This is a genomic window from Allobosea massiliensis (assembly GCF_042655245.1).
Classification (GTDB): domain Bacteria; phylum Pseudomonadota; class Alphaproteobacteria; order Rhizobiales; family Beijerinckiaceae; genus Allobosea; species Allobosea massiliensis.
This window is the reverse complement of sequence record NZ_JBHSLU010000007.1, coordinates 388079-443945: the sequence shown is the minus strand read 5'-3', so window position 1 is coordinate 443945 and position 55867 is coordinate 388079. Positions and strand designations below refer to the sequence as shown.

At 68.2% G+C, this 55867-nt stretch carries 47 protein-coding genes and 1 pseudogene (2 of these 48 cut by a window edge); 20 read left to right on the top strand and 28 right to left on the bottom strand.

The genetic code is table 11. From position 1 onward, the window contains the following. Nucleotides 1-471, bottom strand: partial view of a MarR family winged helix-turn-helix transcriptional regulator gene (locus ACFPN9_RS05205; protein WP_377815757.1) — the 5' portion only. It extends 39 nt beyond the left edge of the window; the window shows 471 of its 510 coding nt (coding positions 1-471); its start codon is at nucleotides 469-471; the stop codon falls past the left edge of the window. A 191-nt stretch (nucleotides 472-662) separates the two neighbouring features. Here ACFPN9_RS05205 and groES point away from each other — a divergent pair, with 191 nt between their 5' ends. The 5 genes from groES to ACFPN9_RS05180 all read left to right on the top strand — a co-directional run bounded on the left by groES (nucleotide 663) and on the right by ACFPN9_RS05180 (nucleotide 8009). Beyond that, complete coding sequence (gene groES, locus ACFPN9_RS05200; RefSeq protein ID WP_056795343.1) at nucleotides 663-950, top strand: co-chaperone GroES; 288 nt, start codon at nucleotides 663-665, stop codon at nucleotides 948-950. A gap of 45 nt (nucleotides 951-995) precedes the next feature. Continuing rightward, nucleotides 996-2633, top strand: coding sequence for a chaperonin GroEL (gene groL, locus ACFPN9_RS05195; RefSeq protein WP_377815754.1), 1638 nt, complete (start codon nucleotides 996-998; stop codon nucleotides 2631-2633). 340 nt (nucleotides 2634-2973) lie between these two features. Then, complete coding sequence (locus tag ACFPN9_RS05190; protein WP_377815752.1) at nucleotides 2974-4602, top strand: PAS-domain containing protein; 1629 nt, start codon at nucleotides 2974-2976, stop codon at nucleotides 4600-4602. Between the two features lie 198 nt (nucleotides 4603-4800). After that, nucleotides 4801-5730, top strand: coding sequence for a phosphate/phosphite/phosphonate ABC transporter substrate-binding protein (gene phnD / locus ACFPN9_RS05185; protein ID WP_377815749.1), 930 nt, complete (start codon nucleotides 4801-4803; stop codon nucleotides 5728-5730). Nucleotides 5731-5912: 182 nt separating this feature from the next. Continuing rightward, nucleotides 5913-8009 (top strand): ABC transporter ATP-binding protein/permease, encoded by a 2097-nt coding sequence (locus ACFPN9_RS05180; RefSeq protein WP_377815747.1) that lies wholly within the window; start codon nucleotides 5913-5915, stop codon nucleotides 8007-8009. Nucleotides 8010-8087: 78 nt separating this feature from the next. Here the strand turns inward: ACFPN9_RS05180 and ACFPN9_RS05175 are convergent, their stop codons facing one another. The 9 genes and pseudogenes from ACFPN9_RS05175 to ACFPN9_RS05135 form a co-directional block, all read right to left on the bottom strand. Further along, the gene (locus ACFPN9_RS05175) at nucleotides 8088-8570 is read right to left on the bottom strand and encodes an META domain-containing protein (RefSeq protein WP_067994940.1); all 483 of its coding nucleotides are present in this window, start codon (nucleotides 8568-8570) and stop codon (nucleotides 8088-8090) included. 317 nt (nucleotides 8571-8887) lie between these two features. Then, the gene (gene hisG, locus ACFPN9_RS05170; protein ID WP_377815744.1) at nucleotides 8888-9874 is read right to left on the bottom strand and encodes an ATP phosphoribosyltransferase; all 987 of its coding nucleotides are present in this window, start codon (nucleotides 9872-9874) and stop codon (nucleotides 8888-8890) included. Further along, nucleotides 9871-10989: pseudogene (locus tag ACFPN9_RS05165) on the bottom strand (ATP phosphoribosyltransferase regulatory subunit); the annotation flags it as partial. The pseudogene ACFPN9_RS05165 and the gene hisG, both read right to left, overlap by 4 nt. Nucleotides 10990-11128: 139 nt before the next feature. Beyond that, the gene (locus tag ACFPN9_RS05160) at nucleotides 11129-11548 is read right to left on the bottom strand and encodes a GIY-YIG nuclease family protein (protein WP_377815742.1); all 420 of its coding nucleotides are present in this window, start codon (nucleotides 11546-11548) and stop codon (nucleotides 11129-11131) included. A gap of 11 nt (nucleotides 11549-11559) precedes the next feature. Further along, nucleotides 11560-13113 (bottom strand): histidine--tRNA ligase, encoded by a 1554-nt coding sequence (gene hisS, locus ACFPN9_RS05155; protein ID WP_377815740.1) that lies wholly within the window; start codon nucleotides 13111-13113, stop codon nucleotides 11560-11562. 225 nt (nucleotides 13114-13338) lie between these two features. Continuing rightward, a complete protein-coding gene (gene glcF, locus ACFPN9_RS05150) occupies nucleotides 13339-14715 on the bottom strand; it encodes a glycolate oxidase subunit GlcF (protein WP_377815738.1) in 1377 nt (458 codons plus the stop codon). A gap of 5 nt (nucleotides 14716-14720) precedes the next feature. Further along, entirely contained in the window at nucleotides 14721-15362 is a 642-nt protein-coding gene (locus ACFPN9_RS05145; RefSeq protein WP_377815736.1) for a DUF2585 domain-containing protein, read from the bottom strand. Continuing rightward, on the bottom strand, nucleotides 15362-16549 hold the full coding sequence (locus tag ACFPN9_RS05140; protein WP_377815734.1) for an FAD-binding protein: 1188 nt from the start codon (nucleotides 16547-16549) through the stop codon (nucleotides 15362-15364). Before ACFPN9_RS05140 ends, ACFPN9_RS05145 begins: the two co-directional genes overlap by 1 nt. A gap of 16 nt (nucleotides 16550-16565) precedes the next feature. Beyond that, a complete protein-coding gene (locus ACFPN9_RS05135; protein ID WP_377815732.1) occupies nucleotides 16566-18002 on the bottom strand; it encodes an FAD-binding oxidoreductase in 1437 nt (478 codons plus the stop codon). A 119-nt stretch (nucleotides 18003-18121) separates the two neighbouring features. Between ACFPN9_RS05135 and ACFPN9_RS05130 the strand changes: the two genes are divergently transcribed. Then, the gene (locus tag ACFPN9_RS05130) at nucleotides 18122-19027 is read left to right on the top strand and encodes a LysR family transcriptional regulator (protein ID WP_377815730.1); all 906 of its coding nucleotides are present in this window, start codon (nucleotides 18122-18124) and stop codon (nucleotides 19025-19027) included. A 107-nt stretch (nucleotides 19028-19134) separates the two neighbouring features. Here the strand turns inward: ACFPN9_RS05130 and ACFPN9_RS05125 are convergent, their stop codons facing one another. Then, a complete protein-coding gene (locus ACFPN9_RS05125) occupies nucleotides 19135-19401 on the bottom strand; it encodes a hypothetical protein (RefSeq protein WP_377815728.1) in 267 nt (88 codons plus the stop codon). A gap of 300 nt (nucleotides 19402-19701) precedes the next feature. Here ACFPN9_RS05125 and ACFPN9_RS05120 point away from each other — a divergent pair, with 300 nt between their 5' ends. After that, nucleotides 19702-20652, top strand: coding sequence for an SMP-30/gluconolactonase/LRE family protein (locus ACFPN9_RS05120; protein WP_377815726.1), 951 nt, complete (start codon nucleotides 19702-19704; stop codon nucleotides 20650-20652). A gap of 17 nt (nucleotides 20653-20669) precedes the next feature. Here ACFPN9_RS05120 and ACFPN9_RS05115 read toward each other — a convergent pair whose 3' ends face one another. From ACFPN9_RS05115 to mscL, 3 genes are all read right to left on the bottom strand, one after another. Further along, nucleotides 20670-21677: an AbrB family transcriptional regulator gene (locus ACFPN9_RS05115; RefSeq protein WP_377815724.1), complete on the bottom strand. Its 1008-nt coding sequence runs from the start codon at nucleotides 21675-21677 to the stop codon at nucleotides 20670-20672. A 193-nt stretch (nucleotides 21678-21870) separates the two neighbouring features. After that, nucleotides 21871-23061 carry a pyridoxal phosphate-dependent aminotransferase gene (locus ACFPN9_RS05110; RefSeq protein WP_377815722.1) on the bottom strand — a complete coding sequence of 397 codons (1191 nt, stop codon included), beginning with the start codon at nucleotides 23059-23061 and terminating at the stop codon, nucleotides 21871-21873. Nucleotides 23062-23181: 120 nt separating this feature from the next. Continuing rightward, complete coding sequence (gene mscL, locus ACFPN9_RS05105) at nucleotides 23182-23601, bottom strand: large conductance mechanosensitive channel protein MscL (protein ID WP_066724405.1); 420 nt, start codon at nucleotides 23599-23601, stop codon at nucleotides 23182-23184. A 158-nt stretch (nucleotides 23602-23759) separates the two neighbouring features. Here mscL and ACFPN9_RS05100 point away from each other — a divergent pair, with 158 nt between their 5' ends. Then, entirely contained in the window at nucleotides 23760-27329 is a 3570-nt protein-coding gene (locus ACFPN9_RS05100) for a hybrid sensor histidine kinase/response regulator (RefSeq protein ID WP_377815719.1), read from the top strand. 16 nt (nucleotides 27330-27345) lie between these two features. Here the strand turns inward: ACFPN9_RS05100 and ACFPN9_RS05095 are convergent, their stop codons facing one another. Next, a complete protein-coding gene (locus ACFPN9_RS05095; protein WP_377815717.1) occupies nucleotides 27346-27903 on the bottom strand; it encodes an acyl-CoA thioesterase in 558 nt (185 codons plus the stop codon). Between the two features lie 151 nt (nucleotides 27904-28054). Between ACFPN9_RS05095 and ACFPN9_RS05090 the strand changes: the two genes are divergently transcribed. From ACFPN9_RS05090 to ACFPN9_RS05075, 4 genes are all read left to right on the top strand, one after another. Continuing rightward, nucleotides 28055-28567 carry a tyrosine phosphatase family protein gene (locus ACFPN9_RS05090; RefSeq protein WP_377815715.1) on the top strand — a complete coding sequence of 171 codons (513 nt, stop codon included), beginning with the start codon at nucleotides 28055-28057 and terminating at the stop codon, nucleotides 28565-28567. 144 nt (nucleotides 28568-28711) lie between these two features. Beyond that, on the top strand, nucleotides 28712-29176 hold the full coding sequence (locus tag ACFPN9_RS05085) for an Lrp/AsnC family transcriptional regulator (RefSeq protein WP_066724416.1): 465 nt from the start codon (nucleotides 28712-28714) through the stop codon (nucleotides 29174-29176). Between the two features lie 67 nt (nucleotides 29177-29243). After that, nucleotides 29244-29501: an exodeoxyribonuclease VII small subunit gene (locus ACFPN9_RS05080; RefSeq protein WP_377815712.1), complete on the top strand. Its 258-nt coding sequence runs from the start codon at nucleotides 29244-29246 to the stop codon at nucleotides 29499-29501. A gap of 127 nt (nucleotides 29502-29628) precedes the next feature. Next, nucleotides 29629-30549 carry a pirin family protein gene (locus tag ACFPN9_RS05075; RefSeq protein WP_377815710.1) on the top strand — a complete coding sequence of 307 codons (921 nt, stop codon included), beginning with the start codon at nucleotides 29629-29631 and terminating at the stop codon, nucleotides 30547-30549. Here the strand turns inward: ACFPN9_RS05075 and ACFPN9_RS05070 are convergent. The 3 genes from ACFPN9_RS05070 to ACFPN9_RS05060 all read right to left on the bottom strand — a co-directional run bounded on the left by ACFPN9_RS05070 (nucleotide 30527) and on the right by ACFPN9_RS05060 (nucleotide 34826). Beyond that, nucleotides 30527-31750, bottom strand: a complete 1224-nt coding sequence (locus ACFPN9_RS05070; RefSeq protein WP_377815708.1) for an MFS transporter — start codon at nucleotides 31748-31750, stop codon at nucleotides 30527-30529. The two genes, ACFPN9_RS05075 and ACFPN9_RS05070, sit on opposite strands and share 23 nt — an antisense overlap. A gap of 80 nt (nucleotides 31751-31830) precedes the next feature. Further along, nucleotides 31831-33243, bottom strand: coding sequence for an amidase (locus ACFPN9_RS05065; RefSeq protein ID WP_377815706.1), 1413 nt, complete (start codon nucleotides 33241-33243; stop codon nucleotides 31831-31833). A gap of 5 nt (nucleotides 33244-33248) precedes the next feature. Next, nucleotides 33249-34826 carry an ABC transporter substrate-binding protein gene (locus ACFPN9_RS05060; protein ID WP_377815704.1) on the bottom strand — a complete coding sequence of 526 codons (1578 nt, stop codon included), beginning with the start codon at nucleotides 34824-34826 and terminating at the stop codon, nucleotides 33249-33251. A gap of 302 nt (nucleotides 34827-35128) precedes the next feature. Here ACFPN9_RS05060 and dxs point away from each other — a divergent pair, with 302 nt between their 5' ends. After that, nucleotides 35129-37042, top strand: a complete 1914-nt coding sequence (dxs, locus tag ACFPN9_RS05055; protein ID WP_377815702.1) for a 1-deoxy-D-xylulose-5-phosphate synthase — start codon at nucleotides 35129-35131, stop codon at nucleotides 37040-37042. 11 nt (nucleotides 37043-37053) lie between these two features. Next, nucleotides 37054-37794 (top strand): TlyA family RNA methyltransferase, encoded by a 741-nt coding sequence (locus ACFPN9_RS05050; RefSeq protein WP_377815700.1) that lies wholly within the window; start codon nucleotides 37054-37056, stop codon nucleotides 37792-37794. On the opposite strand, the gene ACFPN9_RS05045 is transcribed toward ACFPN9_RS05050, so the two are convergent. Continuing rightward, complete coding sequence (locus ACFPN9_RS05045; protein WP_156446640.1) at nucleotides 37795-38241, bottom strand: hypothetical protein; 447 nt, start codon at nucleotides 38239-38241, stop codon at nucleotides 37795-37797. 131 nt (nucleotides 38242-38372) lie between these two features. Here ACFPN9_RS05045 and ACFPN9_RS05040 point away from each other — a divergent pair, with 131 nt between their 5' ends. Further along, nucleotides 38373-39149, top strand: a complete 777-nt coding sequence (locus tag ACFPN9_RS05040; protein WP_377815697.1) for an SOS response-associated peptidase — start codon at nucleotides 38373-38375, stop codon at nucleotides 39147-39149. 54 nt (nucleotides 39150-39203) lie between these two features. Here the strand turns inward: ACFPN9_RS05040 and ACFPN9_RS05035 are convergent, their stop codons facing one another. Next, on the bottom strand, nucleotides 39204-40592 hold the full coding sequence (locus tag ACFPN9_RS05035; RefSeq protein ID WP_377815796.1) for an FAD-binding oxidoreductase: 1389 nt from the start codon (nucleotides 40590-40592) through the stop codon (nucleotides 39204-39206). 40 nt (nucleotides 40593-40632) lie between these two features. Further along, entirely contained in the window at nucleotides 40633-41874 is a 1242-nt protein-coding gene (locus tag ACFPN9_RS05030) for a class I SAM-dependent RNA methyltransferase (RefSeq protein WP_377815695.1), read from the bottom strand. 144 nt (nucleotides 41875-42018) lie between these two features. Here ACFPN9_RS05030 and ACFPN9_RS05025 point away from each other — a divergent pair, with 144 nt between their 5' ends. From ACFPN9_RS05025 to ACFPN9_RS05015, 3 genes are all read left to right on the top strand, one after another. Continuing rightward, nucleotides 42019-43065, top strand: a complete 1047-nt coding sequence (locus tag ACFPN9_RS05025) for a cysteine synthase A (RefSeq protein WP_377815693.1) — start codon at nucleotides 42019-42021, stop codon at nucleotides 43063-43065. A 7-nt stretch (nucleotides 43066-43072) separates the two neighbouring features. Next, nucleotides 43073-43576 (top strand): MOSC domain-containing protein, encoded by a 504-nt coding sequence (locus ACFPN9_RS05020; protein ID WP_377815691.1) that lies wholly within the window; start codon nucleotides 43073-43075, stop codon nucleotides 43574-43576. Between the two features lie 120 nt (nucleotides 43577-43696). Beyond that, nucleotides 43697-45670 (top strand): methyl-accepting chemotaxis protein, encoded by a 1974-nt coding sequence (locus tag ACFPN9_RS05015; protein ID WP_377815689.1) that lies wholly within the window; start codon nucleotides 43697-43699, stop codon nucleotides 45668-45670. A gap of 12 nt (nucleotides 45671-45682) precedes the next feature. Here the strand turns inward: ACFPN9_RS05015 and ACFPN9_RS05010 are convergent, their stop codons facing one another. From ACFPN9_RS05010 to ACFPN9_RS04985, 6 genes are all read right to left on the bottom strand, one after another. Further along, nucleotides 45683-46612: a lipid kinase gene (locus ACFPN9_RS05010; RefSeq protein ID WP_066724534.1), complete on the bottom strand. Its 930-nt coding sequence runs from the start codon at nucleotides 46610-46612 to the stop codon at nucleotides 45683-45685. A 136-nt stretch (nucleotides 46613-46748) separates the two neighbouring features. Then, nucleotides 46749-46892 carry a hypothetical protein gene (locus ACFPN9_RS05005; protein ID WP_156446641.1) on the bottom strand — a complete coding sequence of 48 codons (144 nt, stop codon included), beginning with the start codon at nucleotides 46890-46892 and terminating at the stop codon, nucleotides 46749-46751. Between the two features lie 112 nt (nucleotides 46893-47004). After that, the gene (locus tag ACFPN9_RS05000) at nucleotides 47005-48789 is read right to left on the bottom strand and encodes an SLC13 family permease (protein ID WP_377815685.1); all 1785 of its coding nucleotides are present in this window, start codon (nucleotides 48787-48789) and stop codon (nucleotides 47005-47007) included. Nucleotides 48790-48890: 101 nt separating this feature from the next. Then, a complete protein-coding gene (locus ACFPN9_RS04995) occupies nucleotides 48891-49880 on the bottom strand; it encodes a magnesium transporter CorA family protein (protein ID WP_377815683.1) in 990 nt (329 codons plus the stop codon). An 87-nt stretch (nucleotides 49881-49967) separates the two neighbouring features. Continuing rightward, nucleotides 49968-50819, bottom strand: coding sequence for an SDR family NAD(P)-dependent oxidoreductase (locus ACFPN9_RS04990; RefSeq protein ID WP_377815680.1), 852 nt, complete (start codon nucleotides 50817-50819; stop codon nucleotides 49968-49970). Next, the gene (locus ACFPN9_RS04985) at nucleotides 50816-52591 is read right to left on the bottom strand and encodes an acyl-CoA dehydrogenase (protein WP_377815678.1); all 1776 of its coding nucleotides are present in this window, start codon (nucleotides 52589-52591) and stop codon (nucleotides 50816-50818) included. Before ACFPN9_RS04985 ends, ACFPN9_RS04990 begins: the two co-directional genes overlap by 4 nt. A 235-nt stretch (nucleotides 52592-52826) precedes the next feature. Here ACFPN9_RS04985 and ACFPN9_RS04980 point away from each other — a divergent pair, with 235 nt between their 5' ends. Continuing rightward, nucleotides 52827-53834 carry an L-threonylcarbamoyladenylate synthase gene (locus ACFPN9_RS04980; protein WP_377815675.1) on the top strand — a complete coding sequence of 336 codons (1008 nt, stop codon included), beginning with the start codon at nucleotides 52827-52829 and terminating at the stop codon, nucleotides 53832-53834. 70 nt (nucleotides 53835-53904) lie between these two features. After that, the gene (locus ACFPN9_RS04975; protein ID WP_377815673.1) at nucleotides 53905-54804 is read left to right on the top strand and encodes a LysR family transcriptional regulator; all 900 of its coding nucleotides are present in this window, start codon (nucleotides 53905-53907) and stop codon (nucleotides 54802-54804) included. A gap of 21 nt (nucleotides 54805-54825) precedes the next feature. Here ACFPN9_RS04975 and ACFPN9_RS04970 read toward each other — a convergent pair whose 3' ends face one another. Then, nucleotides 54826-55867 carry the 3' portion of a glycoside hydrolase family 19 protein gene (locus ACFPN9_RS04970; RefSeq protein WP_377815671.1) on the bottom strand. 86 nt of this gene lie beyond the right edge of the window, so only the last 1042 of its 1128 coding nucleotides appear in the window; its start codon lies off the right edge, out of view; its stop codon occupies nucleotides 54826-54828.

Genomic DNA, 55867 nt, shown 5'->3' with positions numbered 1-55867 from the left:
CCGGTCGCGCATCTGGCTCCAATCCTCCTTGCCGAGCCCACCCTCGATCCGCTCCTGCGCTGTGCGCCAATAGGGAATCGCCGCCTCGATCGCGGCGCGGCCCTTCGGCGTCACGCCATAGATCGACGCCCTGCCCTTGCAGGCGACCGGCTCGATCAGCCCCTCAGCGGCGAGGAGCTGCAAATTGCGGGTCAGCGAGGTGCGCTCCAGCGCGAAGCGTTCCGCCAGTTCTGTGACCGAGCGCCAGGCGCCGGTGCTGAGCGCCGAGAGCAGGACGAACTGGGTGATCTTCAGGCCGCTGGAGCGCATCGCCTCGTCATAAGCGCGGGTGACGGCACGCGCCGTCATCCGCACATGCAGCGCGACGCAGCTGCGGGCGATGTCGTCGAGGGTTTCCGACGTGGCAGTAGGTAAAGACGGGGGCTCGGACATGGCGGCATGGTAGCGGGTTCCGGCGCCCTTGGCAGCCATGCCGGGCAGGCCGCGCCGATTTACTATCCACGTGATGGAAGTCCGTTCCGGGATCCCCGATCCTTGACTCCCGCCAAGCCCGGCCCTATCTCCGCCGCATCCGTTAGCACTCACCCAAGGGGACTGCTAACGGGCGTCCAAGCGGGCGATCCGGGCCCGCATCGAATTTGTACCGAGAGGAAGACAGAACCATGAAGTTCCGTCCGCTGCATGACCGCGTCGTGGTCCGCCGCCTTGATGGCGAAGAGAAGACCAAGGGTGGCATCATCATCCCCGATACCGCCAAGGAAAAGCCCCAGGAGGGCGAGGTCGTCGCCGTCGGCCCCGGCGCCCGCGACGAGGCCGGCAAGCTGGTCGCGCTCGATGTCAAGAAGGGCGACCGCGTCCTCTTCGGCAAGTGGTCCGGCACCGAGGTGAAGATCGATGGTCAGGACCTCCTGATCATGAAGGAATCCGACATCATGGGCGTCGTCGGCTGAACGCCTGAGACCGCCCGTTCCTCGAAATCCTAAGGAGTTGCTCTCATGGCAGCCAAAGACGTCAAGTTCTCCTCCGACGCGCGCGACAAGATGCTGCGCGGCGTCGACATCCTCGCCAACGCCGTCAAGGTGACGCTCGGTCCGAAGGGCCGCAACGTCGTGATCGAGAAGTCGTTCGGCGCTCCCCGCATCACCAAGGACGGCGTCACCGTCGCCAAGGAGATCGAGCTCGCCGACAAGTTCGAGAACATGGGCGCCCAGATGGTTCGCGAAGTCGCGTCCCGTCAGAACGACCATGCCGGCGACGGCACCACGACCGCCACGGTCCTCGCCCAGGCCATCGTCCGCGAGGGCGCCAAGTCGGTCGCGGCCGGCATGAACCCGATGGACCTGAAGCGCGGCATCGATCTCGCCGTCGAGGCGATCGTCGCCGACCTCAAGAAGAACGCCAAGAAGGTCACCTCGAACGCGGAAGTCGCGCAGGTCGGCACGATCTCGGCGAACGGCGACGAGTCGGTCGGCAAGATGATCTCGACTGCCATGCAGAAGGTCGGCAACGAGGGCGTCATCACGGTCGAGGAAGCCAAGACCGCCGACACCGAGCTCGACGTCGTCGAGGGCATGCAGTTCGACCGCGGCTATCTCTCGCCCTACTTCATCACCAACTCCGAGAAGATGATCGCGGAGCTGGACGACCCCTACATCCTGATCTTCGAGAAGAAGCTGTCCTCGCTCCAGGCGATGCTGCCGATCCTCGAGGCCGTGGTGCAGACCGGCAAGCCGCTGCTCATCATCGCCGAGGACGTCGAGGGCGAGGCTCTCGCCACGCTCGTCGTCAACAAGCTCCGTGGCGGCCTGAAGGTCGCGGCTGTCAAGGCTCCGGGCTTCGGTGACCGCCGCAAGGCCATGCTCGAGGACATCTCGATCCTGACCGCCGGCCAGATGATCTCGGAAGACCTCGGCATCAAGCTCGAGACCGTGACCCTCCAGATGCTCGGCCGCGCCAAGAAGGTGCGCATCGAGAAGGAGAACACCACGATCATCGACGGCGCCGGCAAGAAGAAGGACATCGAGGCCCGCGTTTCGCAGATCAAGGCGCAGATCGAGGAGACCACCTCGGACTACGACCGCGAGAAGCTCCAGGAGCGTCTGGCCAAGCTCGCCGGCGGCGTCGCGGTGATCCGCGTCGGCGGCGCGACCGAGGTCGAGGTCAAGGAGAAGAAGGACCGCGTCGACGACGCCCTGAACGCGACCCGCGCGGCCGTCGAAGAGGGCATCCTGCCGGGCGGCGGCGTCGCCCTGCTGCGCGCGCTCTCCTCGGTCAAGTCGATCAAGACCCAGAACGACGACCAGAAGACCGGCGTCGAGATCGTCCGCAAGGCGATCATGGCTCCGGCTCGCCAGATCGTCGACAACGCCGGCGATGACGGCGCGGTCGTGATCGGCAAGCTGCTCGAGTCCAAGGACTACAGCTTCGGCTACAACGCCCAGACCGGCGAGTACGGCGACATGGTCAAGTCGGGCATCATCGACCCGGCCAAGGTCGTGCGCACCGCCATCCAGGACGCCGCTTCGATCGCGGGCCTGCTCATCACCACCGAGGCGATGATCGCGGAGCTGCCGAAGAAGGACGCCCCGATGCCCCCGATGGGCGGCGGCGGCATGGGCGGCATGGACTTCTAAGGAAGTCCAGACGCCCAAGACCTCAAGGTGCTGGAACCGGGCAAGCCCGGTTCCAGTGGCGGCATGGACCTCTGAGGACGTCCAGACGCCCAGAGCGCCAAAGTGCCGAAACCGGGCAAGCCCGGTTTCGGTGGCGGCATGGATGTCTGATCCACGCAGCCTTCGCTTCAGCGAAGACAAGGAAAGGCCCGGCTCCCGCCGGGCCTTTCTGCGTCTGGGGAGCCGTGGAAGGAGCCGCGCAGAATGGGCCGGAGGCTCATCATCAAAGAATACGGGTTTGCGAAAGCAAACCTCAATGATCGGGGCGCAAGCTTGCCTTGGGGCAATCTGGATGCCGATGATGCCGAGATCCTTGATCGATCGTCTGGCGCGGCCGCTTCGCAGCAGCGTACGCCTTCGCTTCCAGGCCGCCTGCGCCCTGCTCGTCGTTCTGGTTCTGGCGTTGACGACCCTCTCGGTCTCCTCGCTCCACCAGCAATCGCTCTACCGGGAGCGTCTCGGTAATGCCACGCAGGGCGCCATCCACGCCGAAAAGGCCAATGGTCTCGTCTTTGCCGCCGTCATGGAATCGCGTGGCGTCTACATGTCGACCGATCCGGTAATGGTGCAGCGGTTCAGTGCGGCTCTGCTGCAGCGCAACCGCGAACTGGCCCAGCAACTCGATAGCTGGCAGCGCAGCATCCGCCCCGAAGACCATGCGCTGTTCAACCCCGTGCGGGCGCGGATCGTGGACTTCATCCGCTTCCGCAACGAGTTGGCCCGCCTCGCGACGACCGTCGGCCCGGAAGCGGCCCGCGACTGGGGCGACAACGAGGCGAACCGCGCGGCGCGCGCTGCGCTGAATGAAGGTCTCGAGGGTCTCGCCGCTCTCTACAGCGAGCGTGCCAACGGTCTTGCCCGCATGGGCGAAAGCATCGAACTCACCAAGCTGATCCTGATCGCGCTCGGCAGCTTCGCCGTTGCCGTCGTCGGCCTGACGCTGTTGCTGCTGAAGACCTCGCTCGTCGACCCTATGCTCCACATCACCGCCGCGACGGACGGCATGGCGGCGGGCAAGCCCCTCCACACGGTCCCGCACATCACCAGAGCCGACGAGATCGGCAGGTTGGCGAGCTCCGTGCAGCAGCTTCAGAAGGTCGTCGAGCAGAACGAAAAGCTCAGGAAGAGGGAACGGGCGGCGCAGCGCGAGCAGGCGGCCTTCAAGGACAACGAGGCCCATTTCGTGGCCGCGATCAACAACATGGCGCAGGGGCTCGTGATCCTCGACCCGCAGACCAATGTCGTTCTGATGAACGACGCCTACAAGAAGATCTACAAGCTGCCGGACAGCATCACGGACAAGCCGTGCAGCCTGAGCGACATCCTGCTTCACCGTGCCGAAGCCGGCCTGTTCTCAGGCGATGCGCCCGGCCACGTCAAGGCGATCCAGGCCCGCATCGCGGCGGGCAAGCCGACGACGAGCTTCCTCCATCTGCAGGACGGGCGCTGGATCCGGGTCGTCGGACGATCCATGCCGGGAGGCGACTGGGTCGCGACCCATGAGGACTTCACCCGGCTGCATCAGGTCGAGCAGATGCTGGAGCGGATCGAGCGGCTGTTCGGCACGGTCGCCGAGAACATCGGCGAGGCGATCCTGGCGCGCGACATGAGCAACGACCGCTATGTCTTCGTCAACCGCGCCGCCGAAATCCTGTTCGGGATGCCGCGGTCGGAGATCATGGGAAAGACGGCGCGCGAGATCTTCGACCGGGACACGGCCGCAAGGATCGACGGCCCGGCCAAGCCGGGGGCGGCGAAAGAAGGATCAGGAGAGGCCGTTCAGAGCATCGTGACACCGGGCAACGGCACGCGCATCGCGGGCATCCGCCATATTCCCGCATCGGACCTGGAAGGCGCGACGCATTGCATGGTCACGCTCATCGACGACCGGACCGGCCGGCCGGAGCAGGCGCGCAGGCTGGCGAGCTGAGCGGGATCGACGGCGCGCCGCTGCCGGGCCTTTTCGCCGGGCCAGCGGCTGAACTCCGAGAGTGGCCCGACAGCCCCTCCCGACGGCCGGCAACCCGATCCGCGCGCGACCGGCGGTCTTCGGAGACGAAACCGACATGCAAACGTCGCCGGAGTGCCATGTGCTGCTGGTTTTCTCGCCGCCACGGGGAACACCACCATGCTCACACGCCGTCACCTGCTCGCCGGCCTCGGCGGCTCTCTGACCCTGCCGGCCTCGGCCCTTCCGGCCCTGGCCCAGACGGACTGGCGCCAGACCATCAAGGAGATCCGCTTCGGCGTCTCCTCGGCCGAGAACGAAGCGGCCGCGCTGGCCCGAACCCAGCCCGTCATCGACTATCTGACCAAGGCGCTGGGCGTGCCGGTCAAGCTCTACCGGGTCAGCGACTATGCCGGCCTGGTCGAGGCGATGCGCGCCGACCAGCTCGAATTCGCCCGCTTCGGCCCTGCCGTCTATTCGCTCGGCCGACGTGTGCTCGGCGACAAGCTGCAGCCGCTGTTCCGCGACGTCGACAACAACGGCCAGGAGGGCTATTTCTCCGTCATCGTCGTGCGCGCCGACAGCCCCTACCGGACCGTGGCCGACCTCAAGGGCAAGAGCTTCGCCTTCGCCGACCCCAACTCAACCTCGGGCTACGCCTTCCCCTCCTATTACCTGCGCAAGCAGGGCTTCGACCCGGCCGCGCATTTCGGCGGCACGGTCTTCTCCGGCGGCCACGACAATTCGGTGATCGCGCTGGTGCGCGGCCAGTTCGATGCGGTCGCGACGTTCCAGGTCAACGAAAACTCCGGCGTGGTGCAGCGTCTCGCCGCCCGCGCCATGATCCCCGCCGGCTCCACGCGCGTGATCTGGACCTCGCCGCTGATTCCGGCCAGCCCGTTCTCGACCCGGGCCAATCTGCCCGAGGGGCTAAAGCGCGATTTCGTTGCGGCGATGATGGCGATGCAGACCGACGCTCCCGAGGTCTTCAGGACCTTCACCGACGGCCAGGTCTCGGGCTATGCGCCGGCGAAGCACGAGGACTATCTCGACGTCATCGCGGTGACCGAGGAACTCGAGGCGCGGCGCAAGCAGAAGCCCGGCGGCTGACCCTTTGCACATCGACGGCACGCCGGGTGGGGCGCCGGCCGCGCCGCCGCTCATGACGGCCGGGCCATCGCCGCATGACAATTTGCTCATCTTGACGCTGCGCCATTGAACGGCCGCATCCGCTGCGACATGGTCGCGCTCGCGGGTTTCACCGCGATTCCAGCCCTGGTCAGGATCAGCCGATGCGTCCGTTGAGTTTCGCCGTCGCCGCGCTCGCCCTCGTCGCGCTCGTCGTCGGCCAGCAGAGCAGCAGCGCAGGCACGATCGGAATGGGCGTGGTCGGAGTGCTGCTGGCTCTGGCGACGTTCCGCGCGCAGACGATCGCCACCTTCCTGCGCATCTTCTCCGTGATCTTCGCCGTCGAGTACGTGCTGACGGGCTCCGCCGCGCTGCTCGGACAGGCGGGCTACTGGCCGGCAGGACTGCGGGCGCTGATCCCGCCCCCGAGCCTGCCGATCACGATCGGCGTCTTCGGCATCATCGTCTACGCCATCTCCTTCGTGCCGGCGATCCAGCGCATCGCGCGCCTCGCCTCCCCCTTCTTCGAGGAGACGGAAGCCACCACCGCGAAGCTCTGGCCGATCGGCCCGTTCAGCATCGCCACGGGGCGGCTCGGCGTGCTGCTGCTGGTCTTTCTCGTGGTGCTCAACCAGGTCCAGGTCGGCATCTCGCTGCGGCTGTCCTTCTTCAACCGCGATTTCTACAATGCGATCCAGGAGAAGGACGCGGCGAGCTTCTGGTACCAGCTGATCTATGTCTTCAGCGTCTGGGCGGCGATCTTCATCGTCTCGAACCTGATCGAGATCTTCGCCAATTACACGCTGCTGATCCGCTGGCGCCGCTATATGGCGGAGAGTTTCAGCCGCCTGTGGCTGCGCGACGCCAACCATTATCGGGTCGCGCTCGCCGGCAGTGCCGACAACCCCGACCAGCGCATCGCCGAGGACACGCGCGCCTTCGTCAACCAAACCTATAATTTCGCGCTGCCGCTGCTGACGCAGATCTCCACGCTGGTCTCCTTCTCGATCATCCTCTGGTCGATCCCCGTCGCCAGCGTGGTCCCCGGCACCGACATCTCGATTCCCGGCTTCATCTTCTGGATGGCGCTGATCTACTCCATCGTGGCCACCTGGATCGCGCATATGATCGGCAAGCCGCTGATCACGCTCGAATTCGAGCAGGAGCGTCGCGAGGCCAACTTCCGCTTCGCCCTCGCCCGACTGCGCGAGTATTCGGAGCAGATCGCGCTGATGCGGGGCGAACACTCCGAGCAACGCCACCTCAGCGCGCGCTTCGGCGATATCGTCGAGAACTTCTACCGGCTGGTTTGGGCCAGGCTGCGGCTGGGAACCTTCACCTATTCCTTCAATCAGGCGAATGTGGTGGTGCCCTACATCCTGCTGGCGCCGCATTACTTCTCGGGCCGGATCACGCTGGGCATCATGACGCAGGTCGCGGGCGCCTTCGACCGCGTCCAGACGGCGATGTCCTTCTTCATCGACCGCTACCAGGCGATCGCCTCCTACATCGCCTCGATCAACCGCCTCACGAGCTTCGAGGCGGCCATCGCCCAGGCTCAGGCCGCGACGGCCGGCGAGGCCGGCCTGCGCCGTGCGACCGGCGCGGACGGCGACGTCCATGTCGGCGCCACGACCCTGACCCTGCCCAATGGCGCGCCGATCGTGCGCGTCGAGAGCCTCGATCTCGGCGCCGCGCGCCGCACGCTGGTGGTCGGCCCCTCGGGCTCCGGCAAGTCGACGCTGTTCCGCGCGATCTCGGGCATCTGGCCCTTTGGCGAGGGCCAGGTCGGCATCCCCGCGAAGGCGGAGATCATGCTGCTCCCGCAGCGTCCCTATCTCCCGCAGGGGACGCTGCGCTCCGCCCTCGCCTATCCAGCCGAAGCGGACGCCTATGACGACGAGACGATCCGCCAGGCGATGGACCAGGTCAGGCTCGGCCATCTGCGCGACCGGCTCGACGAGGTCGATCTCTGGGGCCAGCGGCTCTCGGGCGGCGAGCAGCAGAGGCTCGCGGTCGCGCGAGCCCTGCTGGCCAAGCCCGACTGGCTCTTCCTCGACGAGGCGACCGCCTCGCTGGACGAAAAGCTCGAGGGCGAGATCTACGCTACGATCGACGAGGCTCTGCCGAACACGCGCGTGGTCTCGATCGGACACCGCTCGACGCTGCGCGAGATGCACGATGCGGTGGTGACGATGGAGCCCAATGCCGACGGCACCTTCACCCCGCGCATGACCGCGAAGGTCTCCGAGAAGGCCTGAGCGCGCGGGTGGCGCGTGAACGCTAATGCGAAGGGCAGAACGCCGCGTCCGTGACAGGCGCGGCCGGCGATCACCGGGTCAGAGCGCGCGGTCGAAGCGCAGTTCGCCGGCCGCGCCCTTGAGGACGAGCTTGCCCTCGACGAGATCCCAGTTGCGGGTGCCGCGCAGCGCCGTGAGATAAGCGCGCTCGAACTCCGACAGGCCCTTGTCGCAGCTGCGCTTGGTCAAAGCGAGCGGACCGACCGCAAAGCCCTGCGAGCGCAGCGGGTAGGCGGCGGCGGAGAAGGTGTTGCAGCCGCCGAAGCCGGTGCCGCGCAGATTGGCATCGACCATCAGCGTAGCGCGACGATCCGCGACGGGTTTGCCGTTGAGCGAGATCACGGTCCAGGCCGCGCCGAGCGGGAAATTCTTCTCCTGCTGCTGGATCGGCGCCGATTGCGGGGTGCCCAGTTCCTCGCGCGAGGGCATCTGGTTGCGACGCTGAGCCTGCGCATCGGTCGGCACCAGCATGGGCGCGGCCATGGCGGCGAGGATGGCGGCATAGCCAAGGCGTCGAATCATGATCGTCTTACCCGGTCGTCGAACCTGAACATCGGCGCGGACCCTAGCGCATCGCCGGCCGCGTGGGAAAGCGCGTAGCGGCCTATTGTCCGGCGATCAACCGCCAAGGTGCCGCGACGTCCGTTTCCGCAGCCACTCTGTCGCCCGAAGGCGGTTTTTCGGCGGCAGCCTGCATCCGCTACGGGCCGTGCCGCGTATCAGCCTCCGGGAGCGCATCCGCGCGACCTCAGCCTGTGGCCTCATCCCCCCCGAGGCCGCAAGCGATGGCGAGGCCGCCTTGCCCCCCATGGCGGCCTCGCCTGAGGCGTGTCTTCGCCTTAAAGGCGCGACTGCAGGCGCTCAATCAGCGGATTGGTCTTGCGGAAGACATAGGCCGGTGCGGACACCGTGACGTCGTCGGCGCCGGCGGTGGCGAGATGCTCGACCAGCGCGAACACGGCCTTTTCCGGGCAATGCACCGTCAGCACGCCGCCGGCCGGGCTCGCGCCGAAGGGCAGACGCGCGCCGAACAGCGCGCCGAGATCGCCGAGCGTCTCGGACGCGGCATCGATCCGCGCCCGGATTTCACGCACCGAGCGCGCCTCCTCCTCGGCCGCGATGCGCGACAGGATGGCGTTGGCGGCCGCAAGCGCCCGCTCGCTCCAGGGCGCACGCACGGAGGCGACGAGATTGGCTTCCGAGGCCAGCATGACGCCGTCATCGAGGATCTTCAGCGCATTGGCGGCCAGCGTCGCGCCGGTCGTGGTGATGTCGACGACGATCTCGGCCGTGCCCGCGGCCGGAGCGCCTTCGGTCGCGCCCAGGCTCTCGACGATGCGGTAATCGGCGAGCCCGTGGCGGGCGAAGAAGCGGCGCGTCAGATTGACGTATTTCGTGGCGACGCGGAGCTTGCGGCCCTGGCGGCTGCGCATGGCGGAGGCGACGTCGTCGAGATCGGCCATGGTCCGCACGTCAATCCAGGCCTGCGGCACGGCGACGACGACATTGGCATGGCCGAAGCCGAGCGGGGTCAGCATCTCGACCGCGGCATCGGCGTCCGCGACCTGCTCACGCACGAGGTCCTCGCCGGTGATGCCGAGATGAGCGGCGCCCGAGGCGAGCTGCGCGACGATCTCGGACGCCGAGAGAAACGCGACCTCGGCGCCCTCGACGCCGGCGATCGTGCCGCGATAGTCGCGCTCGCCGCGCGACTTGACGAATTTCAGCCCAGCGCGACCAAAGAAGGCGGTCGCGTTCTCCTGCAGCCGGCCCTTGGAGGGCACGGCGAGAACGAGCGGGGCGTCGTTGACGGACGTGTCGGTCATGCGGCGTCTCCCGCCAGGCGCTCGAGCCAGATCGAGGCGCCGACGGCCGGAATCGGCGCGGCCGCACCGAGGCGCCCGAGCACCTGGTCGTAGCGACCGCCGCCCGCGACCGGCTTACCGTCGGCGCGGCTGTCGTCGTGCAGCTCGAAGATGAAGCCGGTGTAGTAGTCGAGATTGCGGGCGAAGGCGGCCTGGAAGCCGATCGCGCCGACATCGACGCCGCGCACGGCGAGGAAGCCTGTGCGCTCATCGAAGGCGTCGAGCTCGCGGCCGAGATCGAGCGAGGCCTGGTCGGCGAGCGCGCGTAGCGCGGCAGACGCCGTGTCGGGATCGCCCTTGATCGCCAGCACCTGCGCCAGCAGCGTCTTGACGTCGCCATTGACCGGGTTTTCGCGCTCGGCGGCCCGGGCCAGGAAGCGCTCGGCGATATCGGAGGCTGAGCGCCCGCCGACGGTCGAGATCCCCGCGATGGAGAGCACGTCCTCGACGAAGGCCTTCGCCGCCTTGGGGTCCTGCCCTTCCAGCGCCTTGAGCAGGCCGGCATGGGCGGTCTCGCCGGTGGCGACCGGGGGATCGAGCGCATCGACCGCCTCGATACCGCGGCCCTGCACGACGGCGCGCATCAGGCGGCGGCGGGCGCCGGCCGGGACGGCGAGCCCATCCAGCAGCGCGCCGAGCAGAGCGACGTCGCCCATCAGGATCTTGGGCTGGGCGAGGCCGAGCGCGGCGGTGGCCTCGACCGTCAGCGCCATGATCTCGGCGTCGGTGGCGGCGAAGTCGTCGCGGCCGAAGGATTCGATGCCGGCCTGCGCGAATTCGCCGGGCTCGCCCGAGCGCATCCGGAAGACCGGGCCGGCATAGGCATAGGCCGCCGGCTCGGTCCGGCGAGACGCGATGTGATCGAGCGCGACGGGGATGGTGTATTCCGGCCGCAGGCACCAGTCGCGGCCATCGGCATCCTGCGTCATGAAGATGCGGCGGCGGATGTCCTCGCCCGAGAGATCGAGGAAGACGTCCGCCGGCTGCAGGATCGCGGGCTCGGCGCGGGCATAGCCCTCGCGCGCGAACAGCGCGATCACGGTCTCGATGCTGGCAGCGGTCGCGGGCACGGCGGCGTCATCCTGTTTCCGGGCGCTGTCCTAGCAGCGGCGGGCGCGATTTTCGAGGCATTTGAGGGAAATGGGTGAACGGGAATCTCTCGCCGTCATGCTCGGGCTTGACCCGAGCATCTCGTGCCGAAAGAGGCGCCCTCACCTACTCTCGCCCGAGATGCTCGGAGCTCCACTGCGCTTCGTCCGAGATTGACGTCGGATAGATGTCCTCGAACAGATCGCGCCAACCCGGACTCGCCTTCTCGACAAGGTCGACCTTCCAGGCGCGCAGCCAGCGCTTCAGGCTCGTCTCGCGCTGAATGGCAAGATCGATGTGATCGAACTGCTCAAACCAGACCAGCTTGTCGAGATTGTAGTGCGCCGTGAACGACCGCCCGGCCCGTTGCTTGTGCTCCCCGACGCGCCGAACAAGATCGGCAGTTACGCCGAGGTACAACGTGCCCCTCGGCTTGTTCGTCATGAGGTAGACGAAGGACGGTTCAAGGTTCACGTCGTTCTCGGGCGAAGCGAAGCGCAAACCCGAGAATCTCCGGCAAGAGATGCTCGGGTCAAGCCCGAGCATGACGCGTCCCGCTACGAATGCCTTGCCAGCACCGTCTTCACACCCTCTACCAGCCCCTCGACCGGCACGGAGAACTGGGCCTCCGCCTGCTTGGCCTTGTGCTCGGCGGAATCCTTCACGTCGCGGGAGGCGGCGGCGAGTTCGGCGCCGAGGATCAGGTCCTTGATCACGACCGTGCCGGCATCACGCTCCGAAGACCCTTGAATGATCGCGCAGACGGCGCCGCGGCGGTCGGCATATTTCATCTGGGCGTTGAAGCCGGATGAGCCGAGATAGAGGTCGGCGCGGCAGAGCGGCTTGCCGTTGTCGCCCTTCGCCTGGCGCAGCGTCGAGACGAAAGCCTGATAGCCCGGCATGAATTCGGGGCTCTTGTTGTCCATGGCGGTGACGACGACGAGGGGCAGTTCGTTCCTGGCATCGACGATGGGCGACTTCACCGCCTTCAGCGCGGTGTAGAGCCGGGAGACGCCGATCGAGAAGCCGGTCGCCGGCACGGGCTTGGCCCGGAAACGGCCGACCAGCCCGTCATAACGCCCACCACCCGCGACCGAGCCGAAGCGCACGACCTGGCCGTCCTCATTGGTGACAGGGAAGGTCAGTTCGACCTCGTAGACCGGGCCAGTGTAGTATTCGAGGCCGCGGACGACGGAGGGGTCGATACGGATGCGGTCTGGGCCGTAACCAGCAGCAACGACTGCAGCATTTAGTGCATCAAGTTCAGCGAAACCCTCATCCAGTACGGCATTACGCTGGAGTTGCTTGTTCCAGTCGGAAACGCGCCCCAGTTCGCCGCCAGTGGTCCAAATGCCCGGCTGGTGCTCGACCACTGACATGACGTAGTCAGCTTGAACGCCGTCCAGCCCCGCGCCCTTGGTAAAATCCCCGCTCTCGTCCTTCCGACCCTCACCGAGCAGGAGCCGCACGCCCTCCGGCCCGAACTTGTCGAGCTTGTCGATCGCGCGCAGAACCGTCAGCCGGCGGCCGGTATTCTCCTCGCCGCCCAGCCCGATCGCCTCCATCACGCCGTCGAGCACCTTGCGGTTGTTGACCTTGACGACATAGTCGCCGCGCTGGATGCCGAGCGCCTCCATCGTGTCGGCGGCGAGCATGCAGATCTCGGCATCGGCCGCCACAGAACCCGCGCCGACGATATCGGCGTCGAACTGCATGAACTGGCGGAAGCGGCCCGGCCCCGGCTTCTCGTTGCGGAACACGTAGCCGGCGCGATAGCTGCGATAGGGTTTGGGCAGCGCGTCGTAATTCTCGGCGACATAGCGGGCGAGCGGCGCGGTCAGGTCGTAGCGCAACGAGAGCCACTGCTCGTCATCGTCCTGGAAGGAGAAGACGCCCTCGTTCGGGCGGTCCTGGTCGGGCAGGAACTTGCCGAGCGCGTCGGTGTATTCGACGAAGGGCGTCTCGACCGGATCGAAGCCATAGCGCGAGAAGCTCTCGCGGATGACCGCGAGCATGCGCTCGGTGGCGGCGACATCGGCCGGGCCACGATCGACGAAGCCGCGCGGCTGGCGGGCCTTCAGCTTGGCGGAAGCAGGCTTGTCCACGGACATGGGCGTTCGTTTCGTGTGTTCGGTATCGGGATTGGGCCGTTCGGTAGCTTGCGCGGGCGGATGGGGCAAGCCGCTGCCCGTCATTCTCGGGCGAAGCCCTCGGGTCCGACCTTCGTCAGCCCAAGGATGAACTCCGCGCAGACCCGGGAATCTCCGGACGGACGAGCGCGGGAGCCTCCCTCGGCCTGAGATGCTCGGGTCAAGCCCGAGCATGACGTGCCTTGGTCACTCCGCCGCCACCCGCGGCACCTCCCGCAGCGGGCGATCCGCGATCCCCGCCTGCGCCAGCTTCTCCGGCAGCGGGCCGCCCGTCGCCCAGTCGAGCAGTTCGGCGGTATGGACCACCGGGGTGGTGGCGCCGCGATCGGCGAAGCCCTTCGCGATCTGGGTCATGCAGCCGATATTGCCGGTGGCGACGAGCTTCGGCTTCGTCTTCTGGATGTTGCCGACCTTGCGCTCGCGCAATTGCCCGGCGATCTCCGGCTGGAGGATGTTGTAGACGCCGGCCGAGCCGCAGCAGATATGACCCTCCGGCGCCTCCTTCACGCTGAAGCCGGCGGCCGCGAGCAGGCGCTTGGGCCCATCCTTGAGCTGCTGGCCGTGCTGCATCGAGCAGGCCGAGTGGTAGGCGATCGGCATGGCGACATCCCGCACCGGCACGAGATCGAGCGTCGCGACGAATTCCGTGACGTCCTTCGCCAGCGCCGACACCCGCTCCGCTTTGGCCGCATAGGCCGGCTCGTTGCGGAACATGAAGCCGTAATCCTTGATCGTCGTGCCGCAGCCCGAGGTCGTGATCAGGATCGCGTCCAGCCCCTTGCCCTCGATCTCGGCCGTCCAGGCGTCGATATTGGCGCGGGCAAAGGCATGGGCGTCGTGCTCACGGCCCATATGGTGGACGAGCGCGCCGCAGCAGCCCTCGCCTTTCGGCAGCACGACCTCGACGCCATGGCGGGTCAGCAGCCGGATCGTCGCCTCGTTGATGGCGGGGTCGAGCACCGGCTGGGCACAGCCGGAGAGGATGGCGACGCGCTTGCCCGCAGGCGCGGCGGCGGGGGCGAATGTCTGCGGCCCCTCCATCGGCGAGCGCGAGGGCAGTTTGGAGGGCGCCAGCGCCAGCATCGCCTTCAGTCGCGCGCCCACCAGCGGCAGGGAGCCGAGCGCCGGCCCCAGAGGCTTCGCCAGCATCGCGCCGAGCATCGCGACCCGGAAGCGGCCGGGATAGGGCAGGATCGCGCCGAGTACGCGCCGCAGCAGATTGTCGTGCCAGGAGCGCTCATAGGTCTCCTCGATATGCGCGCGGGCATGATCGACCAGGTGCATGTAGTTCACGCCGGACGGGCAGGTCGACATGCAGGAGAGGCAGGAGAGGCAGCGGTCGACATGCTTCACGACCTCTTCGGTCGCAGGCTTGCCGTTCTCCAGCATGTCCTTGATCAGATAGATGCGCCCACGGGGGCTATCGAGCTCGTCGCCGAGCAGGAGATAGGTCGGGCAGGTCGCGGTGCAGAAGCCGCAATGCACGCAGGTCCGCAGGATCTTCTCCGAGGCCGGAAGCCGCGGGTCCGAGGCGAGATGGGCGGGGCTGAAATTGGTCTGCATCTCTCTCAGGCCCCACCCTGCCAGGCTTTGATCCAGTCGAGCGGATGCAACAGCATGATCACGTTCAAGGTCAGGTTATCGCGGATGAGCCAGCCGACCACCAGTTCCATCGCCAGCGCGGACGCCACCGTCACCCAAACGGGGAGGAAGCGTGCCGCGAGGAAGCCCGCGATCATCGCAAGGATATCGCAGACCGAGTTGAGGACGCTGTCGCCGTAGTAATCCAGCGAGATCGTCGTCGCGCGGTAATGCTCGATCACCGCATTGGTGTTCTCCGCGATCTCCCAGGAGGCTTCCAGCAGGATCGACAGGATCAGCGCCAGTCCCAGCGAGATCGGCAGGCCGGTGATGCGCCTGATCAACCAGAACAACCCGTAGAACAAGAAGCCGTGGATGATGTGGGAGAAGGTGTACCAGTCAGCGATATGCTGGGAGTTCTCCGAGGACATCACCTCGCCGTGCCAGGGTTTGACGAAGCCGCATTTGCAGATCGGCTCGCGCCCCATGGCGGTCAGGATCGCGGCGGTCGCGACGATCAGCAGCAGCGCGATCAGCGCGATCGTCCCGGGCGCCAGCCGGTTCGGGGCCCAGGCAGCACGCGGATCGGGCGCGCGCCCCGCCGGGTTTAGCGTCTCAGCGAACGTCATCAGATCCCCGCATACATCCGGCCCGGCTCGAAGATGCCCGCCGGATCGAAGCTCGTCTTGATGCCGGCCGTCACCCGCATTAGCGGCTCCGGCAGCGGCTCGAACACCGGCACGCTCGCGCGGATCGCGGCCGGGGCGCGCACCAGCGTGGCATGGCCACCCAGCGGCCTGATCGCAGCGCGGATCGCGTCGGCCGCGGCATCCGCGCCGGCGGGGACCGCGAGCCAGACCAGCCCGCCGCCCCAGTCGTAGAACCAGCGCGCGTCCGGCACCCGCGCCGCAATGGCGGCGGTCGCCTTCGGGCCGTCGGTCGGCGCAACCGAGAGCCGCCAGACGGCCTCGTCGGTGCCGGCGAAGAAGCGGGCGTCGCGGACGTCGCGCCAGAGTTCGACCGAGGCTTCGCCTTCGACCCGCTCGGGGGTGCCATGGGCTGCCAGCAGCGCAACCAGTTCGCGGCTGCGATAGTCGATCGAGTCGGAGAAGTTCTCCAGCCGCAGCAGCGTGCGGGGCTGCTCGGCGCCGATGCCGGCCGGCAGATGGGCGGCGGCGAAGGGCTCATAGGGCGAGCCCAGCGCGGTGCAGAGCAGCGCGACCGCCGTCTCGTCCGAGAGGCCGCGCCAGGTCAGCGTCAGGATGCGCTCCGGCTTCGGCAGCACGCGGAAGGTGACCTCGGTGAGGAAGCCGAGCGTGCCGCAGCTGCCGGCGACGAGCTTCACGAGGTCGAGCCCGGTGACGTTCTTCATCACCCGCCCGCCGGATTTGATCGTCTCGCCGCGGCCGTTCACGAGCCGGATGCCGATGAGGGAATCGCGCGCCGCGCCGCCGTTGATCCGGCGCGGGCCGGAGATGTTGCCGGCGGCGACGGCGCCGATGCTCGGCTCGCCTTCCGTGCCGAGCAAGGCGCGATGGTCCATCGGCTCGAAGGGCAGCATCTGGCCGCGCTCGGCCAGTGTGCGCTCGACCTCGGCCAGCGGCGTGCCGGCGCGCGCGGCGATGACCATTTCGGCCGGCTCATAGAGCGTGATGCCAGTGAGGCCGGCGCTGGAAAGCGTGCTCTGCGTCTGCGTCGGGCGGCCGAGCCCGGCCCGCGTGCCGCCGCCGCCGATCGACAGCGGAACCCCGCTGTCGAGCACGGATTTCACGACGGCGCAGGCCTGCGCCTCGGTGGTGGGGATGTGGAGGGTCATTGATGGGAGCCGATCATCACGCCGCCACCCGTCCTTCCAGCGGGAACACCTTCGCGGGGTTGAGCAGCCAGCGCTGGTCGAACACCGCCCTCACCCGCATTTGCTGGTTCAGATCCTCGGGGTTGAACTGGAAGGTCATCAGGTCGCGTTTTTCGATGCCGACGCCGTGCTCGCCGGTCAGGCAGCCGCCGACCTCGACGCAGAGCTTCAGGATGTCCATGCCGGCATCCTCCGCCTTCTGCGCCTCGATGGGATCGTTGCAGTTGTAGAGGATCAGCGGGTGGAGATTGCCGTCGCCGGCATGGAAGACATTGGCGACGCGCAGCCCATAGCCCTTCACGATCTCGTCCATGCGGCGCAGGACGTAAGGCAGCTGGCCGGTGGGGATGGTGCCGTCCATGCAGATGTAGTCGGCGATGCGGCCGGTGGCGCCGAAGGCGGATTTGCGGCCCTTCCAGATCGCCGCGGCCTCCATCGCGGATTTGCTCTCCTTCACCGTCTTGACGCCATGCTCGCGGGCAATGGCGACGATACGGGCGAGCTGGGCGTCCATCTCGGTGTCGGAGCCCTCGACCTCGATGATCAGCAGCGCCTCGACATCCATCGGGTAGCCCGCCTTGGCGAAGGCCTCGCAGATCTCGATGGCGGGCTTGTCCATGAACTCCATCGCGACCGGGATGATGCCCGCGCCGATGATGGCGGCCACAGCCGCACCCGCCTGCTCGCTGGTCGGGAAGCCGAACAGCACGGGCCGGGCGCCCTCCGCCGCGCGCAGGATGCGCACCGTCGCCTCGGTGATGATGCCGAGCTGGCCTTCGGAGCCGTTGATCAGGCCGAGGATGTCGTAGCCGGCAGAATCGAGATGGGCGCCGCCGACCTCGACGACGCTGCCGTCGAGCAGCACCATGGTGACGCCGAGCACATTGTTGGTGGTGACGCCGTATTTCAGGCAGTGAGCCCCGCCGGAGTTCATGCCGATATTGCCGCCGATCGAGCAGGCGAGCTGGGAGGACGGGTCCGGCGCGTAGAAGAACCCCTCCGCCGAGACCTCGCCGGTGACGGCGAGATTGGTGACGCCTGCCTGCACCTTCGCGGTGCGGTTGGCATAGTCGATGGCCAGGATGCGGTTCATCTTGGAGACGCCGATGACGACGGCGTCCTCCTGCGGGATGGCGCCGCCGGCGAGCGAGGTGCCTGCCCCGCGCGGCACCACCGGCACGCCCTGCTCGCCGCAGAACTTCAGGACGGCAGCGACCTCCTGCGTCGTCGAGGGCAGCACCACCGCCAGCGGCAGGCGGCGATAGGCGGTCAGCGCGTCCGTCTCATAGGGGCGGCGCTCGTCCTCGGCGGTGATCAGCGCATCGGCCGCAACGAGCCGGGCAAGTCCGGCGACGATCTCCTCGCGGCGCGCCAGGATGCCGGGATCGGGCAGCGGAAAGGCGATGGCGGACATGGTGCGGTCTCCCCAGGCGAACAACACGCAGCCTAGACCAATTCGAAACGACTTGCAGTGCGACCGACGCGCATGATCTTTTCCGTAGGGGAAAAAATCGGCGGGGGATCTGTGCAGCCATGGACCGGTTCGGCGATCTCGACGTGTTCGCCCATGTCGTGACGGCGCGCAGCATGTCGGCGGCCGGGCGTCAGCTCAACCTGTCGCCGGCGGTCATCTCCAAGCGCATCCGCCGGCTCGAGGAGCGGCTGGGCGTCAGGCTGCTGCAACGCACGACCCGGCAGCTCTCGCTGACCGAGGCCGGCCAGGGCTTCTATGAGCGGGTCGTCTCAATCCTGTCCTCGATCGAGGATGCCGAGGCCTGGGTGGCCAGCGGGGCCGGGCAGGTGCGCGGCACCCTGCGTGTCTCGGCGCCGACCTCCTTCGGGCGGCTCCACATCGCCCCCCATCTCAAGCCCTTTCTCGACGCGCATCCGCTGGTCAGCGTCGAGCTCGTGCTGACGGATGGGTTCACCGACATCGTTGGCGAGGGTTTCGATCTCGCCATCCGCATCGCCGATCTGCGCGATTCAAGCCTCGTCGCGAAGCGGCTGGCGCCGAACCACCGCGTGCTCTGCGCGACGCCGGGCTATCTCACTTCAGCCGGCGGTCCGGTGACGATCGACGACCTCGCGCGTCACACACTGATCGCCCACAACACCGACCACTGGACGCTGGACGGGCCTACCGGACCGGTGACGGTGCGCGTTGCGGGCCCGCTGCGGACCAATTCCAGCGAGGTCGTGCGCGAGGCGCTGCTGGCGGGGCTCGGAATCGCCCTGCGTTCGACCTGGGATGTCGGGCCGGAGCTCAAATCAGGCGCGCTGCAGCGTGTGCTGCCGGCCTATTCAGTCGGCAGCCGCGTCGCCATCCACGCGGTCTATCCCAGCCGCCGGCATATGGAGCAGAAGGTCCGCGCCTTCGTCGATTACCTGGCCGAACTCTACGGCCAGACTCCCTACTGGGATGCCGGACTGAGCCTCTGAGCCGATCTTCGGCAAGCGGAGCATCCCGGCGCGCGATCGTTCGAGCCGGCCGCCCGAGGACGCTCCCCCGCCTGATGCGAAGGGCGCCCCGGAACAGTGGCTGCGCGTCAGTTCCAGCCGGCCTCACGCTCGCAGGCGCGACGGGCGTTGGGGTTGGCCTTCTCCCACTGGGTGATCGAGCGCGTCTCGTTGTCGCTCATCTTGCCGTTCATGCAGGTGCAATAGGCCGCCACCACCGTGGCCGTGACCTTGGCGTCTGCATTGTCGCTCAGGCACTGGGCGATCCATTTCCGGTCGTCGGCCGTCTGGGAGAAGGCCACGCCACCGAGGAAGACGCTGCCCGAAAGCAACGTCGCCAGAAACTTGATTGTCATGGTGTATCCCTACATCGAACCGCCTGTTGCGGCGTACGGGAAAGTTGATGAGCGCCGATCCTCGGTCAATATTCGATCCGCTTTTCAAAGCCCCATTCCAAAAATAGTCATGTGACCTGGTACGGTTATTTCAAAAATGGTCAGGCCCTCCGAATCAACCATCGGCTTAGCCCCTGGGTGTCGCGCCGGGTGCTTGTCTTGGATATGCGCGGCCGCACGTCCGCCTGCCGACATCCATAGCGGCCGCTTGCTCGGTTGGCCCTTATCCCCGATGGTCGCCCCCTATTCGGAGACGTGATCATGTTCGGCATTCTCGAAGGCACGGGCTCGACGGTGCTCGACCCGCGCTTCCATCGCGTGATTCCCGGCTCGGCCCGGGTCGAGCGGCTCTGGAGCGGCGCGCGCTGGGCGGAGGGACCGGCCTGGTTCCGGGCGCACAACACGCTCGTGTTTTCCGACATTCCGAACGACCGGATGCTGCGCTTCGACACGATGAGCGGGCAGACCAGCGTGTTCCGCCAGCCGGCGCGCAACAGCAACGGCAACACGGTCGATCCCCAGGGGCGGCTGGTCACCTGCGAGCATGGCGGCCGGCAGGTGACTCGCACCGAACATGACGGCTCCGTCACCGTTCTCGCCAGTCACTGGCAGGGCAAGCGGCTGAACTCGCCCAACGATGTCGTGGTGAAATCGGACGGGTCGATCTGGTTCACCGATCCCGATTACGGCATCCTCAGCGATTATGAAGGCAACAGGGCCGAGAGCGAGATCGGCGCCTGCCATGTCTACCGGATCGACGGCAAGAGCCGCGTGCTGACCATCGTCGCCGACGATTTCGTCAAGCCCAACGGGCTCGCCTTCTCGCCCGACGAGCGCATCCTCTACATCGCCGACACCGGCGCCAGCCACGATCCGGTCCATGGGCCGCGCCACATCCGCGCCTGCGAGGTCTCGGCTGACGGCACGCGGCTGACGGATTCGCAGATCTTCGCCACCTGCACGGCCGGGCTGTTCGATGGCTTCCGGCTCGATGTCGAGGGTCGGATCTGGACCAGCGCCGCCGACGGCGTCCACGTCTACCACCCGGACGGGACGCTGATCGGCAAGATCGCGATCCCCGAGGTCGTCGCCAATGTCTGCTGGGGCGGGCCGCGGCTCAACCGCCTGTTCATCTGCGGCACCAGCTCGCTCTATGCGCTGATGACCAACACCAATGGAGCGACCTGGCCAGGGGCTGTGACCAGCGCTTGATCGCAAAGCGCTTCGCCTCAGCGCTCCGGCAGACGGCTCGGCAGCCGGTCCAGGAGAAACGGCAGCGCGAAGCCGATGATCAGAAACCTCATCAGATGGTGCGAGCTGACATAGAGCATGTCGAGCCCCATCGCGAAGGCGAGCATTGCCATGGCCTCCAGACCGCCAGGGGCGAAGGCCGTGATCGAATCCGCATAGGAGACCCCCGCGAGCAGTGCTGCCGGCAAGGCAAAGGCAAAGGCAACTGCGAGCGACACCAGCAGGCCACCGACGGCGAGGGGAAACAGCTTCAGCAGATCGCGACGCGGAATGGCGCCGATCCGCGCGCCCATCGTCGACCCGAGCATGACCAGCACGGCAATTTGCACCGGCGGCGGCAGGCTGCCCTCGACGAGGCCGGTGCCATGGGCGACCGCGCTGGACAAAATCGCACCGAACATCATCGGCGCCGCGACGCCGAGACGTTCGAGCACGAGGCCGGCAGCGAAGCCGGCGAGCAGCAGCAGCAACATCGTCCAGGGGTCGAGAATTTTTGCAGGCGGCGCGACTGCCATGGCGGGGTGCAGACCGGTGAGCTGCATCAGGCCGGGCAGCAGCGCCACCAGAACGAGCAGGCGCAAGAGCTGGACGACGGAAATACGGCCGATATCGGCGCCTTTCGACTGCGCGACGGCCAGAACCGTCGCCAGCGCGCCGGGCGCCGCCGCCAGCAGCGAATCGAGCCAGGACCAGCGCGCGACATAGCGCAGATAGGTTCCGGTGGCGGCCATGATGCCGGCCATGGCGAAGAGCAGGATGATGAGAGAGGCCGGGTAGCGCACAGCAGCGGCCAGGGCTTCCGGCGTAGCGGACGAGCCGATGATGGCGCCCGATAGCAGCACGGTGGAATCGAACCAGGAGCGGCGCAGCACGGGCAGGGGACGGACGAGTGCGACCAGCAAGGTCATGATCATGGCGCCCGATAGCCAGGCGGCCGGCGCCCCCAGAAAAGCGAACAGCGCACCTCCCACCGCTGCAATGGCCATGACCACGGCCTCTCGGGACAAGACTTTCAGCGTCGAAGGAGAACCCGCCCCCGTCATGCTACCTCGCTGCGCGCTGCTGCAACGCAGCATCGCAGTCTTGTCGACCGCGCGGGGCGGGGTCAATTTGACCGGCGGCCCGCGCCGCGCAGTGCCGTCATGCGCGGCGGGCCTGCATGCGGCTTCGCGAGCGTGCTCAGCTGGCGAGGGCGCGCTGTAGCCTGGCGACAGTCTCGACCAGATCGGAGGCCTTGCGGGCAAAGCAGAGCCGCAGTCCCGTCTCGCCGCCGGGGCCGAAGGCGGTTCCGGGCGCGAGGCCGACATTGGCCCGGTCGACGAGATCGATGGCGAGCGCCCGGCTGTCCTGCCAGCCATCGACCGAGAAGAACTGGTAGAGCGCCCCGTCCGGCGGCGACAGCGTCACCCGGTTGGTCGCCTTCAGCCCTTCCGCAATGATCCGGCGGCCCTCCGCGGCGCGAGCGATCTGCTCGGCGACGAAGGGCTCGCCCTCGTCCAGCGCGGCGATGGCGCCACGCTGGACGAAGACCGGAACGCCGGAGGTCGAGTACTGGATCAGGTTCTCGATCACCTGGCCGAAGGCAGGCGGGGCCTCGATCCAGCCGACGCGCCAGCCCGTCATGGCCCAGTTCTTCGAAAAGGTCTGGACGAAGAGGACGCGATCCTCCGGCTCCATCACGTCATGGAAGGAGGCGGCGCGGGCGGAGCCGTCATAGACGAAGCGGGCATAGATCTCGTCGGCGATGATCCAGAGGCCGTGCTTGCGGGCGAGCGCCAGGATCGCGGCGAGTTCATCCTTCGTCGCCGTCCATCCGGTCGGGTTGGCCGGCGAATTGATGGCGATGGCGCGCGTCTTCGGGGTGATGGCGGCGGCCAGCCGGTCGAGATCGAGCGAGAAGCGGCCCTGGACATAGTCCATCGGGACATTGACCGGGATGGCTCCGGCAACGCCGATGGCGGCGCCGACATTGGGCCAGGCCGGGGTCGGGATCACCACCTCGTCGCCGGGGCCGGTGACCATCCGCACGACGATCTGGACCGCCTGCATGCCCGAGCCGGTGATGAAAAAGGACTCCATCGAGAAGGGCCGGCCATAGAGCGCGGTGTGGTAGCGCGCGAGCGCCTCGCGGAGATCCGGGATGCCGCGCTGCCAGGTGTAGAAGGTCTCGCCCTTGGCTAGCGAGGCGTTGGCGGCGCGGGCGATGAAGTCCGGGGTCGGCAGGTCGCCCTCGCCGACCCAGAGCGGGATCAGGCCTTCCTTGAGACGGCCGTGATTGACCACCTCGACGATGCCGCTTTCGGGCGCATGGCGCGCCTCGGGGCGCAGCGACGACAGCAGGCTGGCGCCGGTGGGCGTGACGGTCGACATCGGGCAGGACCTCGCGGTTGTGGTGTGGCCTGTTTAGCCGATCACGCGCCGCCCGGGCATGAAAACGCGAGATCGACCCGATCGGCCGCGGTGATGAATCGCCGCGGCCGGCCGCTTGGCTCAGGCGCCCTTCTGCTTCAGCAGATCGCGGATCTCGCCCAGCAGCACGACATCCTCGGGCGGGGCGGCCGGTGCCTTGGGCTCTTCCTTCTGCTTGTGCTGGAGCCTGTTGATGGCCTTGACCACCAGAAACAGGACGAAGGCGATGATGATGAAGTTCACGGCGATGGTGATGAAGTTGCCATAGGCGAGCACGGCACCCTGCTTGCGCGCCTCGGCCAGCGTCGTGGCGGTGATGCCGCTGTTGAGCCCGATGAAGTAGTTCGAGAAATCGACGCCGCCGAGCGCGCCGATGAACGGCATGATGATGTCGTTGACCAGCGAATCGACGATCTTGCCGAAGGCCGCGCCGATGATCACGCCGATAGCGAGATCGACGACATTGCCCTTCAGCGCGAACTTCTTGAATTCCTCGAGCATTCCTTGGCCCCTTTCGATGTCGAGCGGCCGATCGCCTCGTGCCGCCTGGTGTCCCGGCCCTGACGCTAGAGGAAGATGCGGCCGGGTGGAAACCTGTTTCCTCCGCCCGTGCCCATCCTTTAAGCTCGCGCCGGTGACACGGCTGCGATGGAGGCAGAATGATCCCCGCCTGGTCCGTGGTCCTGGTCGCGCTGGCCTATCTCTGCGCGCTCTTCGCGATCGCGCATGCGGCCGACACATCGGGCCGCCGCCTCGTCGGCGGCCGGGCTCGAGCGACAATCTATGCGCTGGCGCTGGGCGTCTACTGCACCTCCTGGACCTTCTACGGCTCGGTGGGGTTCGCCAGCCGCGCGGGGCTGGACTTTCTCGGCATCTATGTCGGGCCGATCCTGGTCATCGGCTTCGGCCACCGTTTCGTCGGGCGGATCGTCCGGATCGCCAAATCCCAGAACATCACCTCGGTCGCGGATTTCGTCGGCGCGCGCTACGGCAAGAGCGAGCGCGTGGCGGCGCTGGTCTGCCTTGTGGCGGTGATCGGCGCCCTGCCCTACATCGCTCTCCAGCTCAAGGCGGTGGCGAGTTCGCTATCGGTCCTGCTCGCCGCGACGGGCGGCCGGCCGGCCTCGGCCGATGCGCCGGTCCTCACCGACCTCGCCTTTCTCGTGGCGATGGTGCTTGCGGGCTTCGCCTGCGCCTTCGGCACGCGCCATATCGACGCCACCGAGCATCAGGACGGGCTGGTGCTGGCCATCGCGGTGGAGTCCCTGGTCAAGCTCATCGCGTTCCTCGTGCTCGGTGTCTTCGTCGTCTACGGGCTCTATGACGGCGCGGGAGACCTCTTCGCCCAGGCGGCCAACCTGCCGGGGGGCGCCCCTCCGATCTGGGAGCGGACCTCGAACTGGCCCACCTTCCTGACCCTGACGCTGCTCTCCTCCTGCGCCGCGCTGCTGCTGGCGCGCCAGTTTCACATGACCATCGTCGAGAACCGCGACGCGGCCGATGTCCGCCGCGCGGCCTGGATGTTCCCGCTCTATCTGATCCTCATCAACCTCTTCGTCCTGCCGCTTGCGATGGCGGGCGAGTTGCTGATGCCGGGTTCCGGCGTCGACCGCGACATGACCGTGCTGCTGCTGCCGCTGCAGCAGCAGGCGGGGCTGCTGGCGCTGCTGGTCTTCATCGGCGGGCTGTCTGCCGCGACGGCGATGGTGATCGTCGCTTCCGTCGCGCTGGCGATCATGATCTCGAACCATCTCGTCATGCCGGTGCTGCTGCGCGGGCGGAGGGCTCTAAGCGACCCCGCCGCCTCTGCCTCCGGCGTGCCGGCCAAGCCGGTCCGACATGGCAATACCGGCGGCGATCTAGGTTCACAGGTCGTCATCATCCGGCGGGTCGCCATCCTCTGCGTCATCCTGCTGGGCTATGCCTACTACCGGGCAGCCGGCGAGCAGGCGCTGGCGGCGATAGGCCTGCTGTCCTTCGCCGCCACGGCACAGATCGCGCCGGCCTTTTTCGGCGGCCTCGTCTGGCGCCGCGGCACGGCGCTGGGCGCGGCGGCGGGGCTGATCGTCGGCATCGCGACCTGGGCCTATACGCTGCTGATGCCGAGCCTCGTGAAGCCAGGCAGCTTTTGGGCCGACATCGTTGCCAATGGGCCTCTCGGCTACGCCGCCCTGCGGCCCGAGGCGCTGTTCGGGCTCGACCTGCCGCCCCTGCCCCACGGCGCGTTCTGGAGCCTGGGGCTCAACCTGCTCGCCTATGTCGTCTTCTCGCTCTTGCGCCCGGCAACGGCGATGGAGCGCCTGCAGGCCAACGCTTTCGTCGAGTCCGACCGGGCGACGATGGCGCAGTCCTTCTCGCTGTGGCGCTCCAGCGTCACCGAGGCGGAGTTGCAGTCGACGATCGGCCGCTACCTCGGCCAGGAGAGGACGCAACGCGCCTTCGAGGGCTTCGCCAGCAGCCGCGGCGAGGCGCCGATGCCCTCGCGCGACGCCGACATCCATCTGCTGCGCTTCGGCGAGCATCTGCTCTCCTCCGCCATCGGCGCGGCCTCGTCCCGCCTCGTGCTCTCGCTGCTGCTGCGGCGGCGCAACCTCACCACCGAAGCCGCCTTCAAGCTGCTCGACGACGCTTCCGCCGCGCTGCAGTACAACCGCGACATCCTCCAGCACGGGCTCGACCATGCCGGCCAGGGCATCACCGTGCTCGACCGTGATCTGCGCCTGCTCGCCTGGAACCAGGCCTTCATCCAGCTCTACGACCTGCCGCCCGCGATGGTGCGCTTCGGCACGGGACTCGACGAGATCGTGCGCTACAACGCGGCCCGCGGCGCCTATGGCGACGGCCAGCAGGACGAGCTGATGGCGGCGCGCCTCCAGAGCTTCGTGCATGACCGCGAGCCGGTGCGGCTCAAGCTCTACCCGTCGAAGAAGGTCATCGAAATCCGCACCAACCCACTGCCCGACGGCGGTTTCGTCACGACCTATACCGACATCACCGAGGCCGTCGCCGCGCAGGAGGAGCTCGAGCGGACCAATGAGAGCCTCGAGCGGCGCGTCGTCGAGCGAACGGAGGAGATCCTGCGCGTCAATGCCGAGCTGCAACGCGCCAAGGCGGAGGCCGAGGAGGCCAATGCCTCGAAGACCCGCTTTCTCGCCGCCGCCAGCCACGACATCCTGCAGCCTCTCAACGCCGCCCGCCTCTATGCAACCTCGCTGGTCGAGCGTGACCGCGCCGCCGGGAGCCCCGACCTCGCCGAAAACATCGACGCCTCACTCGATGCCGTGGAGGAGATCCTGACCGCGCTGCTCGAGATCTCGCGCCTCGACGGCGGCGCGATGAAGCCGGAGATCACCGCTTTCCGGCTCGACGAGCTGATGCGCCAGCTCCAGCGCGAATTCGAGCCGAGCGCGCAGGAGAAGGGGCTGAAGCTCGTCTTCATGCCGACCAGCCTCGCCGTGCGCTCGGACCGGCGGCTGCTGCGGCGCCTGCTGCAGAACCTGGTCTCCAACGCGATCAAGTACACTCCCAGCGGCAAGGTGCTGATCGGCTTCCGCCGGCGCGGCGGTCAGGTTTCGGTCGAAGTGCTGGATACCGGGCTCGGCATCCCCCAGGGCAAGCAGAAGACCGTCTTCCGCGAGTTCCAGCGTCTCGACCAGGGGGCGAAGGTGGCGCGGGGGCTGGGGCTTGGCCTGTCGATCGTGCAGCGCATCGCCCGCACCCTCGATCACCGCCTGACGCTCGATTCGGCGCCCGGCCGGGGCAGCCGCTTTGCCGTGCTGGTGCCGCGCGCCTCGCCGCTGCCCGAGATGAGCACCGCGCCGGCGCCGCGCCCGGCCCCGGCGGGCCAGCTCGCCGGCCTCAGGCTGCTCGTCATCGACAACGAGCCGGCCATCCTCGACGGCATGAAACGGCTGCTGGAAGGCTGGGGCTGTGAAGTCGCGACGGCAGCCGGGCTCGACGCGGCGCTGGCTCTGCAGAAGCGCAGCGCACCCGACGTCGTGATCGCCGACTATCATCTCGACAATGGCAACGGGCTGACCGCGATTAGCACCGTGCGGGAGCGCTCGCGCCGGCCGCTACCGGCGATCCTGCTGACAGCGGACCGGTCGCCGAGCGTGCGCGAAGCCGCCGCGGCGCTCGACGTGCATCTGCTCAACAAGCCACTGAAGCCCGGCGCCTTGCGGGCTCTGCTGGCGCAGTGGCGGACGACGCGCTTCGCGGCGGAATAGGCTGGAGACGGACGCGTCAGCCCTGGGAGGCCGTGCTGCGCATCGCATCTTCGGCGGCGAGGAAGGCGGTCACGTCCGGGCGCTGCGCCGGGCTCTCCGCTTCCGTCCCGATTTCGGCCATCAGCCGCGCGACCGGCACATAGGCGCGCGCCGCGCGGTCGTACAGAGCCACCCGGACGAGCGCGTGGGCCGCGACGGTTTCCGTCCCGTCCCGGCCCCGCGTGACCAGACGGTGCTCGATCACCAGCCAGCTCTGCGTCCAGCACAGGATCTCGGTGTCGAGTCGGAAAGGCTGGAAGGCGCGCAGCTCCCGGCGGAAGCGGATCATGCCGCCATTGACCACCGGCACCCAGCGATGGCGCAGCACCGCCCGCCACAGGCCCGTGCGCAGCATCACATCGGTGCGGCCGAGATCCATCAGCGACCAGTAGCGGCCGTTGTTCATGTGCAGGCTGGTGTCGAGATCGTGCGGCCAGACGCGGAAGGACAGCCGCGACGGCTCGGCGAGCGGTTCCAACCGGGGGCGGAAGGGGCTCGTGACGAGGAGCCAGATGAGGCGGAACCAGAGATTCATGACGCGCTCGCGAGAGGGAAGCCTCCGGACCGCGCGGTTGTAGCGAGCCATAGTTCATATGTAAACGATCATGCCCCCTTGCGGTGGCCGGGATGACGGCAGCTCCCCGCTGGACTATGCGCTTCACACGCCCCCGAACCGGACGCTCCCGATGCCGACCCTGCATGTCTCCCCGCTGTCGAAGCTGCACGAGACCGTCACCGCCGTGCGGCCGAGCCATCTCGTCACGCTGATCAATGTCGGTACGGCGGTGGAGCGCCCGGCCGGCATCGCGGAGGGCAACCACCTGTTCCTCGGCCTGTCCGACATCAGCGCGCCGATGGAGGGCCATGTCGTGCCGGCCGAGGCCCATGTCGAGCGCTTCCTCGCCTTCACGCGACGCTGGGACCGCTCTGCGCCGCTCCTGATCCATTGCTGGGCCGGGATCAGCCGCTCGACCGCGGCCGCCTATATCGCCGCCTGCGCCTTCGCCCCGGAGCGCGACGAGGCGGAGCTCGCCGCCCGTCTGCGGAAGGCCTCTCCCTCCGCCACGCCCAATGCGCGGCTCGTCGCCATCGCCGATGCGATGCTGGGCCGCGACGGGCGCATGTGCGACGCGATCGCTGGCATCGGGCGCGGGGCGGACGCTTTCGAAGGCACGCCCTTCGCTCTGACATGGGACTGATCGGCCTCGGACGGGCTGGCAGCTTCGTGCGGGGACGGGGCGATTGACGCCGAAAGCAGCGCGGCCATGCTGAAATCGATGCAGAAGATTGCTTGCGCTTCGGCGGTTTCGCAGGATTCATCCGCGCCTGGGAGTCAGGCCATCATGACCATCGAACTCGATTCACGCGACCGCGCCATCCTGCGCATCCTGCAGGCGGACGGCCGGATCACGAATTCAGACCTCGCCGAGAAGGTGCATCTGTCGCCCTCGGCCTGCCTTCGTCGGGTGCGCCAGCTCGAGGAGAGTGGTCTGATCCGCGGCTATGCGATGATCCTCGACGACAAGATCGCGGGGTTTCCGGGGACCGCTTTCGTCTTCGTGACGCTCGACCAGCAGGGCCGCGCCTCGTTGGAGGGATTCGAGCAGGCGGTGCAGAACCTGCCCGAGATCCTCGAATGCCATCTCCTTGCCGGTGCGCATGACTATCTGATGCGGGTGATCTATCGCGACAGCGCCGATTTCGAGCGCATCCACACCGACATCATCACGCAGTTGCCCGGCGTCACCCGCGTTCAGTCGACACTGACGCTGCGCTCGATCAAGAAGAGTTCGGCGCTTCCGGTCTGAGTATCCGGCCGGGGTTGCGGCCGGGGCCACTCCGGCGGATAAGCGACGCCACAACGGGAATCAGGCCGTGAGCGAAGCCATCTCCAACGACGACATCGCCGCCCTGCCCTTCGAGGCGGCGCTGAAGCAACTCGAGGACATCGTCGCCCGGCTGGAGCGGGGCGATGTGCCGCTCGAGGAATCGATCGCGATCTACACCCGCGGCGAAGCGCTGAAAGCGCGCTGCGACGCGCTGCTGAAGCAGGCCGAGGCGCGCATCGAGAAGATCACCCTCTCCGCTGACGGCAAGCCGACGGGAACCGCGCCGCTGGACGTGGATCGGTAGACGCCCCTCCTCCACCCGAAACGACGCGCAAACGCAGCCGTTCTCTCGCATCGATGGGCCGCGCCGCGGCAACCTTGCCCTCTGGCCGGCGAGCCCGCACTCTGGCGCATCACCGGAGAGGTTCGCCATGTCCCAGCTTCCCGCCGAAGACCCCGTCCTGGGCGATGCCCGCTCCTGCGAGGCGATCGAGCAGGTCATCGTGCCGCGCGCGCATGATCTGGGGGGCTTCTCGGTGCGGCGCGCCCTGCCCTCGGTCGGGCGCAAGATGGTCGGGCCCTTCATCTTCTTCGACCAGATGGGGCCGGCGGAATTCCTGCTCGGCCAGGGCATCGATGTGCGTCCGCACCCGCATATCGGGCTCTCGACCGTGACCTATCTCTTCGACGGCGAGATCATGCACCGGGATTCGCTCGGCACCGTGCTGCCGATCCGCCCCGGCGCCGTCAACCTCATGACGGCGGGGCGCGGCATCGTCCATTCCGAGCGCACCGGGCTGGAGGAGCGCCAGAAGCCGCCGAAGCTGTTCGGCATCCAGGCCTGGCTCGCCTTGCCGAAGTCGCATGAGGAGACGGCGCCGGCCTTCGTCCATCATGCCGCGCCCGAGCTGCCGCGGATCGTCGAGGGCGGCAAGCGCATCAGCCTGATCATGGGCTCGGCCTATGGCCAGACCTCGCCGGTCAGCTTTCCGTGGGATGCGCTCTATGCCGAGGCCGTGCTGTCGCCGGGCGCGATCCTGCCGCTCGACCCAGACTATGACGAGCGCGCGATCTACATCGTCTCCGGCCGGGTCGACATCGCCGGCGACGAATTCGGCGCCGGGCAACTGCTGATCTTCAAGCCGGGCGACCGCATCTCGATTCTCGGCCTCGAGCAGACCCGGCTGATGATCGTCGGCGGCGAGCCGATGGACGGACCGCGCCACATCTGGTGGAACTTCGTCTCCTCCTCGAAGGAGCGCATCGACCAGGCCAAGGCGGAGTGGAAGGCGGGGCGCTTCGACACGGTGCCCGGCGACGAGGCCGAGTTCATCCCGCTGCCCGAGGGGTGAGCTCTCCCTCCGGCATCGCCCTCAACCGCGGCATCGGCGAGGCGAGGATCGCCAGGGTCGAGAGGCCGAAGAGGACGACCGGCAGACCGATCGCCACCTCCAGGCCCCAGCGTTCCGCGGCGAGCCCACCCGCCAGCGCGCCGAGCGGGCGCATGCCGTACATCGCCGTGGTCAGCGTCGCGCTGACGCGCCCGAGCAGCGGCTGCGGCGTCACGGCCTGCCGCAGGCTGGTCTGGGCGATGAACCAGAGGATCGGCCCGAAGCCGAACAGGAAGAAGGCGAGCGCCAGCGCGGGCCAGCCGAGGGCGGGCGGCGCCAGCGCGAGAAGGCCCGCCGCGACGCAGGAGGACGCTGGGCCGAAGACCAGCACGATCCCCACCGGCAGCCTTGCGATGAGGGTGGCGCCAGCGAGCGCGCCTGCGAGCAGCCCGGCGCCATAGACCGCCGTGGCGAGGCCGATCCGCTCCGGGGCCAGGAACAGAACGCGCGCTGCATAGGGCGCCGCGATCGCGCTGAAGGCGAAGAAGGCGAGATTCCAGGCGATGGCGCAGAGGGCGATCGGCCGCAGAAAGGGGTGGCGGGCGACGAAGCGGCCGCCCTCTACGATGGCGAGGTGGAGCGGCAGGCGCTGCTGCGATGGCGGGTGCTCGCCCGGCAAGCGGGAGGCTGCAACAAGCGCTAGCACGCCCGCGAGCGCGCAGAGGCTCAAGCCGATCCAGCCCTGCCCGCGCGAAACCGCCCAGCCGGCGATCAGCGGTGCCGCGAGGCTGAAGACGGCGCGGCCGAGTTCGAGCCGGCCATTCGCGCGCGGCAGCTCGGCGATCGCAACGCTGCGCGGCATCAGGACGAAGATCGAGAGCGCGATCACCACAGCGCCGGCTGCGGCGGCAAAGCTCGTCGCGGCCAGCAGCCAGCCGGTGTGGCCAATGGCCAGCAGGGCCGCGCCTGCCGCAGCGCCCGTTGCGATCAGGGCCCCACCAAAACGGATGAGATCGCGCGGGGCGAGCCTGTCGGAGACCACGCCGGCCGGGAGCGAGACCAGGAGCCAGGCCGCCGACTGGGCCGCGACCAGAAGACCGACGAGGCGCGGGCTGGCGCCGGCCTGCGTTGCCGCCAGCGTGATCGTGTCGAGCGCCAGACGGTCGGCGAACTGGGCAAAGGTGCCGGCGAGCAGCAGCGCCGGGAAGGACGACGAGGACATCGGAGGCTCCTGCCGAGGGGTCGGCAGGTGATGTCAGCCAAGGCCGGCGCGTCCCACCCGTTTCCTGCGGAGGCCCGCGCTCAGGTCACCATGGGCGGGGTGGCGAGGTGGTATTCCGTCGCCTGCTGGAAGGCGAAGCCGATGCGCAGCGCCATCGCCTCCTGATAACCGAGGCAGGAGATCTGCAGCGAGAGCGGCAGGCCCGACGCGGTGAAGCCGTTGGGCAGCGACAGCCCGCACATCTCCATGACATTGCCGAAACGCGTGAAACGCGACGGCATCACATCCTGGTCGACCGCATCGAGCGGAATCGCCGGGGTCACGGTGGTCGGAGTGAGCAACGCGTCGATGTCGGCCATCGCCGTGGCGAGGTCGCGCTTGGCCTGGGCCTGGAACGCCTTCGTGGCGAGATAATCCTGCGCCGTCAGTTGCGCCCCCGCGAGGAAGCGGGCGCGAACCGCCGGGTCGAGCGGCGCGGAGGCATCCTGCGCCATCGCACCGCCATTGAAGAAGGCTTCCGCCATGACGATGCCGCTCGTCGTGGTGAAATGCGCGAGCGGCCAGGGCAGGTCGATATCGACGATCTCGGCACCGAGGCCTGCCAGCGTCGTGAGCGAGCGGTCATAGGCGGCGAGCACGTCCTCATCGCAACCGTCCCGGTCGCGCTGCGGCATGCGAGCGAGGCGCAGGCCGCGCACGCCGCGCCGCAGCGTCGCCATCGGGCTCTCGGGCATGATGCCGCGGGTGTTCGGATCGGCCTCGTCCGGCCCCTGAAGGACGTCATAGAGCAGCGCGCAATCCTCGACACTGCGCGCCATCGGGCCGGGCGTGTCGAGCGACGCCGAAAGCGGGATGATGCCGGTCACAGGGATCCGGCCAATGGTGACCTTGAGCCCGGTGATGCCGCAGAAGGCGGCTGGAAGGCGCACGGAGCCCCCCGTGTCGGTGCCGATCGCCCAGGGCGACAGCCGCGCCGCGACGGCAACGCCGGAGCCGCTGGAGGAGCCGCCCGGCGTGTGCGGCACAGCCTCGTCCCATGGGTTCCAGGGCGTGCCCATCTGTTCGTTCGTACCCCAGCCGCCATAGGCGAACTCGACCGTATGGGTCTTTCCGAGCACGATCAGGCCCTGCGCGAACATGCGCTTGGCGATGGTCGCGGTCATGGTCGAGCGACGGCCGCGCCAATGAGCCGAGCCGCCGGTGGTGATGCGTCCTTCGAGATCGATCAGATCCTTCAGAGCGATCGGCACGCCATGCAGCGGCCCGACCGCATGGCCGGCGCGGATCGCCTTATCCGCCGCCTCGGCAGCCAGACGCGCATCAGCGGCGTAGATGTCGACGAAGGCGTGCAGCTTCGGCTCGAGCCGCTCGATGCGTGCCAGCAGCGCCTCGACCGCATCGACGGGCGAGAGTTTCCGCGCTGCGATCTCCCGCGCCAGGACATGGGCCGGCCAGAGGGCCGGATCAGTGCTGATGCGAGAAGCGCTGTCCATGAGGCTCACTGCATGCTGATGCGAGTCAGATCGACGAACCAGGATTGCGGGGAGACGAAGCCCTGGACCTTCTTCGACATGGCGCGCGGATTGAGGTCATGGACAACATAGAGCCAGGGCGGATCATCCACCAGCCGTTCATGCGCGAGCGCGGTCTGCTCCTGGATCACCCGCGGATCATTCGCTGCCGCGAGTTTCGCCAGCGCCGCCTCGAAAGCGGAATCTTTCCATTGCGGGAAGTTGAAACCATTGGGCGGCGCGCTGGCGGCGCCGAAATAGCGGGCCATCACGCTCGGATCGGTCGATGGGCCGGCGATGTTCAGCGCGAGCGAGCCGCCCAGCGAGGGTTGGTCCGGCTGGGCGCGCATGTTGTTGAGCAGCACCTGCCACTCCGACACGTTGAACTCGATCCGGATGCCGCAGGCCTCCTTCATGCTGGCCTGCAGGAACTCGTTCATCGGCAGCGGCGCCATCTGGCCCGACCCGGAGGTCGAGATCATGACCTTGAAGCTGAGCGGCTTCTGCGGGCCGAAACCGGCTTCGGCCAGCAGCGCCTTCGCCTTGGCGGGATCGAAACGGTAGCGGTTGGCCGGTTTGCCGAATGCAGGGTCGCTGGCCTTGAGCCAGCCGATCGCCGGCTCGGCCATGCCGTTGAGCAGAGCGACGATGCCGTCCCGGTCGACGCAGTAGTTCAGGGCCTGGCGGACGCGGACGTCCTTGAGCGGGCTGTCAGCGGCCCCGATGTTGAACAGCCAGGGCCAGACATGCGGATAGGAGCCCGTGGTGATGGCGAAACCGGCCTGCCGCAGGGACGGGATACCGTCCGTCGGCGGCACCTCGATCCAGTCGACCTGGCCGGTCCGCAGCGCCGCGAGCCGCGCATTCGCCTCCGGCATGGGCAGCAGCACGACCCTGTCGAGCTTCGCCTTGCCGGCGGCGTCCCAGTAGCCGTCATGGCGCACCAGTTCGACGCGCTCGCGCGGGACAACGCTGGCGATCCGGAACGGGCCGGTGCCGGCGGAGAGCAGCAGCGCCGTCTTCGCCCAGTCGCGCCCTGCCTTCTCGAAGGAGGCGGGCGAGCTCAGCAGCGCCAGCGAGATAATATAGGGAAAGTAGGACGCGGCCGTGCTGGTGGTGATCGCGACCGTGGAGGCGTCGATCTTGCGGTAGCCGGTCATGATCGGCGCCCGGGCGCGGACGATGCCGGCGGCCGGCGCCTCGAATTGCGGCGCGTCCTTGTTGAAGTAGCGCTCGAAGTTCCAGATCACCGCATCGGCATCGAAAGGCGTGCCGTCATGGAAGGTGACGCCGCGGCGCAGATGGAAAATCCAGGTCTTGGGATCGTCGGCCGCCTGCTCCCAGCGCTCGGCCAGGCCGGGCCGCAGCGGCGCGAGGCGATCAGTGGTCGTCAGGTCCCACAGAACGAGGCTTTCGAAGACGGGATAGCCGAGGAAGCGCATGCCCTCGAAACCGTTGTTGGGCATGCCGGTCGCGGTCGGGATGTCGGCCGCCGTCATGGCGATCCGCAGTGTTCCCTGCGCCTTTGCGGGAGCATTCCAGCCCACGCAGGCAAAACCTGCCATCACGAGGCCCGTGAGTATCGCTCTCCAGCGTTGGCCGGTATCTGTCCTTTGCGCCTGCTGCATGGCCGTCCCCTCTTCAACCTTGCATTGCCAGGATTCGCTTGGAGCAAGTTGCAGGCCGGCGCACAAGTCGATTTGTAGGGCAGGCATCACTCAGGGCCGGCTTGTCCCTTGCTGCACGGTTAAGGGCTGGTTTCGCATCGATCGGGCGTCCAGCCGTCTGGTCTGCCTCGTGTCGACAGGTCGCCTGCGCGACCTTGCCGCCCTTGTGCCACCGGGGCGGGATGCGATAGACCCAAACGGTGACCCAGCGCCCTCACACGCCGATCCTCGACCGCGTCGCCACGCCCGAAGATCTCCGCAAGCTCCCCGATGCCGATCTTCGTCAGCTCGCCGAAGAGCTGCGGCAGGAGACCATCAGTGCCGTCTCGGTGACGGGCGGCCATCTCGGCGCCGGCCTCGGCGTCGTCGAGCTGACGGTGGCGTTGCACCATGTTTTCGACACGCCGCGCGACCGGCTGATCTGGGATGTCGGCCACCAGGCCTATCCCCACAAGATCCTGACCGGCCGGCGCGACCGGATCCGCACTTTGCGCCAACCCGGCGGGCTGTCCGGCTTCACGCGCCGTTCGGAAAGCGAGTACGACCCCTTCGGCGCCGCCCATTCCTCGACCTCGATCTCGGCCGGTCTCGGCATGGCCGTCGCTCGCGATCTCGAGGGCGGCAGCAACAACGTCGTGGCGGTGATCGGCGACGGGGCGATGTCCGCCGGCATGGCCTATGAGGCCATGAACAACGCCGGTGCGCTCGGCTCGCGCCTCGTCGTGATCCTGAACGACAACGACATGTCGATCGCGCCCCCGGTCGGTGCGATGTCGGCCTATCTGGCCCGCCTGGTCTCCGGCCGCACCTATCGCTCGCTGCGCGAGATCGGCAAGCATCTGGCCGAGCGGCTGCCGCGCTTCTTCCACGAGAAGGCCAAGCGCACGGAGGAGTTCGCCCGCGGCTTCTTCACGGGGGGCACGCTGTTCGAGGAGCTGGGCTTCTACTATGTCGGCCCCATCGACGGGCACAACCTCGATCATCTGCTGCCGGTCCTGCGCAATGTGCGCGACTCGCAGACGGGGCCGATCCTCGTCCATGTCGTGACGCAGAAAGGCAAGGGCTACGCCCCGGCGGAGGCCAGCGCCGACAAGTATCATGGTGTCGTCAAATTCGATCCGGTCACCGGCCAGCAGGCCAAGGCGCCCGCCAATGCGCCGAGCTACACGACCGTCTTCGGCAATGCGCTGATCAAGGCCGCACGCGAGGACGAGAAGATCGTCGCGGTGACGGCCGCGATGCCGTCGGGCACCGGCATCGACGCCTTCGGCAAGGAATTCCCGGCGCGGACCTTCGATGTCGGCATCGCCGAGCAGCATGCCGTGACCTTCGCCGCCGGCATGGCGACCGAGGGCTACAAGCCCTTCTGCGCGATCTATTCGACTTTCCTGCAGCGCGCCTATGATCAGGTCGTGCATGACGTGGCGATCCAGAAGCTGCCCGTGCGCTTCGCGCTCGACCGGGCCGGCCTTGTCGGCGCCGACGGCGCGACCCATGCCGGCGCCTTCGACATCGCCTATCTCGCCTGCCTCCCCGAGATGGTGGTGATGGCCGCGGCCGACGAGGCGGAACTGACCCATATGGTCGCGACCGCCGCCGCCTTCGACGAAGGCCCCATCGCCTTCCGCTATCCGCGCGGTGAAGGCGTGGGCGTCGACATCCCCGATATCGGCGTGCCGCTCGAGATCGGCCGGGGACGAGTGGTGCGCGAGGGCTCGCGCGTCGCGCTGCTCTCGCTCGGCACGCGGCTGGCGGAATGCCTGCTGGCCGCCGAGCAACTCGGCCAGCGTGGCCTGTCGACGACCGTCGCGGATGCCCGCTTCGCCAAGCCGCTCGACGAGGCGCTGATCCTGCGGTTGGCGCGCGAGCACGAGATCCTCGTCACCGTCGAGGAAGGCTCGGTCGGCGGCTTCGGCGCGCATGTGCTGCACCTGCTCGCCCGCTGCGGCGCGCTCGATGGCGGGCTCAAGGTGCGTACGCTGACCCTGCCCGACCTGTACCAGGATCACGACAAGCCCGAAGCGATGTATGCGGCTGCCGGTCTCGACGCCGCCGGCATCGTGCGGACGGTGGAAGGAGCGCTCGGCGTCCCGGTCGCGGCCCGGCGCGCCTGAGCGCGGCCCCCTTGTCTGCTGCCGCGAAAACGCGCGCCGACCAGTTACTCGTCGAACGCGGCCTCTGCGAGAGCCGGGCCCGGGCCCAGGCCGCCATCACGGCGGGCCTCGTGACCGTCGACGGCCGCCCCGTCCGCAAGGCCTCCGAAATGATCGCGGCGGATGCCGTGCTGACGGCGCAGGCACCGCATCCTTACGTCTCCCGCGGCGGGCTGAAACTCGCGAGCGCACTCGATCTGTTCGGCTTCGACCCCGCGGGCCGTGTCTGTCTCGATGTCGGCGCCTCGACAGGGGGCTTCACCGATCTGCTGTTGAAGCGCGGCGCACGCCGCGTCATCGCCGTCGATGTCGGCCGCGAGCAGCTCCATGCCTCGCTGCGGGGCGATCCGCGCGTGACGAGCCGCGAGGGCTGCGACATCCGGAGCCTCACTCCTGTCGACTTGGGTGAACCGCCGACGCTGGCCGCCATCGACGTCAGCTTCATCTCGCTGCGGCTCGTGCTCCCCACCGTGGCCGCCCTGCTGGCACCGGCCTGCGAGATCGCGGCGCTGATCAAGCCGCAGTTCGAGGCAGGCCGCGCGGCTTTGAAGAAGGGCATCGTGCGCGACGAGGCGGTCCACCAGCGCGTCTGTAATGAGATCGCGACCGTGTTGGCCGAACTCGGCTTCGCGGTCGAAGCTCTCGTCCCCTCTCCGATCGAGGGCGGCGACGGCAATCGCGAGTTCCTGATCGGCGGGCGCCGGGCGGGCTGATCAGCGCCGCAGCAGCGCGTCGACCTCAGCCTGCAATTCGCGCATTTCTGTCGCGACGATGTCGACGGTGCCATTGGCATTGATGAATTCGGTCGCCCGCGCGATCTGCCGGCGCAGCGCGTCGCCCGCCACCTCGACGATGGTGATGGCGTCCAGCCGGTCGGTGCGGTCAGCGAGAAGGGCCGTCGCTGTCGTGACGAGCCGCGTCATGGCCCGGCAAAGATCTTCGAAAGCCGCCTTGCGCTCGGGCGCCAGGCGGTCATAGGCTTCCAGCGCAGACGGTGCGATCCGCAGCGGCGACGTCTCGAAATGCTCCCGGTAGCTAAGGCTGCGCCAGGCCTTGAGGTCCCGCACGATGTCGGGATCGTCTGCCGCGAGGTCGATCAGCATCAGCGCTTCGGCATAGCGGTTGAGATAGTCCGTCGAGAGGCGCGGATGCTTGGCCATATCCGCTCCGGCGTCCTCTTCTTCGGCCCGCACTCCGGTCGCGGAGGCGGTCGTCTCATGTTCCGAACCAGGGGCGATCATGCGGCGGCAAACCCAAAGAAAGTGTTGATCGGGCCGGGCTTCATCGCCACATGGACGGCATGTGCGGTCGCTACGCCATCACCCTGCCGCCAACGGCGATGCGGTCGCTCTTCGGCTATTCCGAGCAGCCGAACTTTCCCCCGCGCTATAATATCGCGCCGACGCAGCCCGTGCCGGTGGTGCGCCAGCACGAGGGCCACCGGCAGTTCATGCTGATGCGCTGGGGCTTCATCCCGGGCTGGGTCAAGGACGCCAGGGATTTTCCGCTCGTCATCAACATCCGCGGCGAGAGCGCCGCGACAAAGCCCTCCTTCCGCGCAGCGCTGACGCGGCGGCGCTGCCTGATGCCGGCCGACGGCTTCTACGAATGGCACCGCCTCGGCCAGGGCCGCCAGGCGGAGAACAGGGCCTATCTGTTCCGGCGGCCCGACCGCGGGCTCTTCGCCTTCGCGGCACTGTGGGAAACCTGGCATTCGCAGGACGGTTCGGAGATCGACACCGTCGCGTTGGTCAACGGAACGGCGAACGGGCTGATGTCGGCGATCCACGACCGCTGCCCGGTGATCCTCGATTCCCGCGATTTCGACGCCTGGCTCGATCCTGCGACCGAAACCCAGACCTACAGCGCGCTGCTCCGGCCGCCGCCCGAGGATCTGCTGGAAATGGTGCGGATCGGCAGCGCCGTGAACAAGGTCGCGAATGACGGCCCGGAGGTGCAGGCGCCGTTCGACCCGGCCACGGCGGAGGCGCCCAAGTCCCTTGCCGTCACCGCCAGAGCCAAGCCGGCGGCGCGTGCCAGGGACGACGGTCAGGGCAGCCTGTTCTGACGCAGGCTTGCCGTTCCAACAGTCGGAACGCTTTCCCGCCCGAACTGTAGGACCTCACATGGCCAGCACGGCGCCGGGGTTCAGGATGCCCTGCGGGTCGAGCGTCGCCTTCAGCGTCTTCATCAGGGCGAGTTCGACCGGATCCTTGACGCCGGGCAGCAGGTCGCGCTTGAGGCGGCCGATGCCGTGCTCGGCCGAGATCGAGCCGTGCATCTCGCTGACGATGGCGTGGACCGCCGTGTTCATCTCTTCCCAGCGCGCGATGAAGCCGGCCTTGTCGGCGCCGACGGGCTGGCTGACGTTGAAGTGAATGTTGCCGTCGCCCATGTGGCCGAAGGGCAGCGGCCGGCAGCCCGGCACCATCGCCGTGACCGCTTCAGAGGCGCGGGCGATGAAGGCCGGCACCGCATGCAGCGGCACCGAGACGTCGTGCTTGATCGAGCCGCCCTCATAGGTCTGCACCTCGGAGAGCATCTCGCGCAGCTTCCAGAAATCGGCGCGCTGGGAGAGCGAGCCGGCAAGCGCGGCGTCGGTGACCAGCCCGGTCTCGAGAGCCTCGCCGAGAAAGGCCTCGACCGCCTCGTCGAGCCCGGTCGCGGACTGGGCCGAGACCTCCATCAGCACATACCAGGGCGAGGGTTCCGAGAGCGGGTCGCGCGCGCCGGCGGCATGGCGCAGGACGAACTCGACGCCCAGCCGCGACATCAGCTCGAAGGTGGTGAGCGTGCCGCCGGCGCCGGCCTTGGCGGCGTTGAGCAGCGAAAGCGCGGCTTCAGGATCGGGCACGGCGAGGAAGGCGGTGGCGCGCGCCGCCGGCTGCGGGAACAGCTTCAGCACGGCGGCGGTGATGATGCCGAGCGTGCCTTCGGCCCCGATGAAGAGGTTCTTCAGATCGTAGCCGGTGTTGTCCTTGCGGAGCTGGCGCAGGCCGTTCCAGATCCGCCCGTCGGCAAGGACGACCTCGAGGCCCATGCAGAGCTCGCGGGCATTGCCATAGGCCAGCACGGCCGTGCCGCCGGCATTGGTCGAGAGGTTGCCGCCGATGGTGCAGGAGCCTTCCGAAGCCAGCGAGAGCGGGAACAGGCGCCCGGCCGCTTCCGCCGCCTCCTGCGCCTTCTGCAACGTCAGGCCCGCTTCCACCGTCATCGTGTCGCTGTCGGTGTCCAGGCTGCGGACGCGGTCCATGCGCTGCAGCGAGAGCACGATTTCGCGGCCCTCGGCGATCGGAATCTGGCCGCCGACCAGACCGGTGTTGCCGCCCTGCGGCACGAGGCGCGTGCCGGTGCGGGCGGCGAGCTTCACGAGTTCGGCGACCTCCTCCGTCGAACCCGGCCGCACGATCGCCTGCGCCTTGCCGCGGAACAGGTCCCGCCATTCCTTGAGATAGGGCACCATGGCGTCGGCATCGGTGACGATGTTCTTCGCGCCGACGATGGCCGCCATGTCGTCGAGGATGGATGCGCTCACGGATGCCTCCGGGGTCTCAGCTCTTCTTGGCGCGCCGGAACACGCCGACGAGTTCGATATGGGCGGAATAGCGGAACTGATCGACCGGCGTCACGCCTTCCAGCGCATATCCGCCCGCGATCAGGATCGCGGCGTCACGCGCGAAGCTGCCGGCATCGCAGGAGACGTAGATCACGGTCGGGGTCTTGGCCGCAGCCAGCCGCCGCGCCTGGGCCTCGGCGCCAGCGCGCGGCGGGTCGAGGATGACGGCGTCGAAGCCGTTCAACTCATGCTCCAGCAGCGGGCGCCGGAAGAGGTCGCGCACTTCGCTCGCGATCGGCTTCAGCCCCTGCGTCGTGCTCGCAGCGCGGGTCAGCGCCAGGATCGCGGCCTTGTCGCTCTCGACGGCCAGCACCTGCGCCCGCTCGGCGAGACGAAACGAGATCGGCCCACACCCCGCGAAGAGATCGGCGACGCGCTTGACCTTGGCGGGCAGCGCGGCCAGCACCAGCGCGCCGATCGCCTCCTCGCCCGCCGCCGTCGCCTGAAGGAAGCCGCCGGGCGCCGGCGCGACCATCGCCTTGCCCATGCGCTGCTGCGGCGGGCGGCGCTCGACGACGATCTCGCCATGCATGGAGAGCCGCGCCAGATCGAGCCGCTCGGCCGCCTCGGTCAGGGACAGCCTGAGCTTCTCGCCAGCCGGGCCATGGCCGCGAATGTCGATGTCGAGCCCGGCCTCGGAGGCCGTGACCTGGATGTCGAGCGGCTTGTTCGAGCCGCCGAGCCGGTTGGCGACGAGCTGGGCCGCGGCCGGCGCGCGAGCCAGCCCCGGCGCCAGCACCGGGCAGGCCGGCACGGCGACGAGATCATGGCGGCGCGCGACCATGAAGCCGACGAGCATGCCGGCGCCCTCGCGCCTGGCGTGGAAGGTGACGCGGCGACGGCCGGCGCCATGCGCGTCGATGATATCCGCGACCGGCGCAGCGATACCGGCGCGCTCCAGCGTGGTCTCGACCTGCCGCCGCTTCCATTCGCGATACAGGCTCTCGGACATATGCTGGGCGGCGCAGCCGCCGCAGCGGGTGAAGAGCGGGCAAATCGGTGCGATGCGCGATTCGGCGGGTGTGATGATCTCGACAAGCTGCGCGCGCTCGCCGTCGCGCACCGCGCGCACCGTCTCGCCGGGCAGCGAATAGGGCACGAAGACGTCGCCGGCCGGCGTCTGCGCGATGCCGTCGCCACGCAGGCCGAGGCGGCCGACGGAGAGAATCTCGTTCATCGCGAGCGTCATTGGCAGCAAAATCGTCTCCGGCGCCGGCCTTTGCCGATCGCCCTGTTTCGTTCGGGAGGCGGACGGCGCGAGGCTGTCGACCCGTCCGCCGCTTTCGCCTATCAGGTTGGGAGCAAACAGGGAAATCCGGATATGGCGAGCCGCGACGGCGTCATCGAAGCGATCGGCAACACGCCGCTCATCAAGCTGAAGCGGGCCTCGGAGCAGACCGGCTGCACCATCCTCGGCAAGGCCGAGTTCATGAACCCCGGCCAGTCGGTCAAGGACCGCGCCGCGCTCGCCATCATCCGCGACGCCGAGGCGAAGGGGCTGCTGCGGCCGGGCGGCGTCATCGTCGAGGGCACGGCCGGCAACACCGGCATCGGCATCGCGCTGGTCGGCAATGCGCTGGGCTATCGCTCCGTGATCGTGATTCCGGAGACGCAGAGCCAGGAAAAGAAGGACATGCTGCGGCTGGCCGGCGCGACGCTGGTCGAGGTGCCGGCCGTCGGCTACATCAACCCGAACAACTATGTGAAGGTCTCGGGCCGGCTCGCCGCGGAGCTGGCGAAGACCGAGCCCAACGGCGCGATCTGGGCCAACCAGTTCGACAACATCGCCAACCGACAGGGCCATATCGAGACGACTGGCCCCGAAATCTGGGCGCAGACCGAGGGCCAAGTCGACGGCTTCATCTGCGCGGTCGGCACCGGCGGCACGCTGGCGGGCACCGGCATCGCGCTGAAGCGCTTCAACCCGAAGATCACCATCGGGCTGGCCGATCCGATGGGGGCGGCGCTGCATTCCTTCTATACGACCGGCGAGCTCAAGTCCGAAGGCTCGTCGATCACCGAGGGCATTGGCCAGGGCCGCATCACCGCCAATCTGGTCGATGCGCCGATCGACGTCTCCTTCCAGATCCCCGATTCGGAGGCGATCCCGATCGTCTTCGACCTGCTCGAACACGAAGGCCTGTGCCTGGGCGGCTCGTCGGGGGTGAATGTCGCAGGCGCGATCCGGCTCGCCCGGCAACTCGGCCCCGGCCACACTATCGTGACGATCCTCTGCGACTACGGCACGCGCTACCAGTCGAAGCTGTTCAATCCCGAGTTCCTGCGCTCGAAAGGGCTGCCCGTGCCGGGCTGGCTGGAGCGGGACGCCGGCGTGCTGAAGGAGATGGTGGCGCGCGTGATGGGTTGAGTGGGCGATGCCGCTCGACCCCGCCTCTCCCCTCGCCCGGCTGATCGACGGACCGCTGCGCACCGGGCGTGTCATCTGGATCGGCCTGCGTCCGGCGCGGCGGAAGGCCATGCTCGCGGTCGAATCCGCGCAGCTCGATCCAACCGAAGGCCTGATCGGTGACCACTACAGCAGCCGCACCGGCGGCGCCCGCCACGTCACGCTGATCCAGGCCGAGCATCTCTCGGCAATCGCCTCGCATCTCGGCCGCGATGCGCTCGCGCCCGAGCTGCTCCGCCGCAACATCGTCGTCGCGGGGATCAACCTCGCGGCCCTCAAGGGTCGGCATTTCAGGCTCGGCTCCGCGGTGCTGGAGGCGACGGGCGAATGCCATCCCTGCTCGCGGATGGAGGAAATCCTCGGCACCGGCGGCTACAACTCGGTGCGCGGCCATGGCGGGATCACGGCCCGGGTGGTGGAAGGCGGCAGCGTCGGCGTGGGCGGCGCGATGGAGCGTATGCCCGCGCCTTGAAACTGGCCAGACTGTCGCGATTGCACCAAGAAAAGCGGTCGAGTTAACCCAATATGCGCTGTTCTGCCGTAAGGTCATCGCCTGGCCGCATCAGGACGCGGTCGTTCGGGCGCAAGACGCATGGGCATTGTCCGCTATGCCGATTTCCGTATCAGCCGCAAGCTGCTCTGCCTGCTAACGCTGGTGGCAATCCCGTTTGGGCTGATGACGTGGTCCTATGTCGATCAGGCCCGCAAGGACATCAACTTTGCCAGCCGCGAGCTCGACGGGGTCCGTTACCTTCAGTCCCTGACACCCCTCCTGCTGGATCTCTCGCGCATCTCCACCGGACTGCCGCCCGAGACGGTCGCGGCGCTCGAGCCGATCCGGGCCCGCCATGACGGCGTCTTCAACTCGACCGAAGCCGTCGAAAGCTTTCTGCGGGCAGCCAGCCGGCCCGACCCGGTCGCCGCCATGACTCAGGCGCAGGCAGCTTTGGTCAAGATCGCTGACGGCTCCAATCTCACCCTCGATCCGAAGCTCGACAGCTACTATCTGATGTATCTCGTCAGTGTGGTTCTGCCCGAGTCCGCCACTGCCACGGCCGCGCTGCGGCGGGCGCTGGAGCCTTTTCGCTCCGGCTTCGGCACGCGCGGCGATCTCGCCATCCTGCTATCGGCCGCAAGCCGTTTCGAGCGGGTTCGCGACGCCGTGCAGAATGCCGTCGCCTCGGCGATCGAAGGCAACGGTGCGGGGCGCGTCCTAGCCGAATTGGGCGAGGCGCCCATGAGCCTGCTCCAGACCAGCCACGCCGTCAGCACCGCGATCAGCCATATCGCGATGGAGCCGGACAGCGCCCCGCTCGTGCGCCTCGTTACCGAAGCGGAGCGAGCGATCGAGCGCCAGTTCGAGCTGTCGTCAGCCCTGAGCCGTGTCGCCGAGACCAGTCTGGCCGGTCTTCTGGGGGACCGGATTGCGCTCCACCAGCGCGAGATGCGGACAAATCTCAGTCTCCAGCTCGGCTTTTTCGTCGCGATCATTCTCTTCACCATCGCGGCCGCACGCAGCATCGCCCGGCCGCTGGTGGCCCTCTCGGGAGAGGTATCCCGCGTATCCGCCGGCCAGCGCCAGACCGTGATCAGCGGGTGCGACCGTTCCGACGAAATCGGCGACATCGCCCGCGCGATCGAGGATTTCCGCCGCCAGCTCATTGCGGCCGACGCGACCCGGCAGGAGATGGCCGCGATCGAGGAGCGCAACGCGCTGGAGCGCAGACGGCTGCAGCAGGACGTGGCAGGGCGCTTCCAAGCCGCGGCGGGCGATATCGTGGCCAGCGTTGCGGCGGCCTCGATGCAGCTGGAAGCGGCGGCCGACGACCTCTCCTCCACCGCCGGTCGAGCCCAGAACCGCTCCGAACTCGTCGGTGTCGCGGCGCGGGAGGCCTCGTCCCACGTCACCTCGATGGCCGTGGCCGCCGAGGAGATTTCAGTCGCCGTCGGCGAGATCAGCCGTCAGCTCGACGATTCGAGCCACTTCGCGCGCGATGCGGTGGACCATGCGCGGCTGACCGACCGGCGCATGGTGTCGCTCTCCAGCGCGGCCGAGCGGATCGGATCGGTGCTGAGCGTCATTTCCGACATTGCCCAGCAGACCAATCTTCTGGCGCTCAATGCGACGATCGAGGCTGCGCGCGCGGGCGAAGCCGGCCGCGGCTTCGCCGTGGTCGCTGCCGAGGTGAAGGCGCTGGCGGCGCAGACGGCGTGTGCCACCCATGACATCGCCGGGCTCGTCAGCGATATGCAGGAGGCCGCGCGCAGCTCGGTCGCCTCTATCGGCGAGGTCGGCAACATGATCGACAAGATGTCTGAGATCTCGGCATCCATGGCCGCGGCCTTCGTCGAGCAGACGGTGATCATCCAGGAGATTTCCGGCAATGCTCAGCGGACCGCCCATCTGACTGTCGAGGTCGCCGACACCATTGGCGAGGTCAGCGGCGGGGCGAAGCTCACCACCGAAGCCGCGGCCCAGGTCCACCTCTCGGCTCGCCAGCTGACCGAGCAGAGTCAGCGGCTCGCCCGCGAGGTCGAGAAACTGATGGCAACGCTCGCGGCCTGACGGCTCCTGCCGTCAGCGGTGATACATCTGCGCCGGACGGACCGGCCGCTCCGACCCCTCTGGCGGAGCGAAGATCGACACGGCCTTGGGATGGACCTTGAACAGCGCGGGTGTTGCCGTGACGATCTCACCATCGGCGTTGATCGGCATGGGCTTGCGGGTCTGAATGGTGAACTCGGTGCATTTGGCGGTCCGCACCTCCTGCCAGGCACCATGCGTGCCCGAGCGGAAGGAGCGCAGCATCAGCGCCAGCTTCCAGACATTCTTGAGTTCGAGGCTGTAGAGATCGAGCGAGCCATCGTCGATTTCAGCATCCTGCTCCACGACATTGCCGCCGCCGTAATGGCGACCGTTGCCGATCGCGATTTGATAGGTTTCGACCTGGGTCGCGCGACCCTTCTCGATGATCGTCGCGGCGAAGGTCGAGGCTTTCGTCAGCACCTTGAGCGCCGCCAGCGCATAGCCGACGCGGCCGAAGCGCTTCTTCAGCGCCGGATCGAGCCCCTGGGCGAGGTCGCTGCTGAGCCCGATGCTGGCGACGTTGAAGAAGGCATGGCCGTTGACCGTGCCGACATCGACCGGCCGCGTCAGCCCGGCTGCGATGACGCCAGCCGCCTCCGCCGGGTCGAGCGGCAGATCGAGCGTGCGGGCCAGATCGTTGGCGGTGCCCATGGGGATGATGCCGAGGGGCAGGCCGCTTTCCATCACCGCGAGCGCCGAGGAGGAGACCGAGCCGTCGCCGCCGCAGACGACGACGAGATCCGCCGTGTCGCGCAGCCGCACGATGTCGCGGGCGATCTCGGGCAGATGTTCGAATGTTTCGACAGTGGTGACGATGCCGCCCTCGTCCAGTCGCCGCAGTACGGAGTCGATCGACTCGCCGCCGCGTCGCGATTTCGGATTGCGGAGCAGCAGGGCCCGCCGTCTCGTGCTATCAGTCATATCGCTTTTGCCGATCACCCTGTTGGCTCGTCCCCGCCGGGCCACGGAAGTGGGCCGGCGGGTGTGGCTTTTCAACCGGGGGGTCGACGGGCGCGGTGCGGGTCCTGCCGCGCCGGCCCTGTTGCAGTGGCCCGCCTCAGTTCGGCGGGCTCCAGAAGCCGGCCTGGTAGTCGCGGTCGGAGATCGTCGCGGTCTCGCCTGTTGCCTCGGCTTCGGTCTGGGGTTCGGGACGATCGCGCTCGTCCTCGGGCAGGGTGTCGCCCTCATGCCTGTCCAGCATCGTCGCTCCTTTCGTCGGTTGGGAGGGGTTGCGGTGGCCGCACCGGGATAGGACGGATTGCTGCAACGCACAAGAAGCGGAGAGGTTTCATGCCGCCACGCCGCGACCCGGTTCACCCCGCCTGGAGCGGCCAGACCAGCAGGATCATCGGCACGGCGACCAGGAGCACGATCAGCGACAGGGGCGCGCCGAGCCGGGGATAGTCGCTGAATTTGTAGCCGCCGGGGCCCATCACCAGCGTGTTGCACTGATGGCCGATGGGCGTGAGGAAATCGCAGGCCGCGCCGATCGCGACGGCCATCAGGAAGGCGTCCGGGTTGTAGCCCAATTTGGCGGCGAAGCCGGCGCCGATCGGTGCCATCACCAGGACAGTCGCAGCATTGTTCAGGAAAGGCGTCACGGCCATCGCAGCCGCGATCATCAGCGCGACCGCTCCCCAGCCCGGCAGCCCCGCCCCGACCTGGGCGAGCCAGCCGGCGAAAACATCGGTGGCGCCCGTCGAACGCAGCGTGTCGCTAACCGGGATCAGCGCCGCCAGCATCAGCAGGATCGGCGCGTCGATGCTGCTATAGGCCTCGCGCAGAGGCAGGCAGCGCAACGTGATCAGAAGGACGGCCGCAGCGAAGAAGGTGAGCGGCACCGGCGCAAGGCCCGCGGCCAGCACCACCACCGCCGCCAGCACGATCGAGACGGTCATCACCGCCTTGCGGGTGGATCCGAGCGAGACGACGCGGTCGGCGAGCGGCAGCAGGCCGAGTTCCATCAGCTTTTCCGGCAACTGCTTCTCGTCGCCCTGGATCACGATGATGTCGCCGGCGCGCAGCCGGATGTCGCGCAGGCGCTGGGTGAAGCGTTCGCCCGAGCGGCTGATCGCGATCATGTTGACGCCGAAGCGGGCATGCAGCCCGATATCGCCCGCCGACTGGCCGATCAGCACGGAGTTGGGACCGATGATCGCCTCGCTGACCTGGTCGGGATCGAGCGCATCCTCCTTCTCGGTCGGCCGATGCTGGCCGTCGAGATCGAGTTCGCCCTCGGCCACGACCCGCTCCAGCACCGCCGCATCGCCACGCAGAAGCAGCGTATCGCCAGCCTTCAGGCTGGCGTCCGGCAGCGGCGCCTGCAGGCGGCGCTCATCGCGCAGGATCGCGACGATCTGGAGTTCGCCCCCACCCAGCGCCTTCAGATCGGCCACGGTCTTGCCGGCGAGTGTCGATTTGGGGCCGATCTCGGCCTCTGTCACATAGTCCTTGATGTCGATGGCTTGGTCGAGCGAGACCGCGCCGCGCCGGTCCTGCGGCAGGAGACGGTAGCCGACAGCGAGGAAGGCGCAGCCGGCGAGCGCGACGACGATGCCGACGGGCGTGAAGTCGAACATCGAGAAGGGCTCGCCACCCAATTCGGCGCGGACCCGGGCGACGATGACGTTCGGCGAGGTGCCAACGAGGGTGACAATTCCGCCCAGCAGCGAGGCGAAGGCCATCGGCATCAGGAAGACCGAGGGCGACCGGCCGCCCTTGCGGGCGAGCTGGTAGGCGATGGGCAGCATCATCGCGAGCGCACCGATGTTCTTGATGATCGCCGACATCACCGCGACGGCGAGAACCAGCAGCACCACCTGCGCCTGCGTTGACCCCAGCAACGGCATGATGCGGGTAAGCCCCCGCTCGATCACGCGTGACCGCGCAACCGCGGCGCTGAGGACGAGCGCACTGCCGACGATGATGACGATGTCGTCCGAAAAGCCCTTGAAGGCCTCGCCGGCCGGGATGATGCCGATCGCCACGCCGGCCAGCAGGGCCAGCATGGCGACGATGTCATAGCGCAGCCGCCCCCAGAGGAAGGCAGCCATCATCACCGCCACAAGCGAGACGGAGAGCAGTTGGGGGGTGGTCATCGGCATCCGTCCGCATCATCGAGGTCGCGGGACACCGCGCCAGCCATCATCCTCGCACCGGCTCTCCGAACGAGCGGAGACCCCGCCATCCGGCCGATGCGCTAAAGCCACTTCTTCCAGCGGAAGAACATGTAGGGCAGCACGGCGAAGAGGATCATCAGCCCGATCGCCATGGGGTACCCCCACTGCCACTCCAACTCCGGCATGGTCTTGAAGTTCATGCCGTAAATCGAGGCGATCAGCGTCGGTGGCATCAGCGCCACAGAGACGACCGAGAACAGCTTGATGATCTTGTTCTGCTCGATCGAAACGAGGCCGAGCGTGGCGTCGAGCATGAACTGCAGCTTGTTGGAGAGGAAGGTGGCGTGTTCCTCGATGGCCTGCACGTCGCGGACGGCGGCGCGCCATTCGGCGGAGAAGCCGGTCTGCGCTTTTTTCGGCCGGGTGTAGTTGGCCGAGAGGAAGAGCAGCACGCGCTCCACCGAGACCATGCTCTCGCGAACATTGGAGATGATGTGCTCGTACTGGCCGATCTTCTGGATCACCGCCTGATAGGCGCTGCCCTGCTCCACATCCTGCCCGCGGCCGGCGAAGATCCGGCGCGACGCGTCGTCGATCCGGTCGCCGACCCCGCGCAGGACTTCGGCGGCGCGGTCGACGATCGCTTCGATCAGCCCGTCCAGCACCGCCTCGGGCTGGGTGCCGCAGCCGCCGGGCTTGGTGGCGCGGTTGAGGAAGATGTTGAAGGCGCCCGGCTCGTCATAGCGCACCGTCACCAGCGCCTTGTCGGTCAAGATGAAGGTGACGTCGGCCAGCCGCGGCACGATCGTCTCCGACTGGCAGATGATGCGAGCGGTCATGTAATGCGCGCCGTTCTCGGTGTAAATGATCTCGGACGGCTCGAGGTCGTGCATCTCCTCACGCGTCGGAATCGAGACACCGAGATGCTTCTCGACGCGCGCATCCTCGCCCTGCGTCGGATTGAGCAGATCGATCCAGATGGAATCGGCCGGAAACGGCGCATCGGCATCGACATTGCGGGGCAGGAGCTTGTCGCGCGATTGCGCGCAGATTCCGTGGATCAGGATCATGGGGGGACCTTCACGCGTCGTGGATCGCAGGCAGAGCGCGGCAGGAACCCCGATCCGCAGCCCGTGTCAAACGCTATGGGCCATGCCTCAAGACGGCACGGTGAAGCGCGACGGCATGGTGCCGTCCCGGTCCGTGAAGCCGTAGAGCCGGGCGAGATCGGCGACATGCAGCACGGCGCCCGCATGGCGCGCGACCTCGGCGTCCTGCAGGAGCGCCGCGACTGCGCGGCCGGCATAGAGCGGCGTCTCGCTACCCGGTTGGGCCAGGCCGGCATCGCGGACACGCTCGGTCAGGACATGCCCCGGCGAAAGCCCGAGCGCGGTGACACCGAAGGGCTTGAGCTCCTGCGCCATCGCCAGCGTCAGCCGGTGCATCGCCGCCTGCGCCAGATCGTAGACGATGTCGCCGAGATAGCCGCCGGCCGTGTCGAAGCCCACCGTGACGATCAGCCCCTTGCGCGCCTGCACCATGGCGGGCGCGACCGCGCGCGCCAGCAGCAGTTGTGCATAGACGCCGCTCTCGAAGCTCTGGCCCAGTCTGGCGACGGGCCTGCGCCAGAACGGCGCGCCGAAGGTCGAGCCATCCGGATAGCGCTCGCCGTCATAGCCCTCGCTGCCGCCCCAGACGGCGTCGACGACACAGTCCAGCCGCCCGAAGCGCCGCAGGCACCAGGAGACGAGCTGGTCGACCTCCCGCTCCTGGGTGTGGTCGCAGCGATAGGGATGGCCGCGCCCCCCGGCCGCTTCGACCTCGCGGGCCGTGTCCTCGAAGGTCTCCGGGCGATTGTCGGTGCGTGGGCCGGCCTCGCTGGAGCGACCGGTGACCACGACGGTGGCGCCGGCTTCTCCCAGCGCCCGGGCGATGCCGCGCCCGAGCCCGCGCGAGGCACCGGCGACGAGGCAGATCTTGGCGGCGAGCGGGCGCTGCGGCTCGCTCACGCGGCGAAGACGGCCGCCGCGTCGGCGACCGCGCCCGCGCCTTCCGTCACCGCCAGTTCGAGCGCCGGCGCTTCCGTCGCCAGGATTTCGGCGAAGAAGCGGGCCGTGGCGCGATCCTCCACGCCTTGTGCCTCCGAGCGGGTCGCCAGCGCCTTGCGGGCGAGGCCCGTGCCGCCCTGGGCGAGCGCGAAGAGCTTGAGATAGGGCGTCGCGCCGGCCAGGACGGCATTCTGGTCGCTGCCCATCGTCGCCAGCATCCAGCGCGTCGCGCGCTCCAGCGCATCGACGGCGGCGCCGAGCCGGGCCGCGCTGTGGCCGAAGCCCGGCGTATTGGCCGCCTTCACCTCCGACACCACGGCACGCATCTCAACGATCAGATCGGCCACCGCCTGCCCGCCGGAGAGCGGCAGCTTGCGAAGCACGAGGTCGATCGCCTGGATACCGTTGGTGCCCTCATAGATCGTAGCGATGCGGGCATCGCGCAGATGCTGGGCAGCGCCGGTCTCCTCGACATAGCCCATGCCGCCATGGATCTGGACGCCGGTGGAGGCGACCTCGACACCGATATCGGTGGCATAGGCCTTGGCGACGGGGGTGAGGATCGCCGCGCGCTCGGCGGCGGCCTTGCGGGCGGCCTCGTCGGCACCGCGATGCGAGCGGTCGAGCGCCTCCGCCACCTGATAGGCGATGGCGCGCGCGCCTTGCGTTTTCGCCCGCATTTCCATCAGCATGCGGCGCACGTCGGGATGGACGATGATCGGGCTCATCGGGGCGCCCCTGGGGGCGTCGATGGCCGTGCCCTGCCGGCGCTCCTTCGCGAAATGCAGCGCCTGCTGATAGGCCCGCTCGGCGATGGCGACGCCCTGGAGCGCCACGTTGAGGCGGGCATTGTTCATCATCGTGAACATGCAGGCGAGGCCCCGGTTCTCCTCGCCGATCAGCCAGCCGATCGCGCCGCCCTTGTCGCCATAGGCCATCGAGCAGGTCGGCGAGGCGTGGATGCCGAGCTTGTGCTCGATGCCGGAGCAGCGCAGGTCGTTATGGGCGCCGAGCGAACCATCGCCGTTGACGAGGTATTTCGGGACCAGGAAGAGCGAGATGCCGCGGGTGCCCGCCGGCGCATCCGGCAGGCGCGCCAGCACGAGATGGACGATGTTCTCGGTCAGATCGTGCTCGCCATAGGTGATGTAGATCTTCTGGCCGGTGATCCTGTAGGTGCCGTCGCCCACCGGCTCGGCCTTGGCGCGCAGCGCATTTAGATCGGAGCCCGCCTGCGGCTCGGTCAAGTTCATCGTGCCCATCCACTCGCCGGAGACGAGCTTCGGCAGATAGGTCTCCTTCAACTGCTCAGAACCATGGGCGTGCAGCGCCTCGATGGCGCCGACCGTCAGCAGCGGCCCCAGCGCGAAGGCGAACGCCGCCGAGTTCCACATCTCGATGCAGGCCGATTGCAGGAGTGCCGGCAGGCCTTGGCCGCCATGCTCGGGCGGCGCCGGCAGCGCGTTCCAGCCCGCGCCGGCCCAGGCCGTATAAGCGTCCTTCCAGCCCGGCGGGGTTGTGACGGCGCCGTCCTTCAGAACCGAGCCGTGCTTGTCGCCGACGCGGTTCAGCGGCGCGAGCACGTCGCCGGCGAATTTCGCGGCTTCGTCGAGCACGGCCTGGGCCATGTCGGCGTCGAGTTCCGGCGCCAGCCCATCCGCGATCAGCCGGTCGAGGCCGGCCACATGGCGCATCGTGGCGAGCATGTCCTCGACGGGGGCGCGATAGCTCATGATGTTGTCTCCCTGCACGTCAGCCTCGCCACTGTCGCAGCTGGCCGCCTCTGTTTTCGTGACATCGGCTGGCCGTGCGCCGTGCCCCGGCCAACCGCTTTTGGCGTTGCCGCAATGGTAGCGAGGAACTATCCCCGAGGCCATGCGCTGCGTGAACGGCACCGCTGCGGCGCCGATATAGTTTATATGTAAACCGTCTTGGGTCAATCGGGCACGACCGCCCGGCGATGGAGCCATGGAGACATCAATTCCCGTGACGCAGGATGCCCCCTCCCCCCGCGTGACCGAGCGTCTGCGCCCCGATGCCGACGGCGTCGCGCGCGCCGCCGAATTGCTGCGTGAGGGCGGCCTCGTCGCGCTGCCGACCGAAACCGTCTACGGCCTCGCGGCCGACGCGACCTCGGGGACGGCGGTCGCCGGCATTTATGCCGCCAAGGAGCGGCCGAGCTTCAACCCGCTGATCGCGCATCTGCCCGATCTCGCAGCCGCGCGCCGGCAGGGGCTGTTCGACGCCAACGCGCTGGCGCTCGCAAGAGCCTTCTGGCCGGGGCCGCTGACGCTGGTGGTGCCGGTCTCCGCCGGTTGCGAGGTCAGCGATCTCGCACGCGCCGGGCTCGCCTCGGTGGCGTTGCGCGTGCCGTCGCATCCGCTTGCCCATGCGATCCTGCAAGCGGCGGGGCGGCCCATCGCAGCCCCTTCCGCCAACCGCTCGGGCCGGGTCAGCGCGACCAGCGCCGCCCATGTGCTCGCCGATCTCGACGGCCGGATCGACGCGGTGCTCGACGGCGGCGTGACCGAGGTCGGCGTCGAATCCACGATCGTCGCCTGCCTCGACGGCGCGCCGCGCCTGTTGCGGCCGGGCGGCGTGCCGCGCGCCGCGATCGAGGGCGTGATCGGGCGCCCGCTCGTGCTCGCGGGCGAGGCCGGGATGGCGCCGATCTCGCCGGGCCTGCTCGCCTCGCATTATGCGCCCGCCGCGCGGATCCGGCTCGAGGCTGACGCCCCCCACCCCGGCGAGGCCTGGCTCGGCTTCGGCAGCGACCCGGCCCTGCTGGCGAGCGCCGCGCCTGCGCTCGATCTCAGCCCCGGCGGCGATCTCACCGAGGCGGCAGCGAACCTGTTCGGCCATCTGCGGGCGCTCGATGCCGCCGGCCCCGCGGTGATCGCCGTCGCGCCGATCCCCGATCACGGCCTGGGCGAGGCGATCAACGACCGGCTGAGGCGCGCCGCCGCGCCGCGGTGAAGCCGCCCGCGCTCTTGCACACCTGCAAGATTTCGGATTGCCTGCCCAGGACCGTCGGCAGGGGCCCATCATGACCACCAATCTCGCCTGGGACGATTTCCGGCTGGTCAAAGCGATCGCCGACCATCACGGGCTGACCGGCGCGGCCGCGGCGCTCGGCGTCAACCATTCCACCGTGTTCCGCCGCCTCGGACAGATCGAGGAGCAGGTCGGGCTGCAGCTCTTCGAGCGGCGCAAGACCGGCTATGTCGCGACCGTCGCCGGTGTCGAGATGGCGATGCTGGCCGCCCGCGTCGAGGACGACGTCGCCGCCTTCAGCCGCCGGCTCGCGGGGCGTGACCTCGCGCCCTCGGGCGAATTGCGGATTACCACCACAGACACGCTCTATCTCAACCTGCTGTTGCCGATCTTCGCCGCCTTCCGCGCCCTACATCCGGCGATCCGGCTCGACATCGTGATCGGCAACCAGGCGCTCAACCTGTCCAAGCGCGACGCCGACATCGCGATCCGCGCCAGCGACGCGCCCGGTGAAACGCTGGTCGGGCGCAGGCTGGCGACGCTGAACTGGGCGATCTATGGCAACGCCGCTCAGGGCGCGGCCGGCCTGGGTGATCCCGACAGCCTGTTCGCGCGCGACTGGGTCGCGCTCGGCGATGCGCTCGGCCATGTGAAGGCGGCGCGCTATGTCCGCGAGAAGGTGGCGCCGGAGCGGATCGCGCTGAAGAGTTCGGCCGTGCTCGGCCTGGCGGAGGCCGTCGAGCAGGGGCTCGGCATCGGCCCCCTGCCCTGTTTCATCGCCGACCAGCGCCCGGGCCTAGTCCGCCTGCTCCCGCCTGACCCGGACTTCTCGACGGGGCTGTGGATCCTGACCCATCCCGACATCCGCAACGCCCCGCGCGTGCGCGCCTTCATGGACTATGTCGGCGGCGAACTGGCGAAGAAGCGCGGGCTGATCGAGGGGATGGGGTAGATCCTCTCCCCTGTCCCCGCTTCAGATCTCGATGCCGTCCGGGATCGCAACCCGCCCCTTGGTGTAGGCGTCCCTGAACCGGTCGAGGCCGTGGCTGCCGCCATTGACCAGCTTGCGCGCCAGGACGAGATCATCCGCTGCCGCAGCAGCACGGATCGCATCCTCCTTGTTGGCGAGGAACTGGGCGAGGATCAGGCCGGCGATGCGGGGCTGGTTGGCCTGGGCAGGCTGGGCAACGAGATCGATACCCATCTGCGTGCCGATGCGGGTGTAGTTGTCCCGGCCGGTGAGCTGAATGAAACCACGCCCCTTGAACAAGGCGCCGTCGCCGGCCTGCGTGTTGCCCAACCGCTTCCCGATAGGCGTGCCCGGCTCGTAGAGGTCGAACGGGGCCTTGTCGGTATTGTACTTGCTCTTCATCTCGTCGATCGGCGCGAAACCTTCCGTCTCCGCCCGGATCGTCGCAAGCGCCATCAGCAGCATGTCGCGGTCGGCGAGACCGTAGGACCGCAGTCCCGCCAGAACATGCGGAAGGTTGTTGCGGATATTGGCCAGCGGCGTCGCGGGCACGAACAGCCGGGCGACGAGCTCGGGCGTGACCTGCGTGGCGGCCGAGAGGCTCGACCAGCCACTCGCTGCGGCGCTGGTCGCCAGCACCGACTGCAGCGAAGCGATCTCCGTGCTCAACTGGGATGTCTGCATGATCAGCCGGTCGGCCTGCTCGCTCGGCTGCGACGCCCCGGTTGCGGGCGGTTCCGTCTTCGTGGTCGTCGATGGGGGTTCCGTCCTCGCCGTCCCTGTCGTGCCGGCACCGCCGGTGATGGCGGGCGCCTTGGACATGAACCCTTCGATGAAATCGGCGCCGGCATAGCCGGCCGCGGCGAGGCCCAGCAGAACCTCGACCGCCGCGCCCGCAGGCCCGGCCAGCTTGTCAAGGCCGACCGCCAGCGCCGCCAACACCCCGGCGATGAAGCCGATGATGAGGCTGATCACCAGGCGGCTGGCGAGAAAGGTCGTCGCCTGATCGGGGGCCTGGGTGGCGTTGAAGTCGTGCAGCTTCTTC

What these genes read in the sequence shown, in the direction of transcription:
- groES (WP_056795343.1), top strand. Translation starts at nt 663, where the DNA reads ATGAAGTTCCGTCCGCTGCATGACCGCGTCGTGGTCCGCCGCCTTGAT.
- groL (WP_377815754.1), top strand. Translation starts at nt 996, where the DNA reads ATGGCAGCCAAAGACGTCAAGTTCTCCTCCGACGCGCGCGACAAGATG.
- ACFPN9_RS05190 (WP_377815752.1), top strand. Translation starts at nt 2,974, where the DNA reads ATGCCGAGATCCTTGATCGATCGTCTGGCGCGGCCGCTTCGCAGCAGC.
- phnD (WP_377815749.1), top strand. Translation starts at nt 4,801, where the DNA reads ATGCTCACACGCCGTCACCTGCTCGCCGGCCTCGGCGGCTCTCTGACC.
- ACFPN9_RS05180 (WP_377815747.1), top strand. Translation starts at nt 5,913, where the DNA reads ATGCGTCCGTTGAGTTTCGCCGTCGCCGCGCTCGCCCTCGTCGCGCTC.
- ACFPN9_RS05175 (WP_067994940.1), bottom strand. Translation starts at nt 8,570, where the DNA reads ATGATTCGACGCCTTGGCTATGCCGCCATCCTCGCCGCCATGGCCGCG.
- hisG (WP_377815744.1), bottom strand. Translation starts at nt 9,874, where the DNA reads ATGACCGACACGTCCGTCAACGACGCCCCGCTCGTTCTCGCCGTGCCC.
- ACFPN9_RS05160 (WP_377815742.1), bottom strand. Translation starts at nt 11,548, where the DNA reads ATGCTCGGGCTTGACCCGAGCATCTCTTGCCGGAGATTCTCGGGTTTG.
- hisS (WP_377815740.1), bottom strand. Translation starts at nt 13,113, where the DNA reads ATGTCCGTGGACAAGCCTGCTTCCGCCAAGCTGAAGGCCCGCCAGCCG.
- glcF (WP_377815738.1), bottom strand. Translation starts at nt 14,715, where the DNA reads ATGCAGACCAATTTCAGCCCCGCCCATCTCGCCTCGGACCCGCGGCTT.
- ACFPN9_RS05145 (WP_377815736.1), bottom strand. Translation starts at nt 15,362, where the DNA reads ATGACGTTCGCTGAGACGCTAAACCCGGCGGGGCGCGCGCCCGATCCG.
- ACFPN9_RS05140 (WP_377815734.1), bottom strand. Translation starts at nt 16,549, where the DNA reads ATGACCCTCCACATCCCCACCACCGAGGCGCAGGCCTGCGCCGTCGTG.
- ACFPN9_RS05135 (WP_377815732.1), bottom strand. Translation starts at nt 18,002, where the DNA reads ATGTCCGCCATCGCCTTTCCGCTGCCCGATCCCGGCATCCTGGCGCGC.
- ACFPN9_RS05130 (WP_377815730.1), top strand. Translation starts at nt 18,122, where the DNA reads ATGGACCGGTTCGGCGATCTCGACGTGTTCGCCCATGTCGTGACGGCG.
- ACFPN9_RS05125 (WP_377815728.1), bottom strand. Translation starts at nt 19,401, where the DNA reads ATGACAATCAAGTTTCTGGCGACGTTGCTTTCGGGCAGCGTCTTCCTC.
- ACFPN9_RS05120 (WP_377815726.1), top strand. Translation starts at nt 19,702, where the DNA reads ATGTTCGGCATTCTCGAAGGCACGGGCTCGACGGTGCTCGACCCGCGC.
- ACFPN9_RS05115 (WP_377815724.1), bottom strand. Translation starts at nt 21,677, where the DNA reads ATGGCCATTGCAGCGGTGGGAGGTGCGCTGTTCGCTTTTCTGGGGGCG.
- ACFPN9_RS05110 (WP_377815722.1), bottom strand. Translation starts at nt 23,061, where the DNA reads ATGTCGACCGTCACGCCCACCGGCGCCAGCCTGCTGTCGTCGCTGCGC.
- mscL (WP_066724405.1), bottom strand. Translation starts at nt 23,601, where the DNA reads ATGCTCGAGGAATTCAAGAAGTTCGCGCTGAAGGGCAATGTCGTCGAT.
- ACFPN9_RS05100 (WP_377815719.1), top strand. Translation starts at nt 23,760, where the DNA reads ATGATCCCCGCCTGGTCCGTGGTCCTGGTCGCGCTGGCCTATCTCTGC.
- ACFPN9_RS05095 (WP_377815717.1), bottom strand. Translation starts at nt 27,903, where the DNA reads ATGAATCTCTGGTTCCGCCTCATCTGGCTCCTCGTCACGAGCCCCTTC.
- ACFPN9_RS05090 (WP_377815715.1), top strand. Translation starts at nt 28,055, where the DNA reads ATGCCGACCCTGCATGTCTCCCCGCTGTCGAAGCTGCACGAGACCGTC.
- ACFPN9_RS05085 (WP_066724416.1), top strand. Translation starts at nt 28,712, where the DNA reads ATGACCATCGAACTCGATTCACGCGACCGCGCCATCCTGCGCATCCTG.
- ACFPN9_RS05075 (WP_377815710.1), top strand. Translation starts at nt 29,629, where the DNA reads ATGTCCCAGCTTCCCGCCGAAGACCCCGTCCTGGGCGATGCCCGCTCC.
- ACFPN9_RS05070 (WP_377815708.1), bottom strand. Translation starts at nt 31,750, where the DNA reads ATGTCCTCGTCGTCCTTCCCGGCGCTGCTGCTCGCCGGCACCTTTGCC.
- ACFPN9_RS05065 (WP_377815706.1), bottom strand. Translation starts at nt 33,243, where the DNA reads ATGGACAGCGCTTCTCGCATCAGCACTGATCCGGCCCTCTGGCCGGCC.
- ACFPN9_RS05060 (WP_377815704.1), bottom strand. Translation starts at nt 34,826, where the DNA reads ATGGCAGGTTTTGCCTGCGTGGGCTGGAATGCTCCCGCAAAGGCGCAG.
- ACFPN9_RS05045 (WP_156446640.1), bottom strand. Translation starts at nt 38,241, where the DNA reads ATGGCCAAGCATCCGCGCCTCTCGACGGACTATCTCAACCGCTATGCC.
- ACFPN9_RS05040 (WP_377815697.1), top strand. Translation starts at nt 38,373, where the DNA reads ATGGACGGCATGTGCGGTCGCTACGCCATCACCCTGCCGCCAACGGCG.
- ACFPN9_RS05035 (WP_377815796.1), bottom strand. Translation starts at nt 40,592, where the DNA reads ATGGCGGCCATCGTCGGCGCGAAGAACATCGTCACCGATGCCGACGCC.
- ACFPN9_RS05030 (WP_377815695.1), bottom strand. Translation starts at nt 41,874, where the DNA reads ATGAACGAGATTCTCTCCGTCGGCCGCCTCGGCCTGCGTGGCGACGGC.
- ACFPN9_RS05025 (WP_377815693.1), top strand. Translation starts at nt 42,019, where the DNA reads ATGGCGAGCCGCGACGGCGTCATCGAAGCGATCGGCAACACGCCGCTC.
- ACFPN9_RS05020 (WP_377815691.1), top strand. Translation starts at nt 43,073, where the DNA reads ATGCCGCTCGACCCCGCCTCTCCCCTCGCCCGGCTGATCGACGGACCG.
- ACFPN9_RS05015 (WP_377815689.1), top strand. Translation starts at nt 43,697, where the DNA reads ATGGGCATTGTCCGCTATGCCGATTTCCGTATCAGCCGCAAGCTGCTC.
- ACFPN9_RS05010 (WP_066724534.1), bottom strand. Translation starts at nt 46,612, where the DNA reads ATGACTGATAGCACGAGACGGCGGGCCCTGCTGCTCCGCAATCCGAAA.
- ACFPN9_RS05005 (WP_156446641.1), bottom strand. Translation starts at nt 46,892, where the DNA reads ATGCTGGACAGGCATGAGGGCGACACCCTGCCCGAGGACGAGCGCGAT.
- ACFPN9_RS05000 (WP_377815685.1), bottom strand. Translation starts at nt 48,789, where the DNA reads ATGACCACCCCCCAACTGCTCTCCGTCTCGCTTGTGGCGGTGATGATG.
- ACFPN9_RS04995 (WP_377815683.1), bottom strand. Translation starts at nt 49,880, where the DNA reads ATGATCCTGATCCACGGAATCTGCGCGCAATCGCGCGACAAGCTCCTG.
- ACFPN9_RS04985 (WP_377815678.1), bottom strand. Translation starts at nt 52,591, where the DNA reads ATGAGCTATCGCGCCCCCGTCGAGGACATGCTCGCCACGATGCGCCAT.
- ACFPN9_RS04980 (WP_377815675.1), top strand. Translation starts at nt 52,827, where the DNA reads ATGGAGACATCAATTCCCGTGACGCAGGATGCCCCCTCCCCCCGCGTG.
- ACFPN9_RS04975 (WP_377815673.1), top strand. Translation starts at nt 53,905, where the DNA reads ATGACCACCAATCTCGCCTGGGACGATTTCCGGCTGGTCAAAGCGATC.